Origin of the sequence: Hymenobacter sp. IS2118, from assembly GCF_000715495.1 — a bacterium.
Lineage (GTDB): Bacteria > Bacteroidota > Bacteroidia > Cytophagales > Hymenobacteraceae > Hymenobacter.
The window spans coordinates 1-41066 of record NZ_JNLX01000083.1; the positions used below are offsets into that span (position 1 = coordinate 1).

39 protein-coding genes, 3 tRNA genes and 1 pseudogene are annotated in these 41066 nt (G+C 61.0%); 15 read left to right on the plus strand and 28 right to left on the minus strand.

The window, feature by feature from the left end:
- Nucleotides 1–256: 256 nt before the first annotated feature.
- Nucleotides 257–1921 (minus strand): energy-dependent translational throttle protein EttA, encoded by a 1665-nt coding sequence (ettA, locus tag GM79_RS06755; RefSeq protein ID WP_035561214.1) that lies wholly within the window; start codon nucleotides 1919–1921, stop codon nucleotides 257–259.
- Between the two features lie 286 nt (nucleotides 1922–2207).
- Between ettA and GM79_RS06760 the strand changes: the two genes are divergently transcribed.
- The 3 genes from GM79_RS06760 (at nucleotide 2208) to GM79_RS06770 (ending at nucleotide 4645) form a co-directional block, all read left to right on the plus strand.
- Nucleotides 2208–3524, plus strand: a complete 1317-nt coding sequence (locus GM79_RS06760) for a DUF349 domain-containing protein (protein ID WP_035561217.1) — start codon at nucleotides 2208–2210, stop codon at nucleotides 3522–3524.
- Between the two features lie 100 nt (nucleotides 3525–3624).
- Nucleotides 3625–3846: a DUF2795 domain-containing protein gene (locus GM79_RS06765; RefSeq protein WP_035561220.1), complete on the plus strand. Its 222-nt coding sequence runs from the start codon at nucleotides 3625–3627 to the stop codon at nucleotides 3844–3846.
- A 139-nt stretch (nucleotides 3847–3985) separates the two neighbouring features.
- Nucleotides 3986–4645, plus strand: a complete 660-nt coding sequence (locus tag GM79_RS06770) for an ABC transporter ATP-binding protein (RefSeq protein WP_081867603.1) — start codon at nucleotides 3986–3988, stop codon at nucleotides 4643–4645.
- Nucleotides 4646–4649: 4 nt separating this feature from the next.
- Here the strand turns inward: GM79_RS06770 and GM79_RS06775 are convergent, their stop codons facing one another.
- The 3 genes from GM79_RS06775 to GM79_RS06785 form a co-directional block, all read right to left on the minus strand.
- Nucleotides 4650–5855, minus strand: coding sequence for an FAD-dependent oxidoreductase (locus GM79_RS06775; protein WP_081867599.1), 1206 nt, complete (start codon nucleotides 5853–5855; stop codon nucleotides 4650–4652).
- Nucleotides 5856–6001: 146 nt separating this feature from the next.
- The gene (locus tag GM79_RS06780; RefSeq protein WP_051718610.1) at nucleotides 6002–6745 is read right to left on the minus strand and encodes a TIGR00730 family Rossman fold protein; all 744 of its coding nucleotides are present in this window, start codon (nucleotides 6743–6745) and stop codon (nucleotides 6002–6004) included.
- Between the two features lie 393 nt (nucleotides 6746–7138).
- Nucleotides 7139–8368 carry a Glu/Leu/Phe/Val dehydrogenase dimerization domain-containing protein gene (locus tag GM79_RS06785; protein ID WP_035561226.1) on the minus strand — a complete coding sequence of 410 codons (1230 nt, stop codon included), beginning with the start codon at nucleotides 8366–8368 and terminating at the stop codon, nucleotides 7139–7141.
- A 289-nt stretch (nucleotides 8369–8657) separates the two neighbouring features.
- Here GM79_RS06785 and GM79_RS06790 point away from each other — a divergent pair, with 289 nt between their 5' ends.
- The gene (locus tag GM79_RS06790) at nucleotides 8658–8978 is read left to right on the plus strand and encodes an ArsR/SmtB family transcription factor (RefSeq protein ID WP_035561229.1); all 321 of its coding nucleotides are present in this window, start codon (nucleotides 8658–8660) and stop codon (nucleotides 8976–8978) included.
- Nucleotides 8979–9042: 64 nt separating this feature from the next.
- On the opposite strand, the gene coaE is transcribed toward GM79_RS06790, so the two are convergent.
- From coaE to GM79_RS06830, 8 genes are all read right to left on the minus strand, one after another.
- Nucleotides 9043–9648 (minus strand): dephospho-CoA kinase, encoded by a 606-nt coding sequence (gene coaE / locus GM79_RS06795; RefSeq protein ID WP_035561232.1) that lies wholly within the window; start codon nucleotides 9646–9648, stop codon nucleotides 9043–9045.
- A gap of 4 nt (nucleotides 9649–9652) precedes the next feature.
- A complete protein-coding gene (locus tag GM79_RS06800; RefSeq protein ID WP_035561234.1) occupies nucleotides 9653–10396 on the minus strand; it encodes a hypothetical protein in 744 nt (247 codons plus the stop codon).
- 3 nt (nucleotides 10397–10399) lie between these two features.
- Nucleotides 10400–10729 carry a preprotein translocase subunit YajC gene (gene yajC / locus GM79_RS06805; protein WP_035561237.1) on the minus strand — a complete coding sequence of 110 codons (330 nt, stop codon included), beginning with the start codon at nucleotides 10727–10729 and terminating at the stop codon, nucleotides 10400–10402.
- 18 nt (nucleotides 10730–10747) lie between these two features.
- Nucleotides 10748–11257: a DUF1573 domain-containing protein gene (locus GM79_RS06810; RefSeq protein ID WP_035561239.1), complete on the minus strand. Its 510-nt coding sequence runs from the start codon at nucleotides 11255–11257 to the stop codon at nucleotides 10748–10750.
- Between the two features lie 137 nt (nucleotides 11258–11394).
- Nucleotides 11395–12393 (minus strand): isocitrate/isopropylmalate dehydrogenase family protein, encoded by a 999-nt coding sequence (locus GM79_RS06815; protein WP_035561243.1) that lies wholly within the window; start codon nucleotides 12391–12393, stop codon nucleotides 11395–11397.
- 119 nt (nucleotides 12394–12512) lie between these two features.
- Nucleotides 12513–12824, minus strand: coding sequence for a YtxH domain-containing protein (locus GM79_RS06820; RefSeq protein ID WP_035561246.1), 312 nt, complete (start codon nucleotides 12822–12824; stop codon nucleotides 12513–12515).
- A gap of 94 nt (nucleotides 12825–12918) precedes the next feature.
- Entirely contained in the window at nucleotides 12919–14115 is a 1197-nt protein-coding gene (nusB, locus tag GM79_RS06825) for a transcription antitermination factor NusB (RefSeq protein ID WP_035561249.1), read from the minus strand.
- 124 nt (nucleotides 14116–14239) lie between these two features.
- A complete protein-coding gene (locus GM79_RS06830; protein ID WP_035561251.1) occupies nucleotides 14240–15328 on the minus strand; it encodes a Glu/Leu/Phe/Val dehydrogenase dimerization domain-containing protein in 1089 nt (362 codons plus the stop codon).
- Nucleotides 15329–15486: 158 nt separating this feature from the next.
- Between GM79_RS06830 and GM79_RS06835 the strand changes: the two genes are divergently transcribed.
- On the plus strand, nucleotides 15487–17271 hold the full coding sequence (locus GM79_RS06835; RefSeq protein WP_035561304.1) for an ABC transporter ATP-binding protein: 1785 nt from the start codon (nucleotides 15487–15489) through the stop codon (nucleotides 17269–17271).
- A 92-nt stretch (nucleotides 17272–17363) separates the two neighbouring features.
- On the opposite strand, the gene GM79_RS06840 is transcribed toward GM79_RS06835, so the two are convergent.
- Nucleotides 17364–17822 carry a T9SS type A sorting domain-containing protein gene (locus GM79_RS06840; RefSeq protein ID WP_035561254.1) on the minus strand — a complete coding sequence of 153 codons (459 nt, stop codon included), beginning with the start codon at nucleotides 17820–17822 and terminating at the stop codon, nucleotides 17364–17366.
- Between the two features lie 189 nt (nucleotides 17823–18011).
- Between GM79_RS06840 and GM79_RS06845 the strand changes: the two genes are divergently transcribed.
- The 3 genes from GM79_RS06845 to GM79_RS06855 all read left to right on the plus strand — a co-directional run bounded on the left by GM79_RS06845 (nucleotide 18012) and on the right by GM79_RS06855 (nucleotide 19114).
- A tRNA-Pro gene (locus tag GM79_RS06845) sits at nucleotides 18012–18085 on the plus strand.
- 106 nt (nucleotides 18086–18191) lie between these two features.
- Nucleotides 18192–18265, plus strand: a tRNA-Pro gene (locus tag GM79_RS06850).
- Nucleotides 18266–18481: 216 nt separating this feature from the next.
- Entirely contained in the window at nucleotides 18482–19114 is a 633-nt protein-coding gene (locus tag GM79_RS06855; protein ID WP_035561257.1) for an outer membrane beta-barrel protein, read from the plus strand.
- Between the two features lie 76 nt (nucleotides 19115–19190).
- Here GM79_RS06855 and GM79_RS06860 read toward each other — a convergent pair whose 3' ends face one another.
- The 5 genes from GM79_RS06860 to GM79_RS06880 form a co-directional block, all read right to left on the minus strand.
- Entirely contained in the window at nucleotides 19191–19709 is a 519-nt protein-coding gene (locus GM79_RS06860) for a hypothetical protein (protein WP_035561260.1), read from the minus strand.
- Between the two features lie 86 nt (nucleotides 19710–19795).
- On the minus strand, nucleotides 19796–21571 hold the full coding sequence (locus GM79_RS06865) for an ABC transporter ATP-binding protein (protein WP_035561263.1): 1776 nt from the start codon (nucleotides 21569–21571) through the stop codon (nucleotides 19796–19798).
- Nucleotides 21572–21704: 133 nt separating this feature from the next.
- On the minus strand, nucleotides 21705–22508 hold the full coding sequence (locus GM79_RS06870) for a hypothetical protein (RefSeq protein ID WP_152559878.1): 804 nt from the start codon (nucleotides 22506–22508) through the stop codon (nucleotides 21705–21707).
- 70 nt (nucleotides 22509–22578) lie between these two features.
- Nucleotides 22579–23043 carry a hypothetical protein gene (locus GM79_RS06875; protein ID WP_152559879.1) on the minus strand — a complete coding sequence of 155 codons (465 nt, stop codon included), beginning with the start codon at nucleotides 23041–23043 and terminating at the stop codon, nucleotides 22579–22581.
- A gap of 148 nt (nucleotides 23044–23191) precedes the next feature.
- Nucleotides 23192–23989, minus strand: coding sequence for a DUF1223 domain-containing protein (locus tag GM79_RS06880; RefSeq protein WP_051718604.1), 798 nt, complete (start codon nucleotides 23987–23989; stop codon nucleotides 23192–23194).
- 271 nt (nucleotides 23990–24260) lie between these two features.
- Between GM79_RS06880 and GM79_RS06885 the strand changes: the two genes are divergently transcribed.
- Nucleotides 24261–24908: a sigma-70 family RNA polymerase sigma factor gene (locus tag GM79_RS06885; protein WP_051718605.1), complete on the plus strand. Its 648-nt coding sequence runs from the start codon at nucleotides 24261–24263 to the stop codon at nucleotides 24906–24908.
- The gene (locus GM79_RS06890) at nucleotides 24905–25195 is read left to right on the plus strand and encodes a hypothetical protein (RefSeq protein ID WP_035561270.1); all 291 of its coding nucleotides are present in this window, start codon (nucleotides 24905–24907) and stop codon (nucleotides 25193–25195) included. The genes GM79_RS06885 and GM79_RS06890 overlap by 4 nt, the downstream gene beginning before the upstream one ends.
- A gap of 51 nt (nucleotides 25196–25246) precedes the next feature.
- On the opposite strand, the gene GM79_RS06895 is transcribed toward GM79_RS06890, so the two are convergent.
- Nucleotides 25247–25720, minus strand: coding sequence for a hypothetical protein (locus GM79_RS06895; protein WP_035561273.1), 474 nt, complete (start codon nucleotides 25718–25720; stop codon nucleotides 25247–25249).
- A 139-nt stretch (nucleotides 25721–25859) separates the two neighbouring features.
- Here GM79_RS06895 and GM79_RS06900 point away from each other — a divergent pair, with 139 nt between their 5' ends.
- Entirely contained in the window at nucleotides 25860–26948 is a 1089-nt protein-coding gene (locus tag GM79_RS06900) for a DUF5700 domain-containing putative Zn-dependent protease (protein ID WP_035561276.1), read from the plus strand.
- Nucleotides 26949–26974: 26 nt separating this feature from the next.
- Here GM79_RS06900 and truA read toward each other — a convergent pair whose 3' ends face one another.
- Genes truA through GM79_RS06915 form a run of 3 tightly spaced genes read right to left on the minus strand, consistent with a single transcriptional unit; the run spans nucleotide 26975 to nucleotide 29514 of the window.
- Entirely contained in the window at nucleotides 26975–27754 is a 780-nt protein-coding gene (gene truA / locus GM79_RS06905; protein WP_051718606.1) for a tRNA pseudouridine(38-40) synthase TruA, read from the minus strand.
- Between the two features lie 9 nt (nucleotides 27755–27763).
- On the minus strand, nucleotides 27764–28303 hold the full coding sequence (locus GM79_RS06910) for a GNAT family N-acetyltransferase (RefSeq protein WP_200875587.1): 540 nt from the start codon (nucleotides 28301–28303) through the stop codon (nucleotides 27764–27766).
- Nucleotides 28304–28308: 5 nt separating this feature from the next.
- Nucleotides 28309–29514: a thiolase family protein gene (locus GM79_RS06915; protein ID WP_035561279.1), complete on the minus strand. Its 1206-nt coding sequence runs from the start codon at nucleotides 29512–29514 to the stop codon at nucleotides 28309–28311.
- Between the two features lie 91 nt (nucleotides 29515–29605).
- On the opposite strand from GM79_RS06915, the gene GM79_RS06920 reads away from it, so the two are divergent.
- Nucleotides 29606–30079 (plus strand): DUF4293 family protein, encoded by a 474-nt coding sequence (locus GM79_RS06920; protein WP_035561283.1) that lies wholly within the window; start codon nucleotides 29606–29608, stop codon nucleotides 30077–30079.
- 345 nt (nucleotides 30080–30424) lie between these two features.
- Here GM79_RS06920 and GM79_RS24695 read toward each other — a convergent pair whose 3' ends face one another.
- From GM79_RS24695 to GM79_RS06945, 5 genes are all read right to left on the minus strand, one after another.
- Nucleotides 30425–31255 carry a DUF4476 domain-containing protein gene (locus GM79_RS24695; RefSeq protein ID WP_051718607.1) on the minus strand — a complete coding sequence of 277 codons (831 nt, stop codon included), beginning with the start codon at nucleotides 31253–31255 and terminating at the stop codon, nucleotides 30425–30427.
- A gap of 170 nt (nucleotides 31256–31425) precedes the next feature.
- Nucleotides 31426–33348 (minus strand): OmpA family protein, encoded by a 1923-nt coding sequence (locus GM79_RS26315; RefSeq protein WP_035561286.1) that lies wholly within the window; start codon nucleotides 33346–33348, stop codon nucleotides 31426–31428.
- Between the two features lie 92 nt (nucleotides 33349–33440).
- Nucleotides 33441–33953, minus strand: a complete 513-nt coding sequence (locus GM79_RS06935) for a hypothetical protein (protein ID WP_035561290.1) — start codon at nucleotides 33951–33953, stop codon at nucleotides 33441–33443.
- A gap of 213 nt (nucleotides 33954–34166) precedes the next feature.
- Nucleotides 34167–35018, minus strand: coding sequence for a (Fe-S)-binding protein (locus tag GM79_RS06940; RefSeq protein ID WP_035561321.1), 852 nt, complete (start codon nucleotides 35016–35018; stop codon nucleotides 34167–34169).
- A 189-nt stretch (nucleotides 35019–35207) separates the two neighbouring features.
- The gene (locus GM79_RS06945; protein ID WP_035561293.1) at nucleotides 35208–36593 is read right to left on the minus strand and encodes a (Fe-S)-binding protein; all 1386 of its coding nucleotides are present in this window, start codon (nucleotides 36591–36593) and stop codon (nucleotides 35208–35210) included.
- A gap of 173 nt (nucleotides 36594–36766) precedes the next feature.
- Between GM79_RS06945 and GM79_RS06950 the strand changes: the two genes are divergently transcribed.
- Nucleotides 36767–36839: transfer RNA gene (locus GM79_RS06950), tRNA-Phe, on the plus strand.
- A 321-nt stretch (nucleotides 36840–37160) separates the two neighbouring features.
- On the plus strand, nucleotides 37161–38804 hold the full coding sequence (locus GM79_RS06955) for a vWA domain-containing protein (RefSeq protein WP_051718608.1): 1644 nt from the start codon (nucleotides 37161–37163) through the stop codon (nucleotides 38802–38804).
- Between the two features lie 208 nt (nucleotides 38805–39012).
- Here the strand turns inward: GM79_RS06955 and pcaF are convergent, their stop codons facing one another.
- Nucleotides 39013–40218, minus strand: coding sequence for a 3-oxoadipyl-CoA thiolase (gene pcaF, locus GM79_RS06960; protein ID WP_035561295.1), 1206 nt, complete (start codon nucleotides 40216–40218; stop codon nucleotides 39013–39015).
- A 143-nt stretch (nucleotides 40219–40361) separates the two neighbouring features.
- Between pcaF and GM79_RS24700 the strand changes: the two are divergent.
- A pseudogene (locus tag GM79_RS24700) lies at nucleotides 40362–41066 on the plus strand (IS5 family transposase); the annotation flags it as partial.

The following is a 41066-nucleotide window of genomic DNA, read 5'->3' on the forward strand; positions in this document are numbered from 1 at the left end:
GGGGGCCGCCGCCGCGCCGCCCGGCCCCGCCAGCGCCTCCCGCAGCTCGGTTTGCAGCGGCTGCCCGGCCAGCCGGCGGCTCTCGGCGATGCGCTGCTCCAGGGCCTGGGCGTGCTGCAAGAGCTGCCCCAGCTTCGCCACGAGGCGGTGCTGCTTGGCTAGGGTTTCAGCCAGAATAGGCCGAAGCCACAGTAACCAAATAGAAGAAGGGCCGTTGGAAATAAATCCAGCGGCCCTTCTTCTGTAGTTTTTGGTGTTACCCCAGCTTCTTATACCGCACCCGCTTCGGCTCCACGTCGCCCAGGCGCTTGCGCTTGGCTTCCTCGTAGTCCGTGAAGTTACCCTCGAACCAGACGACTTCTGAGTCGCCTTCAAAGGCCAGGATGTGGGTGGCCAGCCGGTCGAGGAACCACCGGTCGTGGCTGATGATGACGGCGCAGCCAGCGAAATTCTCCAGCGCATCTTCCAGGGCGCGGATGGCGTTTACGTCCAGGTCGTTGGTGGGCTCATCGAGCAGGAGCAGGTTGGCGCCTTGCTTGAGGGTCATGGCCAGATGGACACGGTTTTTCTCGCCGCCCGAGAGCGTGCCCACCTTCTTCTCCTGGTCGCCGCCGCCGAAGTTGAACTTGCTCACGTAGGCGCGGGAGTTCACGGGGCGGCCGGCCAGCAGCATGGTTTCGGTGCCGCCCGTGATGGTGTCGAACACCGACTTGCTGCCGTCCAGCGAGTCGTGCTGCTGGTCGATGTAGGCCGTCTGCACCGTGGGGCCGACTTCGAACGTGCCCGCGTCGGGCTGCAGCTGGTCGGTTATCATGCGGAAGAGCGTGGTTTTGCCCGCGCCGTTCGGCCCGATGATGCCCACGATGCCGCCCTGCGGCAGCGCGAAGCTCAGGTTCTCAAACAGCAGCTTGTCGCCAAAGGCCTTGGTGATGCCTTCGGCCTCAATTACCTGGGCGCCCAGGCGCGGGCCGTCGGGGATGAATAGCTCCAGCTTCTGCTCCTTGTCCTTGGCTTCCTCGCTGGCCAGCTTGTCGTAGTTGGCCATTCGGGCCTTGCCCTTGGCCTGGCGGGCTTTGGGCGACATCCGCACCCAGTCCAGCTCGCGCTGCAGGGTTTTGGCGCGCTTGCTCTCGGAGTTTTCCTCCTTGGCCATGCGGTCGGTTTTCTGCTCCAGCCAGCTGCTGTAGTTGCCCTTCCATGGAATGCCCGAGCCGCGGTCCAGCTCCAGAATCCAGCCCGCCACGTTGTCGAGGAAGTACCGGTCGTGGGTCACGGCAATCACGGTGCCTTTGTATTGCTGCAAGTGCTGCTCCAGCCAGTACACGCTTTCGGCATCGAGGTGGTTGGTGGGTTCGTCCAGTAGCAGCACGTCGGGCTCCTGCAACAGCAGGCGGCAAAGGGCCACGCGGCGCTTCTCGCCGCCCGAGAGGTTGCCGATAATGGCATCTTCGGGCGGGGTGCGCAGGGCGTCCATGGCGCGCTCCAGCCGGGTGTCGAGGTTCCAGGCGTCGAGCTGGTCCAGGCGTTCCTGCACGGTGCCCTGGCGCTCCAGCAGCTTGTCGAAATCGGCATCCTCGGCCCCGAAGGCTTCGTTGATTTCGTCGTATTCCTTGAGTAGGCGCACGGTTTCGGCGGCGCCTTCTTCCACTACCTCGCGCACGGTTTTGGTGGGGTCGAGCTGGGGCTCCTGCTCCAGGTAGCCCACCGAGTAGCCCGGCGAGAACACCACTTCGCCCTGAAACTGCTTGTCGACGCCCGCAATAATTTTCAGCAAACTCGACTTGCCCGAGCCATTAAGACCCAACACCCCGATTTTAGCGCCGTAGAAAAACGAGAGATAGATGTTCTTGAGAACTTGCTTTTGGGGCGGGTAAATCTTACTCACGCCGGCCATGCTGAAAATGATGGTTTGGTCGCTCATGGGGCTTGCTGGGAATGAAGTAATAAATAGAAAATCGACGGCCGCAGCATTGTTGCGCCGAAGCTGAAGGGCAAAGAACGGCAGGGCTGCGCCGCTAAACCATACCTTGCCACCACTCGTCGGCCATTCATTACCCCGGATATTGTCTTTCTCACCCGCCGTAGCGGTCCATTCGTCTAGAATACATCAATTCGTCACGTTTTTAGTGTAAACTTGTAACCCCTTCCCGCTCCACGTTTCGGTTGCCCGCGCATTCAATACTCCTACCCACGAGCTTAATCTTAGTATGAAACCAATCGACCCCTTGCTGGCCGAAGCCCAGCGCTACGGCTACGTGGAAGCCGACGGGGTGTGGCTGCTCCCCGTGCTGGGCCAGCCCGCCCGCCAGATAGGCCTGGTCAAAGAATCGGACGAGGCCGCGCTGCTTTATTTCGCGCACCGTTTTGAAGACCTGCACGACAAAGTCGAGGATTTGCTCGATAAAATGGAGGCGAGCGACAACAAAGGCTCGTTTCTGATGAAGGCCCTGCACCTCAAAGCGCAGCTGCTGACCTACGAGGGGCTGGGCGATTTCGAGTTCCTGCACCGCCAGCTTACCAGGGTGGAGGAGTCGCTAGCCGTGACCGTGGCCCAGAACCGGGCGAGAAATCTGGCCACCAAGCTCGGATTCATTGCCGAAGCCGAAACCCTGAGCGAAAGCGTGGAGTGGATTTCGGCCAGCGAAAAAGTGAAGGACCTGCGTCAGGGCTGGCTCAAAACCGGGCCCGTGGACAAGGACCAGGCCGAAGCGCTGGAACACCGGTTTCAAATGGCCATTCAGGTGTTTTTCGACCGACGCAAGGCTTTCCAATTGGATAAGAAGGCCATGAGCTCGCACGTGCAGAACCGCTACCGCGACCTGATTCAGCAAGCCGAAAACCTCAAGAATTCCGACCAGTTCGAGACCACCTCGCGCCAGCTCAAGCAGCTGCAGCAGGCGTGGCGCGACATAAACGGCACCCTGCCCAAAAAGCAGGCGTCGGAGCTGTGGACGCGCTTCCGGGCGGCCAACAACCATTTCTTCGAGCGGCTCAAGGTGCACATCGCCGCCCAGCAGGCCGTGGGCGCCCCCGGTGCCCCGGCCTCGGCCGAAGAGCTGCTGGCCCGCAAGCGGGTGCTGGCCGAGCGGGCCGAAGCCCTGATGCAGGTGCCGCCCCAGGAAGCCATTCATCAGGCCAAGGCCCTGCAGGCCGACTGGAAGCAGGTGGGCACCGTGCGCGGCGAAGAATCGGACCGTATCTGGCAGCGCTTTATGGTGGCCTGCGACAAGATTTTTGAGCTGAGCGCCCTGGAATACCACCTGCGCAAGCGCGTGGGCGGCGAGCCCATCACCTCGGCCGCTGAGCGCGCCCGCTTCCGGGCCACCACCCTGCGCGAGCTGCTCAAAGACGACCACCAGGAGCTGGAAGTGCTGCGCGACAACCTCGACAAGCTCAGCCCCAGTGCCGCCAATGACACGTTCCGGCAGATGCTGCAAACAAAAATCCGGTCCTTCGAGCGTAAAATTCGCACCAAAAACGACCTGATTGCCTTATTCAGCCAGCAGGCGCAGGCCGCCGGTTAACCTTGGGCCGGGTTTTGCGTTGTCGCTTTTAACGCGTTTTTCGGCTTGCATTCTGACCGGAAACAGTTACCTTCGCCAACCTTTTTTTATCCTCCTTACTATGTATTGGACACTCGAACTTGCTTCCTACCTGGAAGATGCTCCCTGGCCCGCCACCAAAGACGAATTGATTGACTTTTCCATTCGCTCGGGTGCTCCCATGGAAGTGGTGGAGAACCTGCAAGCCCTGGAAGACGACGGCCAGCCCTACGAAAACATCGAAGAAGTGTGGCCCGACTACCCGACCAAGGAGGACTTCATGTTCAACGAAGACGAGTATTAAAGAAGTGTTGAGGTTTAAGTGTTGAGGGTTGAATGATATAAGCTCAGCTGAAGAGTAATTGGCCATTCAACCCTCAACCCTCGACATTCAAAACTTAGTTGCGGGCTACCCCGGAAGGGTGCTGGTCCGCAACCTTTTTTTGTGCCTGCCCGAACCGGCTTTCGTGGCCGTGGTGGGGCACAATGGCAGCGGCAAAACCACGCTTTTCCGGGTGCTCACGGGGCAATTGGCCTATCAGGGCAGTGCCTGCCTGCTAGGCGAGGAAGTGCGCGGGCTGCGGCGCGCCGCCCAAGCCGGCCTGCTGGGCTACCTGCCGCAGCGCGGCAGCATCGGCTTTGCTATTGCCGTGCGCGAGCTGGTGGTGATGGGCCGCTACCGGCACCACGGCCTGCTGAGTGCCTATTCTGCTACTGATTATGCTTTGGCAGATGCTGCCCTAGCGCGCGTGGGTGTGCCCCACCTGGCCTCGCGGGACTTTACGCAGCTCTCCGGCGGCGAGCAGCAGCTGGTGTGGCTGGCGCAGCTCAGCCTCCAGGATGCTCAGGTGTACCTGCTCGACGAGCCCACCCAGCAGCTCGACGTTTATTACCGCCGCCAGGTGTTCGACCTGGTGCACAACTGGGTGACGGAGCAGCGCAAAACCGTGTTGTGCAGCACCCACGATTTGGACAACCTGCCGGGCCTGAGTGGGTATTTACTTAACCTTTCTGAGCCGCAGCCGCAGTTGCGCGTGCTCTCGCCGGCCACTGTGCAGGCCGCCCGCGAATGCCTGGAGCAAGCGCCGGCCCGGGTAGGGTGAAGAACTAGCGGCGGCCCGGCTTGCCTCGCAGCACCTGCCCGATAGAGCGCATAAACGGCCCTGGCGTCACCGAATTCATGATTTTCAGATTCTCAAGCCAACTCGTTTCCTCGTCCAGAAACCGGAAAATGCGCTGCACTGGATTGCGCTCAAAGAGTTGGCTGAAAATGTCGCGCACCACTTCGCCCCGCCGTTGCATGATATCGAGCAGCAGCGTATCGAAAAGGCCAAACTGCCAACGGTCGCCGGTAGCATCGGCGGGCGGGTGGCCGGTGGCGGCCAGGGCAGCCACCAGGCGCGCCGTGTGCCGCTGCACGCGGGCAAACGTGTAGCCCGTGCTGGGCTTCGAGCGCCCGGCGCGGGTGCCCAGGTGCAGGATGTGAGCACTCAGGCGGTCGGGCAGCGGGTGGTCAGTCATGGGGATGGAGCCACCTTCCTCAGCCACCACGCGGTAGGGCCGCCCGCCCAGGTACTCGGCCAGGTAAATGCGTAATTCAGCTTCGTAGGCAGCTTTTTCCAATACCTGCGCCGAAAAAACGGTGAACTCCACCAGTGCCCGGCGCGGGGTGAAGGGCAGGGAGTATACGAAGCGGGTCTGGCCGTGCTGGGGCACCCGGAAGTCCATAAACTGCACCGTGTCGGGGTCGAACACGTCGTAGTCCGTCTCGATTTCCCAGCCCAGAAAATGCTGTTCGAGGTAGCGATAGCGGGTCGGGTCGCGGGCCAGCTTGGGCAAGCGGCTATCGAAAACGTAGCGGGCCGCTATTTGACGGCCATCGGCCAGCGCAGCCACGGCGCCGTGGCCATCGGCGGCTTCGGCGAGGGTAGTTACGTGGCCCGTCAGCCGCGTGAACTGCTGCGGCCGGGACGCCAGGGCCGCGTCTACGAAAGCGTAAAAATCTCCTGCCCGCACCATTCGGTAGCGGTAAGGAGCCAGCCGCAAGACCTTCTCAAAATCGGGGGCGCGGACTACAAGCTGTTCCCAGCGGTGGCCTTCCACGGCGGCGAAAGGGGTTTCGCCCGCCGCCCAGTAGCGCCAGGTGCGGTCGTCGGCCTTGGCCGCGTCGGGCTCCACGAGCAGCACGCGCTGCCCGGCCAGGCGCGGTTCCTGCGCGATGTGATAGGCTAAACTCAACCCCGAGGCCCCGCCGCCCACGATAAGGTAATCGTATTCCAATGTTTCGGTGGGCATAGCAGGCAGAACAAGCATAAGGTCAACTACAACAGGAAACGGAGCAGAACGGCAAAACTAGCCCCAAAAAAAAGCCGCTCCCGAAGAAGCGGCTTTGGGTGTCCCTGGTTCAGCCAGCGCCACAAATAATCCGTGAAATCCGAAGAATCCGGCTAAATCCGTGATTAGAAGTTCGGCGACAACAGGTACTTGTGGTAAAAGTCGTCGATGATTTTTACGGCCTCGCTGGCGTCGTCCACAATCTGCACCAGGTTCATGTCTTCGGCCGAAATGTTGTTTTCTTCAAGCAGCATCACGTCGTTTACCCACTTAAACAGCCCGTTCCAATAGGCCGAGCCCACCAGCACGATGGGGAAACGGCTGATTTTCTTGGTCTGAATCAGCGTCATGGCCTCAAACAATTCGTCGAGCGTGCCGAAGCCGCCGGGCATGCCCACGAAGGCCTGCGCATACTTAACAAACATCACTTTCCGGACGAAGAAGTAGTCGAAATCGATGCACTTGTCCTGGTCGATATAGATGTTGTGGGATTGCTCGAAAGGCAGCTCAATGTTGAGGCCCACCGACTTGCCGCCTTCGGAGCGGGCGCCCTTGTTGCCGGCCTCCATAATGCCGGGGCCGCCGCCCGTGATAACGCCGTAGCCGTGGCGCACCAGCTTGGCCGCAATTTCCTCGGCCATCTGGTAGTACGGGTTGTCGGGCTTGGTGCGGGCCGAGCCGAAGATGCTGACGCACGGGCCAATTTTGGACATCTTCTCGAAGCCCTCCACAAACTCGGCCATCACCTTAAAAATCTGCCAGCTGTCGGCGATTTTGATTTCATTCCAGTCCTTATCAACCAGGGCCTTGCGCAGGCGCTGCTCGTCTTCCAGGGCCAGGGCGGGGTGGCCGCCGCTCTGCTCCCGCATCTCGCTGATGGACGTCAGCTTATCGTCGTTGACGTTGAGCTGCTTGATGGTTTTGCCGCTGCCAGCATTCAACATGTCGTCCGACACCTTGGTCTTGCTGGTCTTTTCTTTTTTTTCAGTGGACATACGTTCTTCGGGAATTCCTTTAAAAACAAAATCGCCCCGAAATAGGGGCGATTGAAAAGCAGGGCGTCAAAGATAACGAATTAAAGCTGACAAGGAAAGAATGTGGGAAATGTGTTGAATGTGAAAGATGTGGGAAATGCGCCAGTAAAGCATCACAATTCAGAATATCTCCACTATCACATCATCCACATCATCCACATCATCCACATCATCCACATTTCCCATATTCTTCATATTTTCACATCATCCACATTTCCCACATCCTTTTCACACCAACTGCCGAAGCGCCATTTCGAATGAGCGTTGGGCAATGCCGGTGGGGTGCGCATTTTCCTGGTAGGTGCGCTCCAGCGCGGCGCCGATGATGCGCGAGGTATCGGCAAAAATGGCCTGGTCGGTAATCTCGGCTCCGGTTTCCATGAGGTAAGCAAACACGCGCGCCATGCCGCAGTTGGCAATAAAATCGGGCACCACGGCCGCGTGCTGGTCGGCAAACTCGCCGGTAGGGCCGAAGAATATTTCCGGGTCGGCAAAGGGCACGTTGGCCCCGCAGCTTATCACCTTCAGGCCGCCGGCCAGCAGCTGTTCTACCTGGGGGCGCGCTACCAGACGCGAAGACGCGGCCGGAATAAAAATATCCGCGCCCATGGACCATACTTTCTCATTCACTTCATCGAAGGAAAGCAGGTTGTCGGCCGTTAGGGCATTGCCCTGGCGGTTCAACAGCAGCGTCCGGATTTCTTCCAGGCCGAAGCCGTCGGGGTTCAGCAGCCCGCCGGCCCGGTCAATAATGCCCACGATGCGCACGCCCTGCCCGGCGAGGTAGTAAGCCGCCGCCGCGCCCACATTGCCCCAGCCCTGAATGATGGCGCGCTGCCCGCGCAGGTCGGTTTGGGGCCACAGGCGGTAGTAGTGGCGCACGGCCTCGGCCACGCCGTAGCCGGTGATGAGGTCGGCCACGGTGTATTTACGAGCCAGATTGGGCGAAAAGGCGGCGTCCTCGACCACTTTTATTACGCCCTGCCGAAGCTGCCCGAGTTTCTGGATTTTTTGAGGTTCGGTGGCGTGGTAATGCCCGGTTACAACGCCCTCCTGTGGGTGCCAGAGGCCGTATTCTTCGGTGATGGGAATCACCTCGTGTATCTCGTCAATGTTGAGGTCGCCACCGGTGCCGTAGTAGTTTTTCAGCAGCGGAAACACCGCGCGGTACCAGCGTTCCAGCACGCCCCGCTTGCGCGGGTCCTGGGGGTCGAAGTTGATGCCCGACTTAGCGCCTCCAATGGCCGGGCCCGATACCGTGAACTTCACTTCCATCGTTTTGGCCAGGCTTTCCACTTCACGCTTATCCAGGCCCTTGCGCATGCGGGTGCCGCCCCCGGCCGCGCCGCCACGTAAGGAGTTGATTACAACCCAACCTTCGGCGTCCGTTTCGGAATCTTTCCATTCGAAGACGATTTCAGGTCGTTTGTTTTCAAATTTGGTTAGCAGGTCGAGCATTGGGTGGGAATAGGGGTATTGGAGACAAGAAGTAGCGCCCCAAAGGTACGGTAGCGAGTTCTTGGACTTCCGAAACCCAATATTGCATTTGACGTAGAAGCAGAAATTTCAAATACTAATTATTTTTTTCCTGCCAAAACATCAGCACCTTTTACTGTTTCACACCACCAGCAGGAACTACCCACGTAAAACAGATGTATTGCGGTTGTTCTACTCTTTTAGATTGTACGGCTTGGCCTAATCATTTTCCTCTTTTCTAATCCATTTCCATTTTACTTTTTATCGACTCATGAAACCATTGCATTCGCGTGTAGATGCGCAACAGTTGGACCGTGCCGCGGCTATGCTCAAGGTTCTCTCCCATCCCAAGCGGTTGGCTATTGTTGACTTACTAGGCAAAACCAAAGGCAAAGACAGCCAAATGTCCGTAACCGACATTTACCAGGCGCTCGATTTGCCCCAAGCCATTGCTTCACAGCATCTCATCACCCTAAAGGACCGGGGCGTACTGAAATCCAGTAAGATTGGCACCAAAATTTACTACTCGCTGGCCGTGCCTCAGCTGCTCAAGGTGATTGACACCCTCGAAGATTATTCGGGCAAGCTTTAATCGAACCGATTAACGCTAACGATTACAAAAAAAAAGCTGTTTCCCACGCGGGAAACAGCTTTTTTTATGCCTGCCGGGCAGTGCTAAACGTGCGGTGCAGTGCTTCCACCTGGGGCAGCAGCGGCCGCTCGTCGTCGTTGATAAGCACGTAGTCGGCCCGCTGCATTTTCTCCTCTTCGCTCAGCTGCTTGGCCATAATTGCCCGCACGTCGGTGGGGGAGCGGTGCGGGTCGCGTCGCAGCACCCGCGCCTGACGCACATCCAGCGGCGCAAACACGGTGATGATGCGGTCGAGCTGCTTGTAGGAGCCGGCTTCGAAGAGCAGGGCGGCTTCTTTGAGCACGTAGGGTTGTTCCGCCACCTGTTGGGCCAGGGCCCAACGTTCAAAATCGGTGCCCACGTGCGGGTGCACCAAGCTATTGAGCTGGGCCAGTAGCACAGGGTTATCGAACACCGTGCTCGCCAGTACGGGCCGATTGAGCCGCCCCGCGGCATCGTAGGTATCGGGGCCGAAGGCGGCCGTGAGCTGCTGGCGTAGCAGTGCGTCGTTTTCCATCACCCAGCGGGCCCGCGTATCCGCGTCGTAAATGGGCACACCCAAGGCGTGAAACAAGCGGCTTACGATGCTCTTGCCCGAACCGATTCCGCCGGTGATGCCGATGCGTAGCATGGTACTAATAGTTAGGTTCGGAAAAGCGCCGTCTACGGCCGGGCGCCAGGCTGGGCGGGCGGCTTCGGGCTTGCCAGCGCATTTGTACCGAGGGCACCGAAGCGCGCACGCGGGAGGGCGTCTCCACGGTTACCTGGACTTCCGTTTCTTCGTCCTGTCGGGCCAGGGCCTTGGGCACCACGATGTAAGGGTCGGGCAGGGCATTCACCAAGCTGGCCGGGCCACTGAACGTAACGGCCGCCGGCGTGAAGCGCGCCCTAAAAAGCCGGGCCGAATCGCGGGGGAGGGCCAGGTAAAGCTGTCGAGTCGCAAAGCGGTCGAAGGTGAGCCGCAAGGTGTCGCCGGCCCATTCGGTTACCTGAACGTCTTCAAGAGCCGTTTGCAGGCCGCGGCGCCAAACATCGGCGGGAAGGTAGCGGGTGCCGGGCAGGGGCACCGGGCGCAGTACGGCCGGCTGCGTGCCCCAGCCCATGTTGGCCCGCAGCAGGCGCCAGCCCTGGCCGGTCACCGTTACCGGCAGGGCGTCGGGCAGGGGGCGTAAGGGCACGTAGCGGGCCGAGTCGTAGCGCCACGCCAGCGGATAATCCAGGCGGGTGGTGTACGTTTTGTTCAGGGCATTCATCTGCCAGAAAAAGACGGCCGCCAGGAGGCACGCCGTCACAGCCCGGTAGAAACTGGGCTCCTGGCCAGCAAAGGGGCGCACAAACCAGCCCGCCAGCTGGCCTGCCCTGCTCAGTGGCCCGTCCATGACTTAGGTGGTGGCTATGGCTTCGGCACTCGCATTGGTCTTGGTGCCCACCTCGCGGGCAATGGCCGAGCGGTCGAAACGCAGCTTGGTACCACGGTCCACTTCTACTACCACCGTGTCTTCGGTGAGGTCAATTACGAGGCCGTGCAGGCCGCCAATGGTGACGATGCGGGAGCCTTTGGCCAACGACTGGCGGAAAGCTTTGGCATCGGAGGCCCGCTTTTGCTGGGGCCGAATCATGAAGAAATACACCACCAGACCGATGGCTATCGGGAAGACTAGCTGCATGTAGTCCATGCCGCCGGAAGCTTGTAAAAGTAGGGTCAAAAACATGGTGTTTGGGGTGTGAGCTTAAAGCGCACTGGCTGCCGTTGGGCCGTCAGTCAGGATGTTGCCTTTGATGAGAATGGTAGTGATGTTGGGTTGGGTATTGGCCCGCACCGCAATTTGCTTGCTGACGATGCCCTGCTTGCCACGGCTGTCGAACTGCACTTCCATGGTGCCCTGCGCGCCCGGCAATACGGGCGCCTTGGTCCAGCTGGGCGTGGTGCAACCGCACGACACAACAGCGTCCTGAATCAGCAGTGGCGACTTGCCAGTGTTGGTGAAGGTGAAGGTGTGGCGCACCTTGCTGTCGGCCTTGATATCGCCAAAGTCGAATTCGGTTTCAGTGAATTTCATCACTGGTGCGTTGGGGTTGGGTGCTTCGTCTTCGCTCACCACATTGGGGTTGTCCACAGTGGGGTTGGCAGCAGCATCGGTGGCGGCGGCATTCATGCCTGCGCTACCTACTTCCGTGGTTTTGTCGGAGTTGCAGGCACTAAGGAGCAGCGCCGCAGCAAGGAAAATCTGGTATTTCATACGGGTAAAACACGCCGGAACGCGTTTAGCTAAGAGGCTGGGGAGGAACTAGGTTTCCTGGGCAACAAGCGGGTGTGGGAGAGAGTGCCCGCCGCCGTTCCTTTTCAAAAAGAGTACGGCCCCGCTTCAGCGCCGAACTAGAGCTTGGCAATAATGTTTTGGGCAAACTGGCTGGTGCTGGCCTGGCCGCCCAGGTCGCCGGTGCACTCTTGCTTATGCAGCAGTGTTGCTTCCAACGCTTTTTCAATCTGGTCGGCCTTGGCGTGCTCGCCAAGGTAATGCAGCATCATCAGGGCCGAGCGGAGCAGGGCGGTGGGGTTGGCCTTGCCCTGGCCGGCAATGTCGGGCGCCGAGCCGTGCACGGCTTCAAATACGGCCATGTCATCGCCAATATTAGCGCCGGCCACCACGCCGAGGCCACCTACCAGGCCCGCGCACAAGTCCGATAGGATGTCGCCAAACAGGTTGGTCGTCACCACCACATCAAACTGCTCGGGCTTGTTCACGAGCTGCATGCACATGTTATCGATGATTTTATCCTCGTACACAATCTGCGGAAACTCGGCGGCGGCTTCTTTGCAGGCGTCGAGCATCAGCGTGCCGGCCATTTTTAGGATGTTGGCTTTGTGGGCCAGAGTCACCTTTTTGCGGCCGTGCTTGGCGGCGTAAGCAAACGCGGCGCGGCAGATTTGGCGCGAGCCTTCCTTCGTGATGCGGTTGAAGGAGTCGGCAATGCCCAGCCGCTCGTCGTACACTTCCAGGCCCGAGTACAGTCCCTCGGTATTCTCGCGAAACAGCACCAGGTCGATGCCCTCGTAGCGGGTTTTGATACCGGCCGTGGTCTTGCTGGGGCGTACGTTCTGATAGAGGTTGTACTTCTGGCGCAGCGTCACGTTGATGCTGCGGAAGCCCTTGCCAACCGGGGTAGTAATCGGGCCTTTCAGCGCCACCTTATTCTTTTCCAAGGACTTGAGCAGCGCGCCAGGAATCAACTCGCCCGACTGGTCGAATGTGGTCTGGCCGGCGTTCTGCTCCTCCCACTGCACGGGCACTTGCGCCGCGGTAAAAATATCAGTTACGGCTTTGGTGATTTCGGGGCCAATGCCGTCGCCGGGAATAAGGGTTACTAAGTGCATCTGAAAGTGGATAGTGAAACGGTAAAATAGTGAGGTAGCGAAGAAGCAAGTGCAGTTGTAGTAGCGCTAGCTGCGCGGCTTAACCACCAACTCACCATTTCGCCACCTCGCTATTTCACCTATACGCCCTTGCGGGAATTAATTTGATTGATAAGCTGGTCAACGTCGCCCAGCAGCTGCTCGGCTTTGGATTTGGCGTCGGAAATCACGCGCTGGCCTTCGGCTTTGGCCGAGGACTGGCCGGCAGTGTCGCGGCTGGTCACGAGGCTATCGGTGAGGTCAGCCAGCACAGAGCGGTATCGCTCGAGCTGGTAGCTGAGCCAGGAGCGGGTTTCGGTGCCGGTTTCGGGGGCGTAAAGCAAGCCAAGGGTTGCGCCGGTGAGGGCGCCGCCCGCGAAGCACAAGATGCCGGTAAGGGTTTTATTGGCCATGGTCGTCGGAATGAGAAAGTGGGAGTAAGGGTCGGAAGATTCAACGGCGGGCAGGCCGGTGAAGTTGTGCGTGCGGTAAGCTTACCGCACAAACCTATTGGTTATCGAGCAAGCCGCGGCCCGATTTGCGAATGTCGCCACTGGCCGCCAAATCCGTGGCCAGCTTATCCAGAATGCCGTTCACGAACTGCTTGCTTTTGGGCGTGCTGTAGAGCTTGCTGATTTCAATGTATTCGTTGATAGTGACTTTGACGGGAATGCCGCGGAAAAGCTGCATTTCGGTGAGGGCCATTTTCAGAATAATCTTATCGAGCAAGGCCACCCGCTCCACATCCCAGTTCTGGGCCGAGCCGGCGATGAGCTTCTCCATCTTGTCGTCCTCAATGAGCGTCTGCTTATAGAGCGTTTCGGCAAATTCGCGGTCGTCGGCCCAATTGGCCGAGAGGTTCATCAGCTCTTGCTTCTCGTCGGCACCGAAGGGGAGCATTTTCAGCGTTTTCAGCACCAGATTCCGCACGATAGGCCGGTTTTCTTCCCAGTTCAGGTCATCGGATTCTAACTGCCGCGGCAAAGCCTCGCCCTTGAAAACGTAGTCTTTATAGAAAAGGCGCAGGATTTCCAGGTCGGCGTCGTAGTCCAGGACGGCATCGTCGGTGGGCTTGCCGCCGAGGTACTCGCGTAGTGGCCCATCGGCTTTCATTTCCTGCCAGGCTGCGCGTAGCGCGTCCACTTCCTCGGCTCCTTCCCAGGCCAGCTTGCGCCGGATGGTAAGGGCCTGAAGCTGCTCGTTGGCCATGAGCTTGGCAATGGCCGCGCTCTGATGCAAACGACTGGCATCCAGCGCATTTTCGCTCGGGCCGAGGCGGCGGCGCTCCTCACGGCTCTGCTCTTCCTCAATCACGCCGAGCAGGGCGGCGGGCAGGTTGAGCAGGTGCAGGTATTGGTCGTGAATGCTCTCGGCGCCCACCAGCAGCTGGCCGCCGTAGAACGCCCCGTCCTTTTTCACCTGTGCTTCGAAGTAGCTAATGGCATCGGCCAAGGCCGCGTCCACGGCTTTGTCGTCGGTTTTTTCGGGCAGCACACCCGTTTTGTACCACTCGCGCAGCTGCGCTTCGCCGAGCTTGCGCTGGCCTTCGAGCTGGCGGCGGTCCGGCGCCTCTTTCGCCGACAAATCGGGCTCAAAAGCAGCCGCAATGCGGTCCTGGGCCAGCATCAAATCAGCTCCCACCGCCTGGTGGTAGGAGTAGAGCGACTGCATGACTTTGATACGAAGGAGGCGGCGATTGAGCATATTTTTGAGTTATGAATTATGAGTTAAAAGTTCTGAGTCAGAAGTCGTGAGTAGGAAAGCGCCGAGTCGGTCAAACTCGCGTCTCAACCAACTCATGACTCATGACTTTTAACTCATAACTCCTTTAGTACGTTGATTTCACCTTGCCCACGCTGGCGATGCGCTCCTTGGCCTGCTTGATGGCGGCGGCCTGGGGGTGCGTGCCTTCTTCGTCGGCCTTGGCCAAAACCTGGAGGGTGAAATCGTAGATTTTTTCGGTTTGCGTGAGGGCGCCCTGACGACTGGTGCCCACTACTTCGGAGTACACATTGATGAGGCCGCCGGCGTTGATGAGGAAGTCGGGGGCGTACACGATGCCGCGCTTCACCAGCTCGGGGCCGTGCTGGTTTTCTACCTTGAGCTGGTTGTTGGCGCAGCCGGCCACCACCCGGCACTTCAGGCGCGGAATGGTGTCGTCGTTCAGCGTGGCACCCAGGGCGCAGGGCGAATAAATGTCCATCTGCTGGTCGTAGATGTCCTCCAGGCCCACGGCGGTGGCACCGAAGCGGGCGGCGGCTTCCAGGGCGCGGTCTTCGTAGTAGTCGGTTACGATGAGCTTGGCGCCCTCTTTCTGCAGGTGCTCGAGCAGGTAGGTGCCCACGTGGCCCACGCCCTGCACGCCAATGGTCCGGCCAGTCAGGCTCTCGGAGCCGAAGGCTTTTTTGGCGGCGGCTTTCATGCCCATGTAGGTGCCGTAAGCTGTCACTGGCGAGGGGTCGCCGGAGCCGCCCATGCTTTCGGGCAGGCCCGCTACGTGCTTGGTTTCCATGCGGATGTACTCCATGTCCTTGGTGGTCATGTTCACATCCTCGGCCGTGATGTATTTGCCGTTCAGGTTCTTCACGAAGCGGCCGAACTTGCGCAGCAGCGCTTCAGTCTTCATCTTCACATCGCCGATGATGACGGCTTTGCCACCGCCCAGGTTCAGGCCCGAGATGGCCGCCTTGTAGGTCATGCCGCGCGAGAGGCGCAGCACGTCATTCAGCGCTTCCATGTCGCTGGCGTAGTGCCACATGCGGGTGCCGCCCAGGGCCGGGCCGAGCGCGGTATTGTGAATGCCGATAATGGCTTTCAGACCGGTTTCGTGGTCGTGGCAAAACACGACTTGTTCGTGCTGGTGCTCGGCAATCTGGCCGAAAATGACCTCAGGGGCCAGGATTTGAGTTTCAATCATGGGAAGGGATTGAGCGTGGTGGGAATTTGGAAAAGGATGGGTTGGGAACAGTGCGGCGTAACTTTGTTGAGTTGTAGCGTAAGCAAAAGCCTGCGCTACTCTTTCAGGCCGCAAAAGTACCGCTATTTTCCCAAACCGGCCTCTTTCAACCCTTGCCTGTGCGCGCTCTTAACGCCGTTAACCCGTTCATTTTCCGTTACAAATGGCATTTCCTGGCGGGCGTGTTGTTTGTGGGGCTCAGTACGTTGCTGGCCATTTTCCCGGCCCAGCTGGTGCGCTACGCCTTCGATTTGGTGAATGAGGGCATCGACCTCTACCACCTCTACGCCGGCACCCAGGCCCAAAGCAGCGTGTACCAGCTGTTCGGGCGCAACGTGCTGTTCTACGGCATGCTCATTATCGGGCTGGCTTTGCTGCGGGGCATTTTCCTGTTTTTCATGCGCCAGACGCTCATCGTGATGTCGCGCCACATCGAAAACGACCAGAAAAACCAGATTTACCAGCATTACCAGAGCCTGCCGCTGAGCTTCTATCGCCGCCACAGCACCGGCGACCTCATGTCGCGCATTTCCGAGGACGTGAGCCGCGTGCGCATGTACCTCGGGCCGGCCATCATGTACTTCCTGCAGTTGGTGCTGCTGTTCCTGCTTATCGTGCCGCTCATGCTCATGGTGAACGTGAAGCTGACGCTATATACCCTGCTGCCGCTGCCGGTGCTCTCGGTTAGCATCTTCTATGTCAATAATTTAATTGAGCGGAAGTCCGACGAAATCCAGAAAGCGCTTTCTGGCATGACCACCTTCGTGCAGGAGGCTTTTTCGGGCATTCGGGTGCTGAAATCCTTTGTGCGCGAGGCCGATTCGCACGCGCAGTTCACCAGTGCCAGCAACGACTATAAGGAAAAGTCGCTGAGTTTGAATTTCGTGAACTCGCTGTTTTTTCCGCTCATTCTATTCCTGGTGGGTTTGAGCTCGCTCATTACCGTGTGGGTGGGCGGCCAGGAAGTTATCCGAGGCACCATCACCACGGGCACCATTGCCGAGTTCCTGATTTACGTGAACCTGCTGACCTGGCCCGTCACGGCGCTGGGCTGGACGTCGTCGCTGGTGCAGCGGGCCGAAGCCTCGCAGGCCCGCATCAACGAGTTTCTGGACCAGAAAACCGAAATTGTTTCCCGCCAGAACGTGCAGCGTGAGCTGGCCGGCGATATCGTGTTCGAGAACGTGTCCTTCACCTACCCCGACACCGGAATTCAGGCCCTGCGCGACGTCAGCTTTCGGGTGCGGCCAGGGCAAACGCTGGCTGTTATCGGCAACACCGGCTCGGGCAAAAGCACCATTGCCGCGCTGCTCTGCCGCCTGTATGACGTCTCCGCCGGCGCCATCAGCATCGACGGCACCGACGTGCGCGACTATTCCCTGCGCGCCCTGCGCGGCCAAATCGGCTACGTGCCGCAGGACGTTTTTCTCTTCTCCGATTCGATTCGCAACAACATCAATTTCGGCCTCGATGCGCCCGACGAAGCCCGCATGCTGCAAGCCGCCCGCGACGCCGACGTGTACGAAAACATCCTGGCGTTTCCCGAAGGCTTCGACACCAAAGTGGGCGAGCGGGGTATCACCCTCTCAGGCGGCCAGAAGCAACGCGTAAGCATGGCCCGCGCCCTGGTAAAAGAACCCAAAATCCTGATTCTGGACGACTCGCTCTCGGCCGTGGACACCAAAACGGAAAATGCTATTCTCGGTAGCCTGCAGCGCATCATGGCGCAGCGCACCAGCCTCATCATCTCGCACCGGGTGAGCTCGGTGAAGCTAGCCGATGAAATTCTGGTGCTCGACGATGGCGCTATTGTGCAGCACGGCACCCACGACGACCTCATGGCCGATGCCGAGGGCCTGTACCGCGCCCTCTACGAGCGCCAGCTCCAAACTGAAGAAGCGTAAATTAGTCTGGTCCAAATGCGAAGGTGCCGCCACCAGTAATATTACTGGTGGCGGCACCTTCGCATTTGGACCAGACTGGTAAAGAGGAAAAGCTACAGCCCGATTTTCACCCGACGCATCCCGGTTTTCTCGTAAGCCGTGCAGCGCACGATGTACGCACCGGCGGGCAACTCGCTCACGTTCAAAACCAATGGAGTCTGACCGTTCATCATGGTACGGGTGAGGACGGGCCGGCCGCCCACGTCCGTTACTTCCACGCGGGTGGGGCCGGGGTTGTCGGTTTTTACCGTGAGCTTACCGGCGGCGGACTCGGCTTTTACCTTAATGGCGTTGGGATTCGCGGCCGGCGTTTCGGGTGCCGGGGCGATGAGCGAAGCATTAGCAGCTGGCGCGGGAGCAGCCACCGGGGCCGCCGCAACTACCACGCCGCTGGGCAAAATGGCCTGCTGGGCCGATTCGGGAACTGCTGCGGCCGGGGCGGGGGCGGCTTGGGCGTGAGCGGCGGCTGGCACCAGGATGCAGGCCAAAGCGAGTAGTAATAGGTGCTTCATAATGAGTATAGGAATGAGCCAGATTAAAGGTACTAGCGTAAAGCTAATAAATTCTGGCTGCCGTTACGGCTTGCTGGTCTGCAAGTGACGTGCCAGGGGCGCGAAAATTTGGCGGTCGGCTAAAATTTTATTTGCGCACCGGTTGCACCAACTCCGAAAAAGCCCTTACCTTTGTCACTCCAATACCAACGGGGTGTAGCGTAGCCTGGTATCGCGCCAGCATGGGGTGCTGGAGGTCGTAGGTTCGAATCCTGCCACTCCGACGAAAGGGCAGCTGCTCTTAAAGCCTCCGAACTTCCAAGTTCGGAGGCTTTTTTTTGGCCGTAATTATTGGAAAAACAGAAACGGGTCGCCCCATCGGCCTGCTTTCGGGGTGTAGCGCAGCCCGGTAGCGCGCGTCGTTCGGGACGACGAGGCCGTAGGTTCGAATCCTGCCACCCCGACATTAGTTTTGAAACACCAGAAAGCCCGCTGACGAGAGTTTAGCGGGCTTTTTTGCTTTGGGGGGTGCGGGGCGCTATTCTTCAACTCAACGCACGAGGCCATAGGGTAGCTAATGGGCAATAATTGAAAAAGCGGGCGTTTCATGCAACCAAACCAAGGGGGCGGGCCTCTTCTTTGCGCCCTCATTCTACTCATTTAACCAATTCACCACTTTCATGCAGAAGATTTTTTTGCTGGCGCTTTTCAGCGCTGGCACCGGCCTGGCGCAAGCCCAAAGTATTTCGGCTGGCACCGTTTCGCTGGGCGGCAGCATCGGCTACAGCCGGCAAACCGATAGCCAGGACCTCGGTATGGGGCAAGTGGATGTTACCAACAGCCGGTTTCAGATTGCGCCGGCCGTGGGCTATTTCGTTGCCGATAACCTGGCCATTGGCCTGAATCTGGGCTACTCGGCGTCTCGACTCACGTTCAGCCAGTCGTCGTCGAATGACCTAGACGCTGCCACGAGCTTTCAAGTGGGCCCCTACGTGCAGTACTACAAGATGCTGAGCGAGCAGTTTGGGGTGCTGGGCACGCTGGGCGCCGGTTACACGCGAAATTCCGCGCCCCAGTTCACTGGGCCAAACACTACTGTTGAGGTGAAATCCAGTGGTTTTTATTCGAACCTTACGCCGGGCGTCATCTTTTTCCCAGTGCCTAAGTTCGGTATCAATGCCTCTATTGGCTTCCTGGGCTACGACCAGACACGGCTGGAGGACAGCGCTACGGACCGGAAATTCAGCTCGTTTGGCGCCAACTTCGGCTTGAACCAATTGAACTTTGGCGGCACCTACTTTTTTGGCCGCTAGGAATCCGATTCTGGGGAACCCAAACGAAAAGCGTCGGCCTTGATAGGACCAGCGCTTTTCGTTTGGTATAGGGTTTCTACTTCACGCCCACCCACACTTCCGACGCATCGTTGACCCCGAAGCGTTCCAGGTAAAAGTCGCCGCGCTGGGTGAGTTTCTGCGCCTTCACGGCTTCGAGGGCGGCGGGATAGAGCTTGTTGGGGGCCAGCAGGTAGCTCACGCCGGTGAGGCGGGCAGCCATTACGCGCTGCCCGGCGGGCACCACACGGTAGCGGAAGCCAGCGGGCAGGGGCCGGGTCGTGTCGGCCACGGCGAGGCCGATGAAGGCGGTGACGGTATCGCGGGCGGTTTCAGGGTCGTTGAGGTAAAGATTGGCCAGGTCGCCTTGCAGACTGGCCTGGGCATCTTTGGCCTGCCGGAACAGCTCGCCAAAACCCGCGCCCGTGACCGCCCCTTGGAAGGACTGGCCGGCCAGGTAAACCGGCGCAACCGTGGTTTCGAGGGCCACGGTGGGCTCGCGGGTGCCGCCGAGGTATACGTAGGTACCGGCCGCGATGAGCGTGAGCAGAATGACGGCGAGAAAGAGGTAGCGCATTTTAGTGGTTAGTGGTTAACGGTTAATTAAAAGGAGTGGAAAACAAAGCGGCTTTCTAGGCTACAACACTTGCCACTTGCCATTAATCACTCACCACTAACGATGTACTGCATGCGGTAGAGCTGGGCGTAGTAGCCGTCTTCAATGCGCAGGAGCTCTTCGTGGGTGCCGGTTTCCTTGATTTCGCCCTTGTCGAGGACGATGATTTTATCGGCTTTCTGAATGGTGCTCAGGCGGTGGGCGATGACGAGAGAGGTGCGGCCCCGCATCAGCTTTTCGATGGCCTCCTGAATCAGCTCTTCGGTCTCCGAATCGACCGAAGAAGTGGCTTCGTCGAGGATGATGACGCGGGGCTGGTACACCATGGCCCGCACGAAGCTGATGAGCTGGCGCTGGCCCACTGAGAGCGTGGCGCCGCGCTCCATTACGGGGTAGCCGAGGCCGTTGGGCAGGCGCTCGATGAAGCGGCGGGCGCCCACGAGGTCGGCCGCTTCCCAGATTTGGGCGTCGGTGATGGTTTTGTTGCCCAGGGTGATGTTGTCGCGGATGCTGCCGGCGAAAAGAAACACGTCCTGCAGCACCACTCCGATTTGTTGGCGCAGCAGACTCAGGTCGTACTCGCGCAGGTCGCGGCCATCGATGCAGATGCTGCCTTCCTGGATGTCGTAAAAGCGGCTCAACAGGTTGATAATGCTGGTTTTGCCCGCGCCGGTGGCGCCCACGAAGGCAATGGTCTGGCCGGGCTTCACGTGGAAGCTGATGTTTTTCAGCACCCAATCGGGCTCGTTGTAGGCAAACCGCACGTTTTTGAACTCCACGTCGCCGCGCAGCTCGGCGGGGGCGTAGGTGCCGGTGCTGCCAATGAGGTCTTGGTTGTCGAGCAGTTTCAGGAGGCGCTCGGTGCTCACCAGGCCCAGCTGCAGGGTGTTGAACCGGTCGGCAATCTGACGGATGGGGCGGAAAAACAGCGCGTTGTACATTATGAAGGCGATGAGCGCACCCTTCGAAATCGTGCCCTCAATCTGGCCCTGGGCCGCGTACCACACCAGCAGGCCCACGCCCACGGCACCCAGTACTTCGGCCACCGGAAAGTAGATGCTGTAGTAGAGCACCGAGCGAATGTGGGCGTCGGTGTGCTCCTTGTTGATGGCCTCGAACTTGCGAAATTCCCGCTCCTCGTTATTGAAAATCTGCACCACGTTCATGCCCGTGAGGTGCTCCTGCACGAAGGAATTGAGTTTGGCCACGGCGTTGCGCACGTCCTGAAACGACTTCTTGATTTTCTCCTTGAACACGTAAGTCGAGAAGAGCAGCGGCGGAATCACCGACAGGCTGATGAGCGTGAGCCGCCAGTCGATGTAAAACATGAAGCCCATGATGAAAAGCAGCTGCAACACGTCGCCCGCCATCGCCGCCAGCCCTTCGCTAAACACGTCGGAGAGCGTTTCCACGTCGGAAATATTGCGGGTCACCAGCACGCCGATGGGCGTGCGGTCGAAAAAGCTCAGCTTGAGTTTGAGCAGGTGCTGGTAGAGGTCGGTGCGGATGTCGCGCACGATGTACTGGCCCAGCCAGCCGCCGTAATAGGTTTGGAGGTAGCTCACGCCGGCGTGGCCCACCAGCAATATCAGCAGCACCCCAAACATGGCGTTGAGGCTTTGGGTATCGCCCTGCTCGATGCTGACATCGACCATGCGCTGAATGAGAAACGGCCGCAGTGTGCCCAGAATGGCCGTGGCTACGGTGAGGAAAATCAGGCCAATAAACACGCGCCGGTACGGCCGCACATACGCCAGCAGGCGGCGCAGCACGGCCCAGTCGAACACCTGGCCGGTTTGAGTAGCGGGAGAAGGAGAACTCATAAGTCGGGCAAAGGTCGGGACTGCGGCGTTAGCGGGCCCGGCAATTGTCCCGCGCTCTAGGACCGTTGCGCCGGTTCAAACGCCACTGCCGACCACTACCGCAACCCGGCCACGGCAGGAAGGTTATGGCCTGCTACCACTCCCAGGCCAGCCCAAATGTGTACTGGATGCCGGAGTACACATTGCGCAGGGTGCCGAAGCCGGTGGCCCAGTCGGCCGTGGCCGAAAGGTTTTTGGTCACGTTCACGCTCGCGCCCAGTCCGGCCGTGGAATATTCCACGCCTTCGCCCAGGCCAATGGCCGCAAACTGGCTGAGGTCGGGGGTTCCTACCGTGGCCAGGGTACGCACGTTCGCCGTTAGCCAGGCTTTTCCGAAAAACTGGTAGCCTGCCTGCCCACCGTAGCTATACTGGTCGGTGAAGCCGCCGGTGCGCTTGTTGTAGCCGGCACTGAGCGTGAAAAAGGCCGGCAGCGTGCCCAGCGTGTGCGAAAGCGCGGCGCGGGTCCACACGTTCCACTCGCCGTCGCCGGTGGGCAGGCGCAACACGATGCTGGGGTCGGTGGGGTCGCGGCCAAACACGTTGGGGCTGCCCAGCGGGGCTTCCACGGCCACGCCCACAGCCAGTGGCCACTTGCCGGTGAGCACGCCGTAGCGCAGCCCGATTTCGGGGTCGCCCACGCCCTGGCCGGGCGTGATAGTAGGGAAGTAAGCCCGCCGAAACACCGGGAAATTGAGCGTGGCCTCCAGCCGGTCGAGCAGGCCGTACTCGCCGTACACGCTGTATACCTGCTGCCGGAAATGGGCTGTTTCCACAGTGCCGCCGGCCAGCGGGTGGTAGCGGGTGGTGTTCACGGTGGTCAGGCCCACTTTCACGTAGCCTTTTTGGTACTGACGCGTCCAGCCGCCGCCGGCCAGGGCCGGGGCCGCAGTCAGCAAAATTCCTAGCAGCGCGCCGGCTGGCCCAAATGCTGTGCGGGAGTCGAGAGCTAAAACCCGTTTCATGTCACTACTTCACTAGCGCCGCACCAAAATTGTACATGGCCGGGTCGCAGTGAATGATGACGTGCGAGAACCCGGCCGCGCTGCCCGTAATGGCCAGCGTCTGGGCCCCGTCCTTGGTGATGGTGCCCACGCGTACGACGTTGGTGGCGTCGGCCGCCCGCTGCACCCGCACCAGCCCGTCGGATTTGGCCAGGTACACGCCGAGCGAGCCGGTGTGGAAATCGGTACGGAAGTCGGCCTCAAAGCGCACGTATTCCACGTTGGCGGCGTCGCGTACCAGCGTCACGGTACCGGTGCTGGGCACGCCGCCCTGGGGCTGCATCGCGCCGCGGCGCAGTTCTACGGGAGCCACTGGTTTGGCGGTTTCGGTCACGGCCGGGGTTGGGTCGATGGCTTTTTTATTGCAGCCACTGAAGGCCAGCGAGAAAGCCAGCAGCGCCGAAGTGAGCAAAGAATAAGTAGTACGCATTAGGCAAGTTTGAATAGAATTAAAAATGAAGAATTGAAAATTAAAAAACTGGCTTTCAGGCTTTTTTTATTCAAAAAAGGTGTGTGGACCTCGAAATCGATTTCAAGCAGCGCATTGGTCCCGGTGGCTTGGCAAGCAGGGGGCTGGTTTAACGAAGTGCAACGTTGCCGAGCGGCAGGCTGGCCGCGCCTACCACGTGGTGCGAAGCCTGTTCCTGCACCAGCACCACGGCCCGGAGGTTTTGAGGTTTCCAGCCCGCGTCGAGGATGAGCGGCACGGTGGCGGCGAAGGTGCCGTCGGCCGCTACGGTGCCCAGGGCGCGCAGGGAACGCACCACGGCACTATGGCGCAGCAAACGCCCCGAATTCTCGCCCGCGCCCACCTGGCTCGACAGGCCGGTTTCGGTGAGGGCCAGCTGTACGGTGCTGGTTGGGGTGCCCGTGGGCAGGCTGTGTACCTGCACGGTGAGCGCGCCATTGGCGGCGCGGGCCAGGGCCACGGTGGCGCGGGGCGCCCTGGCGGCCTTGGTCGCGGCAGCCAGCAGGGCGGCGCGCTGGCTGCCCACCAGCTCGTAGCGGCCGTTCACTACTGCCTGCGGGGTGTAGCTGCCCGTGCCGAAGCCCTGGGCGTACCAACGCTGGCGCTCGGTGAACTGGGCCGAGGAAAAGGCGTCCTTCCAGCCCAGACGGTTCCAGTAGTCTACGTGCTGACCCAGGGCAATAATCTCCACGCCGGGCACCGACTGCGCCGCTTCCATCTCGCGCAGCGCCGCGTCGGCTGCCGGGCACGAAGAGCATCCCTCGGAGGTGAACAGCTCCACTACCACGGGCACGGGCGGGGTGGCCGCGCCGGACTGCGGCGGCGGGTAGCCGGGGCGGGAACTCATCGGGACAGCGGCGGCGGCGGCGGCCAGAAGCAGCAGCGAAGCCCAGGCAAACCGTTTCATTGGCGGCGGGTTTAGTGGGTTAAAGAATGTGGCGGCGGCGCTGCCACGGGCGGATGGACGCCGACCCGCCCCGCACCTTACACGCAACGTCTGGTTTTCGTGAACAGCCGGGCGGGCCGGTGGCCGCAGATTTGTACGGCGGTACTATGTTGCCCGGTTTTACATCAAAACAGTGATAAGCGCTGGCAGGAGCAGCGGTATTTTTGGCGCAGCCAATAACCACCCCGCTTGACGCATTCCCTTTTCCCGAGCCTAACTTGCTGCCCTGCTTATGGATAATGTTGACAAGGCGCTGCTCGCGACACCCGTAACCGCGCCCGAACCCCGGCAGTGGCCGGCCCGCTTCGGTGACGAGCTGTACCGCTTTGCCCTGGGGCGGGTGACGGACGCCGTGGCCGCCGAAGAGCTGGTGCAGGAAACCTTCGTGAGTGCCCTCGCGGCGCTCCCCTCGTTTCGGGGGCAGGCGTCGGAGCGCACGTGGCTGTTTGCCATTCTCAAGCGTAAAATAATTGACCACTACCGCCGGCAAGCCCGTTCGCCCTTCGTTTCCCTGGCATCTGCCGCCGATGAGGAAGCGCCGGAGTCGCGGTTTTTCCATGCCCGGGGCGGACATTGGCGCGAAGAAGAGTACCCCACGGACTGGGAGGTGGGCAGTGAGGAGGGCCGCGGCGACGTGCTCCTGGAACAGCAGGAATTTCACGCCATCCTGCAGCGCTGCCAGCAGCGCCTGCCGCCCCAGCAGCTGGCCGTGTTCGTGCTACGCTTCGTAGAAGAGCTGCCGGCCGAAGATATCTGTCAGGAATTACGTATCACCCCGTCCAACTATTGGGTCATCGTTCACCGGGCCAAACTGCAGCTGCGCCGCTGCCTCGAAAAAAACTGGTTTCAGGACCCGGCCGCCGCCAAAGCAAAAAAATGAGCAACGCCTTCTTCCTTTTCAACTGCCAGCAAGCCACCCTGCTCCTGGAGCGCCGCGCCGACGAGAGGCTATCTGCCCCAACCCGCGTTCAGCTGTGGGCCCACCTGAAGCTGTGCCCGCTCTGCCGGCGCTACGAGGCGCAGAGCCGCCTGCTGGCGCGGCAGGCGCGGCCCGCCGCTGAGGCCCCGGTGCCGGACACTTTGCAGCTGCCTGCCGCTGCCCGTCGTCGTTTGCAGCAGCTGGTTGATGCCCACGCCGGTGGTCCCGGCTCTGACAATCACGCATAAAGCTGGTCTGGTACTCGGGTCGGGCGTGGCGCTGCCAGTCGCCGCCACCGATTAGGAAAGTGTGAGCAGCCCCGAAATCCCTTTGACGTTTAATCGGGCAAAGCGTCTGACCCGCTCAAACCGGACCTGGGTTTCGGCCAGCTCGTCGTCCTTGGCTTGCGGGGTGGAGGCGTGCGAATCAAGCAGCTCAAACACGGACGCCGCGATGTCGATGTACCCCAGCAGCAGCAGGTAGAGCTGCTTTTTTTCGGCTTCCGAATAATTTTTGGTGCGGATGGCCTTGGTGAGCGTATCGAGCTGCGTGGTTTCGTCCGTGAACAGGTCGCGCAGGGTCTGGCGCTCCCGGCTGTAGTCGGCCAGCTGCTCGGCCGTAGCCGAAGAGGCAGCAAAGGGCACCGTGTCTGCAAATGCCACCGCCTTCCGAAACGCAGCTTCGGCCGCGTACACGGTGGCCAAGTGTTTTTCCAGGCTGGTCCATAGCCCCAGGCGGGCTTTGTCGAAAACGGTAGGGGCGGGGCTGTCCACGGAAGTTTGCTTGAGGTGATGAGCCGCAAAGGTACCCGCCGGCCAACGAGCTGGGTCATTGGCTACCGGTTGGTGCCAGCGGCGCGCATTGGGCAGCGCGGTGCATCTTTAGGCTCCCGTAATTTTCTATTCTGTTTCGATGTCTTCCTTCTTCTGGCGCTCCCTGGTTGTACTGGTCCTGCTACTGGCCGCTGGCCCCGGCCGCGCTCAAACCGTTAATGTTGATGCCGCGACGCGGTATTGGGAAATGACGGATGCCCTGCGGCAGGACAAACCCCTCACCGACGCGGCTTGGCAGGATTTTCTGGAGATTCCGGGCAATAAAATTTACGTGCGCGGCATTTACTCCGCCGCCGATTTGGTGCGCTACCGCAAGGCCATCGAAGTGGTGTATATGCCCCGCCACGACTCATTGCGCCAAGCCAAGCTGGCGGCCAAGGTGTGGTACTACCTCATGGTGAACGACTACAAGGAGCGGGAGCCCGAATACCGCACTTACGTGGCCAGCCTGACTCAAAACAGCGTGGCCGTGGACCTGATGTACCAGTATGCCTACCAGCAACTGCCCCCGGCCAACCGCACCAAAGTAGCTAAACTCAACCTGTACTACGTGGCCCTGGGCAACGATGCGACCTCGCAGCAGGAAGGTATTTTCTACAGCCTGCGCGCCGTGCTCGATGCCAATGAGGTGAAGCGCGGCCTGCTGGAAGGCCACGAGATGTACCACCAGCTACAGCCCGGCCGCGAATTCGGCTCCATCGCACCCGACGACGAGGGGCTGCTGCAAATCCTGGTCAGCATGCAAAACGAAGGCATTGCCGACCAGATTGACAAGCCCCTGACCATGGCCCAGCCCGGCGACCCGCACGGCATCCGCGATTGGGCCCTGACTCCGGCCCCGGTATTCATTCAGCGCATGGATTCCGCCATTCAGGCGCGGGCGCGCGGCGGAACCGCCGCCACCATCCGCTGGTACCGTCGGCTCTCCAATGGCTCCAACGGCCACCTGCCGGGCTTTTTCATGTCGAGCGCCATCGTCCGCAACGGCTACAACAAGCCAATGCTGGCCCGGTCCGATAATCCTTTCGCCTTCGTACTGCTCTACCAAAAAGCGGCGAAGAAGGACAAAACCCCACTACCCCGCTTCTCTGACACCTCCATTCGCTACCTGAAGGAGCTGAAACGAAAATACATTCAGCGGCAGTTATCAATGAGCAATTATCAATGAGCAGTGAACAATGAGCCGTCCATTGTTCACTGTTCACTGCCCAATGTTACCTGCTCATCTGGCACCACACCTTCCTCGTACTCCACCTGGCTCAGAAACAGGCCCTGGGCCGGGGCCGCGCCGCCCGCATCCACGCGCCGCTGGGCCCAGAGCAGCGCCTGAAACTGGCGCGGCGTGAGCTTACCCCGGCCCACGTCGAGCAGCGTGCCCACCACCAGCCGCACCATGCCCCGCACAAAGCGGTTGGCCCGGATGCGGAATACCCAGCCGCCCGGCGCCGCGTGCCAGCCAGCGGCCGTGCAGTAGCACACGTAATGGTTTTCGCCCCCTTTTACCTTCGAGAAAGTGGTGAAATCGAACTGCCCCAGCAGGTAGCCGGCCGCCTCGTTCATGGCGGCCACGTCCAGCGGGCGGTCCACGTACAGGGCCTGGTCGCGGCGGAAGGGGTTGGGCTGCGTCACCACGAAATACTCGTAGTTGCGCTCCTCGGCCGAAAAGCGGGCGTGGGCATTGTGGGCCACCGGGTGCAGGCGCAGGGCGCCGATGTCGGTTGGCAGGGCGCGGCGCAGACGGTAGAGCAGCACCTCCAGCGTCAGGGTGTCGGGCAGGTCGGCGTCGAAGTGCGCTACCTGGTGGCTGGCGTGCACGCCCGTATCGGTGCGGCCGCTGCCCAGGCAGTGCACGGGCTGGCGCAGCACCTGCGAGAGGCAGCGGTCCACTTCAGCCTGCACGGTGAGGGTGTTGGGCTGCACCTGCCAGCCGTGGTAATTGGTGCCGTCGTAGGCGAGATGGAGGAAGTATCGCATGAGAATAAATCAGCGCACCAGCGCGTACAGCAGGCCATCCAGGGTGTGCCCGTCTTTGGTGATGGCCTGTTTTAGGCGTGCTTCCAGCACGAAGCCGGCCTTTTCGAGCACGCGCCCGGAGGCCGGGTTGTGCGCAAACACCAGCGCGTAGAGACGGACCAGGTCAAAATTGGCCAGCCCGTAAGCCGTAATGGCTTGCACCGCCGCCGTAGCCAGGCCCCGGCCCCAATGCGCCCGGCCCACCCAGTAGCCTATTTCCGCCGACCGTCGCCGGACATCCGTTTTAAACCGCAGGCTGATACTACCTACAGCCTCGCCCGCTACCTCCAGGCACCAGTGCAGGTCCGAGCCTGCGGGCGCCGCTGCCAGCGTAGCGAGGTACTGTTTGGCGTCTGTCAACGCGTAAGGATGGGGAATCCGGTCGCCCAGATTTTGCCACACCAGCCGGTCGTTGGCGTGGCGGGCCAGCGCGGGCGCATCGGCAGGCCCGAAGGGGCGCAGCCGCGCGCTCGCTTCGGGCAACAGCAGCACGGGCACGACGGGCGGCACGGCGGCTACAGCTTTTCGTAAATTACAGCCGCGCCCTGGCCCACGCCTACGCACATCACGGCCAGGCCGTAGCGCATGCCCTCGCCCCGGCGGTGCATCTCGTGCAGCAGCGTGGCCGTGATGCGGGCGCCCGAGCTGCCCAGGGGGTGGCCCATGGCAATGGAGCCGCCGTTCACGTTCACCTTGGCCATGTCCAGGCCCAGCTCGCGCACGCAGACAATGCTTTGGGCGGCAAATGCTTCGTTCAATTCAATCAGGTCGATGTCGGCCAGGGTCAGGCCCGCGCGTTGCAGCACTTTATGGGTGGCCGAAATGGGCCCGAGGCCCATCACCGCCGGGTCGACGCCGACCACGGCCGAGGCCACCACCCGCGCCATGGGCTTGAGGTCGTAGCGCTTCAGGGCATCCTCACTCGTGAGCAGCACGGCGGCGGCACCGTCGTTGATGCCCGCCGAGTTGCCGGCCGTCACGGTGCCGCCTTCGGGCTGGAAGGCCGGCCGGAGGGTGGCGAGCTTCTCCAGCGACGAGAAGCGGGGCTGCTCGTCGGCATCAAACAAGGCCGTGTCGCCCTTGGGCCGTGGAATGAATACGGGCACGATTTCCTTGCGGAACCGGCCTTTTTCGAGGGCGCGGGCGTATTTGCGCTGGCTTTCGAAGGCAAAAAAGTCCTGCTCCTCACGGGTCACGTTGAACTGCCGGGCCACGTTTTCGGCCGTTTGGCCCATGGCAAACGGGTAGTGCAGCTTGGTGAGGCGCGGGTTGATGAAGCGCCAGCCCAGCGTGGTGTCGTGGGCCGTAAGCTCGCGGCCGAAAGCCGATTCCGACTTCGCCATCACAAACGGCGCGCGGGTCATGCTTTCGGTGCCGCCGGCCAGGTACACGTCGCCCTCGCCGCATTTAATGGCGCGGGCAGCGTCCATGATGCTTTGCAGGCCGGAGGCGCACAGCCGGTTCACGGTGTTGCCGGGCACCGTGATGGGCAGGCCAGCCAGCAGCGCGGCCATGCGGGCCACGTTGCGGTTGTCCTCGCCGGCCTGGTTGGCGGCACCCATAATCACGTCCTCAACGGCACTTTTATCAACGGAAGGATTGCGGCGCATGAGCTCCCGCAATACGTGCGCGGCCAAATCATCGGGGCGGACGCTGCTGAGCGCGCCGGCAAATTTTCCAATCGGGGTACGCACCGCGTCCACGATATAAGCATTAGGCATTCGACGTATCAATATGCGGCGCAAGCGCCGGATGGGACTAAATTTGTGGCCCCGGATTAAGCCCGGACCACGTTCTACACTTACAACAAAGATGATACAAAGAATCCAAAGCGTGTTTTTACTGTTGCTGGCGCTGGCCATGCTCAGCGTGCTCGTGTTGCCCCTGTGGCACAAAGTCGACGGCCTTACGGGCCAGGAGCTCACCCTCACGGCCTTCGGCTTTCAAGCCGCCGGCCCGGCGGTAGCCGTGCCCACGGGGCCGGTTTGGCTCATTGGCTTACTGGCGGGGGCTTCGGCGGCAGTCGCGGTTTTTGAGATTTTTCAGTTTCGCAACCGCGCCAAGCAGCTTCTCCTGGGCTCGGTAAACCTGCTGCTCATTGTGGCCACGCTGGGGGCGGCCTTCTACTTCTCCAATCAAGGCGAGCAGGCCCTCAACATCAAGCTGGAGGGCAAGGAGCTGGCCGGTTTCTACCTGCCCACCCTGGCCCTGCTGCTCAACCTGCTAGCCAACCGCTTCATCCGTCGCGACGAGCAGCTGGTACGTAGCGCCGACCGCCTGCGGTAGGCTCTTCTAAGCTGCAAGCCGCAAGCTTTGTAGTAGGAGCAACGGGCAACGGGCAGGTGGTGCTCGCGTGCTCCAACGCGCCTGGGCAGGCGTACCTGGCAGCCCGCTTTCAGACGCCGAACGCGCCAAGGCGCGTTCCTACAGCCTGTGCTGCGTGCTGGTGCGGTTTCAACGTCAGGGCAGGAGCACGACTTCCCTTACACACGCCCCCCGAAACCAAAAAAACCGCTGTGTTAGTCATAGCGGTTTTTTTGGTTTCAAGTATCTGTGCGAAAGTAGGCGCACCTCGGATTTCAGCAAAGCATTAGAAAGCAGCCTGAGCTTGAAGCTTGCAGCTTACCCTGACTACCGCCCCGCGCGCACGGCTTGCTGCACCTCCCGGATGCTGTCGTCGTACTGAAAGGCTTCGTAGATGCGGTAGAAGTTTTGCGGGTCGGCCACGCGCGGATGGGCAAACTTGGCCAGCTCCACCCGCGATGCCTCAAACTCCAGGCTCCGCAGCAGGCGCTTTAAGTCATCGGCCTGAATGCTGTTTTGGGTGAGCGCGTCTTTGGCAATGCTCAGCTTGCTGGCCTCGAAGGACCGTTGCTGCACGGCCTGCACCAACGCATCAACGTCCTGCGGCGTCATAATCCGGCGGCTGTTTTCGGCTGGGTTCGCATAATAGTCGCCATTGTTAGGTGTGTCATCATAGCCCGTGGCGGGCTGGTTGGCATTGTAGCCGTTGTCCTGGGCGTAGTTGCCGTTGCTGTTTTGGTCGTAGGGCGTGGGGCGGTTGTTGTAGCCGCCGCTGTGGTAGCCGTTGCCCTGGCCCCGGCCGGGGCCGTACAGGGCCACCGCCGCCACCTGCCGCAGGCCCAATGGCCGGCCGGGGCGCGTTACCAGTACAAACGTCGTTTCGAGGCCCGGCTCCAGCCAAACGCGGCTCCGGAAGCGCACCACCCGGCCATAGGCCGTGGGTACGGTAAAATCGGCCCAGTGCAGGCCGGGCGCCAGCCGGTTCAGGTGCACCTGTCGGGCCGCGCCCCTGGTTACGGGCCGGCCATCGAGCACGAGGCCAAAGGGCACGCCGCGCTCCGAAGAAAAGTTGACGTTGGCCGCTGGCGGCGGATAAGCCAGCGCCGGAGCAATGGCGGCAAATAAGCCCACCAGAGCAAGAAGTAAAGCCTTTTTCATGGCGTTAAAAAATCAGACTGCCCGGTGATATCGGGCGCTGATTTCACCATTTTCAAAACCTATGCCATGTTTGGAACAACCGTATTCACTCCCGGTTATCAGACAGAATTATAAAGCAAAAGGCCCTGAAATGCGAATTACAGGGCCTTTTGCTTCAATCAGCGGGAAGCTTACTTCGCCACGCGCGTCACTTTAAATTCGGTGCGGCGGTTGCGCTGGTACTCAGCTTCCGACTTAGGTGCCGCGATGATGGGCCGCGATTCGCCGTAGCCCTTGGCCGTGATGCGGGCTTTGTCGATGCCCTTGCTCACAATGTAATCCACGGCCGATTGGGCACGCTGCTGCGAGAGTTTCTGGTTGTAGGCGTCCTTGCCGCGCTGGTCGGTGTGCGAGCTCAGCTCGATGGAGATTTTGGGGTTGTCCACCAGCGTTTGCACCAGCGTATCGAGGCGAATGGCGGCATCCGGGCGGATGTTGAACTTGTCGTAATCGTAGAAAATGTCCTTAACCTCGATGGCGCGGGCCAGAATAATCTTGTTCAGCGTCAGCGTCAGCGGCAGCCGAATGTCGTTGGTGGGGTTGGGCAGCTGGTCCTGCGGGGGCTTGCGGCCCACGGTGCTCAGCGAGGCCCGCGCGGCAAAGTCGCCCGGCCGCTCGGCCAGGAAGCTGTAGCTCGAAACCGAATCCAGTTTCGTGGTGAACTTGCCGTCGGGGCCGCTGGTGAGGGTCTGGCGCTGGTTGTTGGGGCCCAGCACGGTTACCTGCGCGCCCGCCACGGGCACGGTGGTTTTGGCCTTGTCGTCGCGTTCGAATACAGTACCGTCCACGTAGAAAGTTACCAGCTTGGGCGACCTCTTCTTGAACGTGTACAGGTCGTCGGAGCCTTTACCGCCAGCCCGGTTCGAGCTGAACAAACCCATGTCAACGCCCATCGGCGCCGGGGCAAAGTCGTCGCCGATGCTGTTCACATCGGCTCCCAGGTTGGTAACCTTGCCGCCTTTCAGCATGAAGATGTCGAGCTTGCCCACGCCCGGCCGGCCATCGGAGGAGAAATACAGCGTGCCATCGGATGCCACACCGGGAAAGTTCTCGTTGCCGGCGGTATTCACGGTTGCGCCCAGGTTCTCAGCCGGCGAAAAACGCCCATTGAGGCCCAGCGTGGCCTTATACAAATCGGTGCCGCCCAGCCCGTTCTTACGGCCCGAGGCGAAGTAGAGCGTGGTGCCATCGGGCCCGAAGGCCGGGGAAAAATCGTCGGCGGTCCGGTCGTTGAGGTTGGCCAGCACGGGCTCACTCCACTCACCGCCCTTGTTGTAGGAAATCCACAGGTCGACGCTCAGGTAGCCTTTTTTGCTGCCGTCGTTCGAGCGGGCAAATACCATCGTCTTGCCGTCGGGCGTGTAGGTGGCGCTGGCTTCGTGCTTGTTTTCGGTGTTGAAAGGGCCTTCCAGCTTGCGGGCGGTGCCGCCGCTCATGGTAGCCGCGTTGTCGAACTTGATGGCGTAGAGGCTGTTGAAGTTTTCGCCGTTGCCGAGGTATTTCTTGCCATCGCGGCCGGAGGTAAACACCAGGTCGCCGGTGCTGGCCATCATCGTACCGCCAAAGTCGGAAGCAGCCGAGTTCAGCGCGTCCACCGGCGCCACGTCGTACTTGTTTTTGATGGCGGCTACTTCCTTGCTGGCCAGCGCATTCTTGCTGTCGGCATCGGCGCGGGCGCCCAGAATGCGGTTGCCGCCGCTGCTGGCGTAGGTGGCAAACTGGGCGGCGGCTTCGTCGTACTGGCCGCTGGCCCGCAGCGCCTCGGCGTAGCGGTAGCCCACGTCAGCATTTCGCACCCCGCCCGCCATCGCGGCCTTGTAGAATGGCTCGGCCTGCTCCACGCGGTTGGATAGGCGGTAAGACTCACCAATGCGGAAGTTGGCCATAGCCGCGCCCTTGCCCTTGGCCACCTCGGCCTGGTAAAGCGGAATGGCCAGCTCGTACTGGCCGCGGGCAAATTGCTTGTCGGCCTTACTCAGGCTGCCCGTCGCGGCACAGCTGCTTAGCAACGCGGCAGAGCCAGCCGCGGCGCAGACGAACAATAGTTTCCTCATGGAAGTAGGCGGTAGTAGGGAAAAGGAAGCCGCAGGAAGGTGTTTTCGTCGGCTTTTTTTGGGTTAGCAATAATACTACGTTTGGCCAGGATTTACGCCGGCTGCTGATTCTCCTTGGCCTGCCCAAAGTAGCGGGCCAGCCAGGTTTCGCCGGCCGGCCGGGGCCAGGCAGTGTCCAGCTCAGCTTTGGTAGCCAGTGTGTTGTCGAAGTAAAACGTGTTGGTGGCCAGTGTGCCGCTGGCCACCGCCGCCTTCAACTCGCTGCGCTGAAGCAGCTGCACCGTGCCATTGTGCAAAAAAGCCAGCCGCGACTTATCCAGCAATTCCACGGCGAGCAACTGCTCCAGCTGGGCCACGAAGCGCACCGAAGCATCAATAGAACAGCCACTGGCACCGGCCACTTCCTGGTCGAGGCCGATGACCAGAAAGCGCTGGTGCAGGAACTCGGCCGAGGCGTGCAGGCTGCGGCCGTGGCTCGTCCATTCCTCCACGAAGCGGGAAAGAACGGGCAGCACAGATACGATTTCCGGGCCCGTAAGCTGCCGGTTGGCTTGGTAAATCCACACCCTGGCTTCGGGCGGTAGCTGGTCAAAAGCAACGTACATAAATCACGGATTTTTCGGATTAACGGCGGATTTTTCGGATTCTGTAGTCGGCGCGGACGTGGGAGCGCACCGGGCCGACGTGGAATCTACGAGCTAACAAAAAAGCTGCCTTAAAAATTGCGCCGCCGCCCGGCCAGTTAAACTGGCAGAACGGCGGCGCAAGGTCGCCCACAAAATCCGGGCAAGCCGCCACGAATCCGACGAGGCCGTGATTTAGGCGTTGATGCCTTCGGCCGAAGCCACCAGCTCGGCCAGGTCGAAGACCTGCACCTTGCTTTCCTGCTCCTTGTTTTTCACGCCGTCGCTCATCATCGTCATGCAAAACGGGCAGCTCACGGCAATGATGCTGCCTTGCAGGTCGTGTTGGCTGGGCGTGCTGGTTTCCGTTTCCACGCCGCCCAGGTTGGCCAGGGCTTCGGCTTTGCCGGCCAGCGTGGCCAGCGCCTCTTCGGTGCGTTCGATGTTGATTTCCTTCTTGCCCGGCTCGGCTTCCTTCCACATCTGGGCACCACCGGCACCGCAGCAGAGGCCGTTGGCGCGGCTGCGCTTCATCTCCACCAGGTCGGCGTCGAGGGCGGCCAGCACGTCGCGCGGGGCTTCGTAAATGTCGTTGGCGCGGCCCAGGTAGCAGCTGTCGTGGAAGGTGATGCGGCGCCCTTTGAAGCTTTCGCCGCCCGTCACGCCCACCTTGCCCTCGTTGATGAGCTGCTGCAGGTAGGTGCTGTGGTGAATTACCTCATAATCACCACCCAAGGCCGGGTATTCGTTCTTAATCGTGTTGAAGCAATGCGGACAGGCCGTCACGATTTTCTTGATGCCGTAGCCGTTCAGGGTCGTGATGTTGGTCATGGCCTGCATCTGAAACAGAAACTCGTTGCCGGCCCGTTTGGCGGGGTCGCCGGTGCAGCTTTCTTCCAGGCCCAGCACGGCGTATTTGGTGCCCACGTGCTCCAGTATGCGCACAAAGGCGCGGGTCACGCGCTTGTACCGGTCATCGAAAGCGCCGGCGCAGCCCACCCAAAATAGGATTTCGGGCGACTCGTTGCGGGCCGCCAAATCGGCCATAACGGGAACATTGATTTGCTTCTTGGCGGGAGCTTCAGGGGTCATAACAGCTTATTTATCGGTGCCAGTCATGCCGAGCTTGCCGAAGCAATGCTACCGCACAACTATCTTATTTAAATTGGATTACTTACTCGGTAGAGATGCTTCGGCAAGCGGACGCCAGATGAGGCATGACCGTTTTCTTTTCAACTATACCGTCGCGGCCGTCTTCTCAACCGCAAACAAATCATCGGCCCAGTTGAACCGGTCCGAAGGCGAGAAGGCCCACGGTGCGCCGTTGTTTTCGATGTTGGAGAACATCACGTTCAGCGAGTTGGGCGCGGCCGACTCCTCAAGTACCAGGAAGCGGCGCATCTCAATAATGCTTTCCAGGGGGTTGATGTTCACGGGGCAGCTTTCCACGCAGGCGTTGCAGGTGGTGCAGGCCCAGAGCTCCTCGGGCGTCACTTTGCCGCGCAGCAGCGTGGCATTGGCCAGGTCGGTGATGGGCTCGTGCTTGGCTTCGGCACCATACACGTTGGGGCGGAAAATGAGCGGCGACTCGTATTTTTCCTCCATCCGGTCGCGCGTGTCCATGATGATTTTGCGCGGCGAGAGCAGCTTGCCCGTCAGGTTGGCCGGGCACACCGAGGTGCAGCGGCCGCATTCGGTGCAGGAGTAAGCATTCATCAGGCTGGTCCAGGGCAGGTCTTCCACATCCTTGGCGCCGAAAGATGTGGGCGCCAGGGCCGAGCCGTCGGGGGCCGTCGGGGCGGGCGGCACCACGTAGCTCGGGTCCATCATGGCCTTCACCTCGTGGGTAATGCTGTCCACGTTGCTGAACTGGCCCTGCGGCACCAGCCGCGAAAACCACACGTTCGGGAACGTGATGATGATGTGGAAGTGCTTGGAGCTGGGCAGGTAGTTCAGAAACAGGAAGATGCCGATGATGTGCGCCCACCAGCCCACGCGCTCCAGCAGGTGCAAAGTGCTGGCATTATCTGAAAACAGGCCCGTGAGCAGGCTGCTGATGGGGAAGGTGCCGGGCAAGTCCTCGCCGCGCAGCTGGTGCAGCTTCAGGTCGGCGGTGTTCATCGTGAACAGGGCCGCCATCAGCACCACTTCCACATACAGAATGATGTTGGCGTCGAGCTTGGGCCAGGCGCGCAGCTCAGGCCCGGTGAAACGGCGCACGGGGGACGCGCTATTGCGGCGCCACCAGAAGGCGGCCACCGCCAGTAGCACCAGCGCGCCCAAAATTTCATTGGTAGCCATCAGCGCGTCGTACACCGGGCCCAGGAAGCTCAGGAAACGGTGGGTGCCAAAGAGGCCGTCGACCACAATTTCGATGACCTCAACGTTAATCACCAGAAAGCCCACGTACACAATGAGGTGAAGCAGGGCGGGGGTGAGGCGCTTGAACATCTTTTGCTGGCCGAAAGCCACCAATAGCGTCTTTTTGAACCGTTCGGCGGTATTGCCGCTCATGTCACGGTCGCGGCCCACAAGAATATTGGCGCGGACTTTCCGGACTTGCCACGCGAAAAAACCAAATGCGGCTACCAGGAGCAGCAGGAAAATGATGGATTGCAACATGCGGTAAAGGTAAGGGAGCGGGAACGTTTGCGACTGCAATATACTCGGCATGCCGAGCACTTTTTCATAAAAAGCAACAAGCACAATACTTTTTTTGCTCCACTTCTTGCGTCGTTGTTTTGGTTGCGTACCTTTGCGGTCCCTAAAGCGCACTAAACCTCGCCTGGGGAAGCGGCAACATAGCTCAGTTGGTAGAGCACAGCACTGAAAATGCTGGTGTCGTTGGTTCGATTCCAACTGTTGCCACAAAAAAGGCCTCTAGCACTGCGCTGGAGGCCTTTTTTATTTTGGCCTTATCCCTACGGCAAGCGAATCGACGGGGTGAGTGGGTTACCTACGCCGGGTTGCCGGTATAGAGGGACACAGGCGGCGCTGCCTGTGCTTTTGCTTCCTCCGGGCCGCCGCAGTGCGCGGCTGGCTCGGGCCGGTAATGCTGCCGTCGGGTTTTCGTCGCGAAGAAAACCAGGCCGCCGCCCGTCTCCCGCAAAGTCGCGACTTGCGGCGGGGCGCGTAACCAGCCCATTCCGGCGGAGGCCGCTTGCCATCCCCACTCTTTTTCTTTTCAACATGAAGCTCAACCGCTTGCGCCCCCTGTGGAGGCTGCTGGTGGGCGCGTGCCTCTTGCCCGCCTGCGACCAGCAATATTCGACCGAGAAAATGGATGCCGCCACGGCCACATCCGAAGCCGCCGCCGACAATACCGACGCCGCCGCCACTGCTGAAACAACGGAGCCCGTGGCCCCAAATGCGCCCGATGCCCAGCTAGAAGGCCGCGAAAACTACGCCGTTATCCACGAAAACCCGTTTCTGACGGCCGCACGTAACCCGCTTAGCACCTTTGCTATCGACGTGGACCGGGCCTCCTACGCCAACGTGCGCCGCTTCATCACGCAAGACCGGCAGCTGCCCCCGCCCGACGCCGTGCGGCTGGAGGAGCTGGTGAATTATTTTCCCTACCAGTACCCCCAGCCCCGCACCGGCCCGGCCTCCCTCAATGCCGAAGTAGCCGCCTGCCCCTGGAATACCGCCCACCAGCTCGTACTGGTGGGCGTGCAGGGCAAGCAGGTTTCGGCCGAGAACCTGCCGCCGGCCAACCTCGTGTTCCTGCTCGACGTGTCGGGCTCGATGAATGACCCCAACAAGCTGCCGCTGCTGAAAGAATCGTTGCGGCTCCTGGTGCGCGAGGCGCTCCGGCCCCAGGATTACGTGGCCATTGTGGTGTATGCCGGGGCGGCCGGCGTGGTGCTGCCGCCCACCTCGGGGGCCGAGCCCGCAACCATTCTCCGGGCCCTCGACGGGCTGGAAGCCGGGGGCTCCACGGCCGGGGGCGAAGGGCTGCGCCTGGCCTATCAGCTGGCCCGGCAGCACCGCCGGCCCGGCGGCAATAACCGCATTATTCTGGCCACCGACGGCGATTTTAACGTGGGCGAGCAGAGCGATTCCGATATGGAGCGCCTGATTACCAAGGAGCGGGAATCGGGCGTATTCCTCTCGGTGCTGGGCTTCGGCGATGGCAACATTCAGGATAGTAAAATGGAGCTTTTGGCTGACAAAGGCAACGGCAACTATGCCTACATCGACCAGCTGAATGAGGCCCGGCGCGTGCTGGTGCAGCAGTTCGGTGGCACGCTCTTCACCCTGGCCAAGGATGTGAAAGTGCAGGTTGAATTCAACCCTGCCCTGGTGCGCGAGTACCGGCTGCTGGGCTACGAAAACCGCCTGCTGGCCGCCGAGGACTTCAACGACGACCGCAAAGACGCCGGCGAGCTCGGCGCGGGCCAGCAGGTCACGGCCCTCTACGAAGTGGTGCCCGTGGGCGCCCCGGCCACCGGTGGCGCCTCCGTCGATGCCCTCAAATACCAGAAAACTGCCTTCAGCCCGGCCGCCTCCGGGGCGGAGCTACTCACCGTGAAGCTGCGCTACCAGGAGCCGCAGGGCAGCCCCAGCCAACTCCTCACGCTGCCGGTGCGCAACGTCCGGCTCGGCGAGTCCATCACCCAGGCTTCCGACAATCTGCGCTGGGCGGCATCGGTGGCGCAGTTTGGCCTGCTGCTGCGCGGCTCGCAATATGCTGGCTCGGCCAGCTGGGCCAGCACCGCCGAGCTGGCCCGCAGCACCAATGCCCCGGATGCTGATGGCTCCCGTAGCGAGTTTCGCGACCTGGTGCGGCAGGCCGCATCACTGGGCGGGCAGAACCGGAACCGGGAGTAAAGAAGTATTCCGTTAAGTGCTCGGACAGAGTAACCTTGGCAAAAAACCGTTATGCTCATCTGGCGTCCGCGTAGCCGAAGCATCTCGCTCGCCTCGTTGTGGCCGTGCAACGAAGCGAGCGAGATGCTTCGGCTGCGCGGACGCCAGATGAGCATGACCAACCGAAAAAAGGAGATTACTTGCAGCGCCCCTTATCCGCGGGCTCGCGCTATACTCGCTCGATAATTACGGCGTAGCCTTGGCCCACGCCAATGCACATGGTCACCAGCGCGTAGCGCTTGTTTTGCTTGTGCAGCTCCAGGGCGGCGGTATTGAGGAGGCGGGCGCCGCTCATGCCCAGCGGGTGGCCCAGGGCAATGGCGCCACCGTTGGGGTTGATGCGTGAATCGTCGTCGGTCAGGCCTAGGGCGCGGATGCAGGCCAGCGCCTGCGCCGCAAAGGCTTCGTTGAACTCAATCAGGTCGATTTGGTCGAGGGTGAGGCCGGCTTTTTTGAGCGCCAGCTGGGTGGCTGGCACCGGCCCGATGCCCATGATGCGCGGCTCGACCCCGGCCACGCCCATGCTCACGATGCGGGCGCGGGGTGTTAGGCGGTGCTGTTTCAGCCCCGCCTCCGACGCCAGCAGCAGAGCTGCCGCGCCGTCGTTGAGGCCCGAGGAATTACCGGCCGTCACGGAGCCGTTCTTGCGGAAGGCGGGGCGCAGCTTGGCCAGGCCCTCCAACGTGGTGTTGGGTTTGATGAATTCGTCGTGCTCGAAGAGCAGCGGCTCGCCCTTGCGCTGGGGAATGGGCACGGGCACGATTTCTTCGGCAAAGCGGCCCGAGGCGCGGGCCGCCGCCGCTCGCTGGTGCGAGTCGAACGCGAACTGGTCCTGGTCGTCGCGGCTGATGTGGTCGCGCTCGGCCAGGTTTTCGGCGGTTTCGCCCATGGCATCGGTGCCGTAGAGCGCTTCCATGTGCGGGTTGATGAAGCGCCAGCCGAAGCTGGAATCGTGCATCTGCGAATCGCGCCCAAAAGCGGTGCTGGCCTTCGAAATCACGAGCGGACCACGGGTCATGTTCTCCACGCCGCCCGCCACAAACAGGTCGCCGTCGCCGCTCCGAATGGCGCGGGCCGCGGCAATGCTGGCCGACAAGCCCGAAGCGCAGAGGCGATTCACGGTTTCGCCGGGTACCGACGTGGGCAGGCCGGCCAGCAGCAGTGCCATGCGGGCCACGTTGCGGTTGTCTTCGCCGGCCTGGTTGGCACAGCCCAGCAGCACGTCGGCAATGCCGGCCGGGTCGGCGGTGGGGTTGCGGGCCAGCAGCTCGCGAATGACCAGCGCCGCCATATCATCGGGCCGCACCGGAGCCAGCGTCCCGCCGAAATTGCCAATGGGAGTGCGGATGCCGTCAACGATGTAAACCTCAGTCATAAAGAAAATTGGAGAAGTGGCGGGAAGAGAGCTGCCAGTGAGAAAAGAAAGCCGGCTTGGTGGAAGCCCGGCGCGTGCTTGCGGCTAGGGCGTGAGGACAATAAGAAATCAGCTATATGTTTACTGCTTATTTACTTTTCAGCATGCGCCGTCACGAAATTTCTGATGCTACCTGGGCCCTGGTTGCCCCGCACCTCTCCGGCAAGGCCGCCGATGGCGGGGCGACGGCCGTCGATAACCGGCTGTTTTTCAACGCTGTGGTGTGGATAATGCGCACCGGCTGCCCGTGGGCCGACCTGCCCGAACGCTTCGGCAAGTCCGACACGGCCCGCAAACGCTTCCGCCGGCTGGCCGAAAAAGGCGTCTGGCGCCGCCTTTTCCAGGTCGTCCAAGCGCCGGAGCTGGACTGGGTGCTGCTCGACTCGACCATCGTGCGGGCGCACCAGCACGCGGCGGGCCAAAAAAAAGCGACGCTCAGACCGAGTGCCTCGGCCGCAGCCGGGGCGGGATGAGCACCAAAATTCACGCCTGCGTCGAGTCGCTGGGCAACGCGGTGCGCCTGCTCGCCACCCCCGGCCAGGCCGGCGACAGCCCGCAGGCGCTGCCCCTGCTCGACGGCCTCGACGTGGGCCAGGTAGTGGCCGACACGGCCTACGACAGCGACCAAACCCGCGCCTATTGCGCTCAACGCGGTATTCAAGCCGTCATCCCCAGCCACCCCAACCGCACCCAACCGCTGCCCCTGGACGAGAATGCCTACCGCGACCGCAACAAAATCGAACGCTTTTTCGGACGCATGAAGCAGTATCGCCGCTTGGCCACCCGCTACGAGAAGACCATCGTTTCCT

Coding starts and splice junctions, on each gene's coding strand:
- GM79_RS06880 (WP_051718604.1), bottom strand. CDS start 23,989: ATGAAACGGTTTGCCTGGGCTTCGCTGCTGCTTCTGGCCGCCGCCGCC.
- GM79_RS24695 (WP_051718607.1), bottom strand. CDS start 31,255: ATGAAAAAGGCTTTACTTCTTGCTCTGGTGGGCTTATTTGCCGCCATT.
- truA (WP_051718606.1), bottom strand. CDS start 27,754: ATGCGATACTTCCTCCATCTCGCCTACGACGGCACCAATTACCACGGC.
- GM79_RS06830 (WP_035561251.1), bottom strand. CDS start 15,328: ATGATTGAAACTCAAATCCTGGCCCCTGAGGTCATTTTCGGCCAGATT.
- GM79_RS06885 (WP_051718605.1), top strand. CDS start 24,261: ATGGATAATGTTGACAAGGCGCTGCTCGCGACACCCGTAACCGCGCCC.
- GM79_RS06890 (WP_035561270.1), top strand. CDS start 24,905: ATGAGCAACGCCTTCTTCCTTTTCAACTGCCAGCAAGCCACCCTGCTC.
- GM79_RS06775 (WP_081867599.1), bottom strand. CDS start 5,855: ATGCTTGTTCTGCCTGCTATGCCCACCGAAACATTGGAATACGATTAC.
- GM79_RS06790 (WP_035561229.1), top strand. CDS start 8,658: ATGAAACCATTGCATTCGCGTGTAGATGCGCAACAGTTGGACCGTGCC.
- GM79_RS06945 (WP_035561293.1), bottom strand. CDS start 36,593: ATGTTGCAATCCATCATTTTCCTGCTGCTCCTGGTAGCCGCATTTGGT.
- GM79_RS06815 (WP_035561243.1), bottom strand. CDS start 12,393: ATGCACTTAGTAACCCTTATTCCCGGCGACGGCATTGGCCCCGAAATC.
- nusB (WP_035561249.1), bottom strand. CDS start 14,115: ATGCTCAATCGCCGCCTCCTTCGTATCAAAGTCATGCAGTCGCTCTAC.
- GM79_RS06860 (WP_035561260.1), bottom strand. CDS start 19,709: ATGCGCTACCTCTTTCTCGCCGTCATTCTGCTCACGCTCATCGCGGCC.
- GM79_RS06955 (WP_051718608.1), top strand. CDS start 37,161: ATGAAGCTCAACCGCTTGCGCCCCCTGTGGAGGCTGCTGGTGGGCGCG.
- GM79_RS06935 (WP_035561290.1), bottom strand. CDS start 33,953: ATGTACGTTGCTTTTGACCAGCTACCGCCCGAAGCCAGGGTGTGGATT.
- GM79_RS06765 (WP_035561220.1), top strand. CDS start 3,625: ATGTATTGGACACTCGAACTTGCTTCCTACCTGGAAGATGCTCCCTGG.
- GM79_RS06785 (WP_035561226.1), bottom strand. CDS start 8,368: ATGCTCGACCTGCTAACCAAATTTGAAAACAAACGACCTGAAATCGTC.
- ettA (WP_035561214.1), bottom strand. CDS start 1,921: ATGAGCGACCAAACCATCATTTTCAGCATGGCCGGCGTGAGTAAGATT.
- GM79_RS06820 (WP_035561246.1), bottom strand. CDS start 12,824: ATGGCCAATAAAACCCTTACCGGCATCTTGTGCTTCGCGGGCGGCGCC.
- GM79_RS06800 (WP_035561234.1), bottom strand. CDS start 10,396: ATGGACGGGCCACTGAGCAGGGCAGGCCAGCTGGCGGGCTGGTTTGTG.
- yajC (WP_035561237.1), bottom strand. CDS start 10,729: ATGTTTTTGACCCTACTTTTACAAGCTTCCGGCGGCATGGACTACATG.
- GM79_RS06840 (WP_035561254.1), bottom strand. CDS start 17,822: ATGAAGCACCTATTACTACTCGCTTTGGCCTGCATCCTGGTGCCAGCC.
- GM79_RS06865 (WP_035561263.1), bottom strand. CDS start 21,571: ATGAGTTCTCCTTCTCCCGCTACTCAAACCGGCCAGGTGTTCGACTGG.
- GM79_RS06900 (WP_035561276.1), top strand. CDS start 25,860: ATGTCTTCCTTCTTCTGGCGCTCCCTGGTTGTACTGGTCCTGCTACTG.
- pcaF (WP_035561295.1), bottom strand. CDS start 40,218: ATGACTGAGGTTTACATCGTTGACGGCATCCGCACTCCCATTGGCAAT.
- coaE (WP_035561232.1), bottom strand. CDS start 9,648: ATGCTACGCATCGGCATCACCGGCGGAATCGGTTCGGGCAAGAGCATC.
- GM79_RS06875 (WP_152559879.1), bottom strand. CDS start 23,043: ATGCGTACTACTTATTCTTTGCTCACTTCGGCGCTGCTGGCTTTCTCG.
- GM79_RS06940 (WP_035561321.1), bottom strand. CDS start 35,018: ATGGCCGATTTGGCGGCCCGCAACGAGTCGCCCGAAATCCTATTTTGG.
- GM79_RS06760 (WP_035561217.1), top strand. CDS start 2,208: ATGAAACCAATCGACCCCTTGCTGGCCGAAGCCCAGCGCTACGGCTAC.
- GM79_RS26315 (WP_035561286.1), bottom strand. CDS start 33,348: ATGAGGAAACTATTGTTCGTCTGCGCCGCGGCTGGCTCTGCCGCGTTG.
- GM79_RS06855 (WP_035561257.1), top strand. CDS start 18,482: ATGCAGAAGATTTTTTTGCTGGCGCTTTTCAGCGCTGGCACCGGCCTG.
- GM79_RS06810 (WP_035561239.1), bottom strand. CDS start 11,257: ATGAAATACCAGATTTTCCTTGCTGCGGCGCTGCTCCTTAGTGCCTGC.
- GM79_RS06920 (WP_035561283.1), top strand. CDS start 29,606: ATGATACAAAGAATCCAAAGCGTGTTTTTACTGTTGCTGGCGCTGGCC.
- GM79_RS06915 (WP_035561279.1), bottom strand. CDS start 29,514: ATGCCTAATGCTTATATCGTGGACGCGGTGCGTACCCCGATTGGAAAA.
- GM79_RS06780 (WP_051718610.1), bottom strand. CDS start 6,745: ATGCGGGAGCAGAGCGGCGGCCACCCCGCCCTGGCCCTGGAAGACGAG.